The sequence below is a fragment of the Porphyromonadaceae bacterium W3.11 genome (assembly GCA_030434245.1).
Classification (GTDB): domain Bacteria; phylum Bacteroidota; class Bacteroidia; order Bacteroidales; family Porphyromonadaceae; genus Porphyromonas_A.
The window spans coordinates 346,030-403,700 of sequence record JAUISX010000004.1 but is presented as its reverse complement, the minus strand read 5'-3'; the positions used below and the strand labels follow the sequence as shown (position 1 = coordinate 403,700).

The 57,671-nt window shown below is 41.3% G+C and carries 51 protein-coding genes, 2 tRNA genes and 1 riboswitch (2 of these 54 only partly in view); of the genes, 34 read left to right on the top strand and 19 right to left on the bottom strand.

Translation table 11 applies throughout. The features are described from left to right. Together QYZ87_08335 and umuD are read right to left on the bottom strand one after the other, a co-directional pair. Positions 1 to 550, bottom strand: the 5' end (the start) of a protein-coding gene (locus QYZ87_08335) for a DUF4113 domain-containing protein (protein ID MDN4754528.1). It extends 707 nt beyond the left edge of the window; only the first 550 of its 1,257 coding nucleotides appear in the window; the start codon lies at positions 548 to 550; its stop codon lies beyond the left edge, outside the window. Next, complete coding sequence (gene umuD / locus QYZ87_08330) at positions 550 to 1,005, bottom strand: translesion error-prone DNA polymerase V autoproteolytic subunit (protein ID MDN4754527.1); 456 nt, start codon at positions 1,003 to 1,005, stop codon at positions 550 to 552. Before umuD ends, QYZ87_08335 begins: the two co-directional genes overlap by 1 nt. Before the next feature lie 893 nt (positions 1,006 to 1,898). Between umuD and frr the strand changes: the two genes are divergently transcribed. The 8 genes from frr to eno all read left to right on the top strand — a co-directional run bounded on the left by frr (position 1,899) and on the right by eno (position 11,533). Continuing rightward, positions 1,899 to 2,459, top strand: coding sequence for a ribosome recycling factor (gene frr, locus QYZ87_08325; protein MDN4754526.1), 561 nt, complete (start codon positions 1,899 to 1,901; stop codon positions 2,457 to 2,459). Between the two features lie 92 nt (positions 2,460 to 2,551). Beyond that, positions 2,552 to 3,505 (top strand): ribosome small subunit-dependent GTPase A, encoded by a 954-nt coding sequence (gene rsgA, locus QYZ87_08320; protein ID MDN4754525.1) that lies wholly within the window; start codon positions 2,552 to 2,554, stop codon positions 3,503 to 3,505. 73 nt (positions 3,506 to 3,578) lie between these two features. Then, entirely contained in the window at positions 3,579 to 5,570 is a 1,992-nt protein-coding gene (locus tag QYZ87_08315) for a urocanate hydratase (GenBank protein ID MDN4754524.1), read from the top strand. A 40-nt stretch (positions 5,571 to 5,610) separates the two neighbouring features. Further along, entirely contained in the window at positions 5,611 to 6,582 is a 972-nt protein-coding gene (gene ftcD / locus QYZ87_08310; GenBank protein ID MDN4754523.1) for a glutamate formimidoyltransferase, read from the top strand. Between the two features lies 1 nt (position 6,583). Continuing rightward, on the top strand, positions 6,584 to 7,852 hold the full coding sequence (hutI, locus tag QYZ87_08305) for an imidazolonepropionase (GenBank protein ID MDN4754522.1): 1,269 nt from the start codon (positions 6,584 to 6,586) through the stop codon (positions 7,850 to 7,852). Positions 7,853 to 7,881: 29 nt separating this feature from the next. After that, on the top strand, positions 7,882 to 8,529 hold the full coding sequence (locus QYZ87_08300; protein MDN4754521.1) for a cyclodeaminase/cyclohydrolase family protein: 648 nt from the start codon (positions 7,882 to 7,884) through the stop codon (positions 8,527 to 8,529). A gap of 4 nt (positions 8,530 to 8,533) precedes the next feature. Beyond that, the gene (gene hutH / locus QYZ87_08295; GenBank protein MDN4754520.1) at positions 8,534 to 10,072 is read left to right on the top strand and encodes a histidine ammonia-lyase; all 1,539 of its coding nucleotides are present in this window, start codon (positions 8,534 to 8,536) and stop codon (positions 10,070 to 10,072) included. A 180-nt stretch (positions 10,073 to 10,252) separates the two neighbouring features. Then, positions 10,253 to 11,533: a phosphopyruvate hydratase gene (eno, locus tag QYZ87_08290; GenBank protein ID MDN4754519.1), complete on the top strand. Its 1,281-nt coding sequence runs from the start codon at positions 10,253 to 10,255 to the stop codon at positions 11,531 to 11,533. An 87-nt stretch (positions 11,534 to 11,620) separates the two neighbouring features. On the opposite strand, the gene QYZ87_08285 is transcribed toward eno, so the two are convergent. Continuing rightward, positions 11,621 to 12,733, bottom strand: a complete 1,113-nt coding sequence (locus QYZ87_08285) for a TlpA disulfide reductase family protein (GenBank protein MDN4754518.1) — start codon at positions 12,731 to 12,733, stop codon at positions 11,621 to 11,623. A 166-nt stretch (positions 12,734 to 12,899) separates the two neighbouring features. Between QYZ87_08285 and QYZ87_08280 the strand changes: the two genes are divergently transcribed. Next, positions 12,900 to 15,092, top strand: coding sequence for a TGS domain-containing protein (locus QYZ87_08280; GenBank protein MDN4754517.1), 2,193 nt, complete (start codon positions 12,900 to 12,902; stop codon positions 15,090 to 15,092). Between the two features lie 21 nt (positions 15,093 to 15,113). Here QYZ87_08280 and QYZ87_08275 read toward each other — a convergent pair whose 3' ends face one another. Beyond that, positions 15,114 to 16,142, bottom strand: a complete 1,029-nt coding sequence (locus tag QYZ87_08275; protein ID MDN4754516.1) for a hypothetical protein — start codon at positions 16,140 to 16,142, stop codon at positions 15,114 to 15,116. A gap of 253 nt (positions 16,143 to 16,395) precedes the next feature. On the opposite strand from QYZ87_08275, the gene QYZ87_08270 reads away from it, so the two are divergent. The 8 genes from QYZ87_08270 to queF all read left to right on the top strand — a co-directional run bounded on the left by QYZ87_08270 (position 16,396) and on the right by queF (position 21,524). Then, positions 16,396 to 17,247: an ABC transporter ATP-binding protein gene (locus tag QYZ87_08270; GenBank protein MDN4754515.1), complete on the top strand. Its 852-nt coding sequence runs from the start codon at positions 16,396 to 16,398 to the stop codon at positions 17,245 to 17,247. 11 nt (positions 17,248 to 17,258) lie between these two features. Then, entirely contained in the window at positions 17,259 to 18,017 is a 759-nt protein-coding gene (locus QYZ87_08265; protein MDN4754514.1) for a hypothetical protein, read from the top strand. Then, complete coding sequence (locus tag QYZ87_08260) at positions 18,014 to 18,139, top strand: hypothetical protein (GenBank protein MDN4754513.1); 126 nt, start codon at positions 18,014 to 18,016, stop codon at positions 18,137 to 18,139. Before QYZ87_08265 ends, QYZ87_08260 begins: the two co-directional genes overlap by 4 nt. A gap of 28 nt (positions 18,140 to 18,167) precedes the next feature. Further along, a complete protein-coding gene (locus QYZ87_08255) occupies positions 18,168 to 18,935 on the top strand; it encodes a hypothetical protein (GenBank protein ID MDN4754512.1) in 768 nt (255 codons plus the stop codon). Next, the gene (locus QYZ87_08250) at positions 18,932 to 19,291 is read left to right on the top strand and encodes a GntR family transcriptional regulator (protein MDN4754511.1); all 360 of its coding nucleotides are present in this window, start codon (positions 18,932 to 18,934) and stop codon (positions 19,289 to 19,291) included. The genes QYZ87_08255 and QYZ87_08250 overlap by 4 nt, the downstream gene beginning before the upstream one ends. 761 nt (positions 19,292 to 20,052) lie before the next feature. Then, positions 20,053 to 20,127 (top strand) — tRNA-Pro (locus QYZ87_08245). A gap of 245 nt (positions 20,128 to 20,372) precedes the next feature. Then, positions 20,373 to 21,053, top strand: a complete 681-nt coding sequence (locus QYZ87_08240; GenBank protein MDN4754510.1) for a queuosine precursor transporter — start codon at positions 20,373 to 20,375, stop codon at positions 21,051 to 21,053. After that, entirely contained in the window at positions 21,054 to 21,524 is a 471-nt protein-coding gene (gene queF / locus QYZ87_08235) for a preQ(1) synthase (protein ID MDN4754509.1), read from the top strand. A gap of 64 nt (positions 21,525 to 21,588) precedes the next feature. Here queF and QYZ87_08230 read toward each other — a convergent pair whose 3' ends face one another. From QYZ87_08230 to QYZ87_08215, 4 genes are read right to left on the bottom strand one after another with little or no spacing between them, the layout of a single operon-like run. Further along, positions 21,589 to 23,145: an L-lactate permease gene (locus QYZ87_08230; GenBank protein ID MDN4754508.1), complete on the bottom strand. Its 1,557-nt coding sequence runs from the start codon at positions 23,143 to 23,145 to the stop codon at positions 21,589 to 21,591. Positions 23,146 to 23,176: 31 nt separating this feature from the next. Next, positions 23,177 to 23,770 carry an LUD domain-containing protein gene (locus QYZ87_08225; GenBank protein ID MDN4754507.1) on the bottom strand — a complete coding sequence of 198 codons (594 nt, stop codon included), beginning with the start codon at positions 23,768 to 23,770 and terminating at the stop codon, positions 23,177 to 23,179. Between the two features lie 23 nt (positions 23,771 to 23,793). Beyond that, positions 23,794 to 25,170, bottom strand: coding sequence for a lactate utilization protein B (locus QYZ87_08220; protein MDN4754506.1), 1,377 nt, complete (start codon positions 25,168 to 25,170; stop codon positions 23,794 to 23,796). Then, positions 25,167 to 25,901, bottom strand: a complete 735-nt coding sequence (locus tag QYZ87_08215) for a (Fe-S)-binding protein (GenBank protein ID MDN4754505.1) — start codon at positions 25,899 to 25,901, stop codon at positions 25,167 to 25,169. The genes QYZ87_08220 and QYZ87_08215 overlap by 4 nt, the downstream gene beginning before the upstream one ends. 751 nt (positions 25,902 to 26,652) lie before the next feature. Between QYZ87_08215 and QYZ87_08210 the strand changes: the two genes are divergently transcribed. The 6 genes from QYZ87_08210 (at position 26,653) to rsmH (ending at position 31,895) form a co-directional block, all read left to right on the top strand. Next, positions 26,653 to 26,727, top strand: a tRNA-His gene (locus tag QYZ87_08210). A gap of 96 nt (positions 26,728 to 26,823) precedes the next feature. After that, complete coding sequence (locus QYZ87_08205) at positions 26,824 to 27,726, top strand: pseudouridine synthase (protein MDN4754504.1); 903 nt, start codon at positions 26,824 to 26,826, stop codon at positions 27,724 to 27,726. A 76-nt stretch (positions 27,727 to 27,802) separates the two neighbouring features. Then, positions 27,803 to 29,830 carry a cytochrome c biogenesis protein CcdA gene (locus tag QYZ87_08200; protein ID MDN4754503.1) on the top strand — a complete coding sequence of 676 codons (2,028 nt, stop codon included), beginning with the start codon at positions 27,803 to 27,805 and terminating at the stop codon, positions 29,828 to 29,830. Beyond that, positions 29,827 to 30,666: a nucleoside triphosphate pyrophosphohydrolase gene (gene mazG / locus QYZ87_08195; GenBank protein ID MDN4754502.1), complete on the top strand. Its 840-nt coding sequence runs from the start codon at positions 29,827 to 29,829 to the stop codon at positions 30,664 to 30,666. The genes QYZ87_08200 and mazG overlap by 4 nt, the downstream gene beginning before the upstream one ends. Beyond that, on the top strand, positions 30,667 to 30,966 hold the full coding sequence (locus QYZ87_08190; protein ID MDN4754501.1) for a DUF4286 family protein: 300 nt from the start codon (positions 30,667 to 30,669) through the stop codon (positions 30,964 to 30,966). A 5-nt stretch (positions 30,967 to 30,971) separates the two neighbouring features. Next, complete coding sequence (gene rsmH / locus QYZ87_08185) at positions 30,972 to 31,895, top strand: 16S rRNA (cytosine(1402)-N(4))-methyltransferase RsmH (GenBank protein MDN4754500.1); 924 nt, start codon at positions 30,972 to 30,974, stop codon at positions 31,893 to 31,895. A 90-nt stretch (positions 31,896 to 31,985) separates the two neighbouring features. Here rsmH and QYZ87_08180 read toward each other — a convergent pair whose 3' ends face one another. From QYZ87_08180 to QYZ87_08155, 6 genes are all read right to left on the bottom strand, one after another. Further along, complete coding sequence (locus tag QYZ87_08180) at positions 31,986 to 33,473, bottom strand: PKD domain containing protein (protein ID MDN4754499.1); 1,488 nt, start codon at positions 33,471 to 33,473, stop codon at positions 31,986 to 31,988. Positions 33,474 to 33,499: 26 nt separating this feature from the next. Then, complete coding sequence (locus QYZ87_08175) at positions 33,500 to 35,050, bottom strand: hypothetical protein (protein MDN4754498.1); 1,551 nt, start codon at positions 35,048 to 35,050, stop codon at positions 33,500 to 33,502. A gap of 13 nt (positions 35,051 to 35,063) precedes the next feature. After that, entirely contained in the window at positions 35,064 to 37,124 is a 2,061-nt protein-coding gene (locus QYZ87_08170; protein ID MDN4754497.1) for a TonB-dependent receptor plug domain-containing protein, read from the bottom strand. Beyond that, positions 37,121 to 38,269: a hypothetical protein gene (locus QYZ87_08165; GenBank protein ID MDN4754496.1), complete on the bottom strand. Its 1,149-nt coding sequence runs from the start codon at positions 38,267 to 38,269 to the stop codon at positions 37,121 to 37,123. Before QYZ87_08165 ends, QYZ87_08170 begins: the two co-directional genes overlap by 4 nt. A gap of 148 nt (positions 38,270 to 38,417) precedes the next feature. Next, positions 38,418 to 38,611, bottom strand: a riboswitch (cobalamin riboswitch). Between the two features lie 321 nt (positions 38,612 to 38,932). After that, a complete protein-coding gene (locus QYZ87_08160) occupies positions 38,933 to 39,367 on the bottom strand; it encodes a transcriptional repressor (GenBank protein MDN4754495.1) in 435 nt (144 codons plus the stop codon). Between the two features lie 6 nt (positions 39,368 to 39,373). After that, entirely contained in the window at positions 39,374 to 41,422 is a 2,049-nt protein-coding gene (locus tag QYZ87_08155; protein ID MDN4754494.1) for a heavy metal translocating P-type ATPase, read from the bottom strand. Positions 41,423 to 42,098: 676 nt separating this feature from the next. Here QYZ87_08155 and QYZ87_08150 point away from each other — a divergent pair. Continuing rightward, the gene (locus tag QYZ87_08150; GenBank protein MDN4754493.1) at positions 42,099 to 42,485 is read left to right on the top strand and encodes a rhodanese-like domain-containing protein; all 387 of its coding nucleotides are present in this window, start codon (positions 42,099 to 42,101) and stop codon (positions 42,483 to 42,485) included. 165 nt (positions 42,486 to 42,650) lie between these two features. Continuing rightward, on the top strand, positions 42,651 to 43,346 hold the full coding sequence (locus QYZ87_08145; protein ID MDN4754492.1) for an MIP family channel protein: 696 nt from the start codon (positions 42,651 to 42,653) through the stop codon (positions 43,344 to 43,346). A 117-nt stretch (positions 43,347 to 43,463) separates the two neighbouring features. On the opposite strand, the gene QYZ87_08140 is transcribed toward QYZ87_08145, so the two are convergent. The 5 genes from QYZ87_08140 to QYZ87_08120 all read right to left on the bottom strand — a co-directional run bounded on the left by QYZ87_08140 (position 43,464) and on the right by QYZ87_08120 (position 47,352). Next, positions 43,464 to 43,874, bottom strand: coding sequence for a BACON domain-containing carbohydrate-binding protein (locus QYZ87_08140; protein ID MDN4754491.1), 411 nt, complete (start codon positions 43,872 to 43,874; stop codon positions 43,464 to 43,466). A 105-nt stretch (positions 43,875 to 43,979) separates the two neighbouring features. Then, on the bottom strand, positions 43,980 to 44,564 hold the full coding sequence (locus QYZ87_08135) for a thymidine kinase (protein MDN4754490.1): 585 nt from the start codon (positions 44,562 to 44,564) through the stop codon (positions 43,980 to 43,982). A gap of 197 nt (positions 44,565 to 44,761) precedes the next feature. After that, complete coding sequence (locus QYZ87_08130) at positions 44,762 to 45,253, bottom strand: O-acetyl-ADP-ribose deacetylase (protein ID MDN4754489.1); 492 nt, start codon at positions 45,251 to 45,253, stop codon at positions 44,762 to 44,764. A gap of 413 nt (positions 45,254 to 45,666) precedes the next feature. Next, on the bottom strand, positions 45,667 to 46,866 hold the full coding sequence (gene kbl / locus QYZ87_08125) for a glycine C-acetyltransferase (protein MDN4754488.1): 1,200 nt from the start codon (positions 46,864 to 46,866) through the stop codon (positions 45,667 to 45,669). A 54-nt stretch (positions 46,867 to 46,920) separates the two neighbouring features. Next, a complete protein-coding gene (locus QYZ87_08120; protein MDN4754487.1) occupies positions 46,921 to 47,352 on the bottom strand; it encodes a type I restriction enzyme HsdR N-terminal domain-containing protein in 432 nt (143 codons plus the stop codon). A gap of 68 nt (positions 47,353 to 47,420) precedes the next feature. On the opposite strand from QYZ87_08120, the gene holA reads away from it, so the two are divergent. The 9 genes from holA to purD all read left to right on the top strand — a co-directional run. Beyond that, complete coding sequence (gene holA / locus QYZ87_08115) at positions 47,421 to 48,479, top strand: DNA polymerase III subunit delta (GenBank protein MDN4754486.1); 1,059 nt, start codon at positions 47,421 to 47,423, stop codon at positions 48,477 to 48,479. Positions 48,480 to 48,492: 13 nt separating this feature from the next. After that, positions 48,493 to 49,074, top strand: a complete 582-nt coding sequence (locus QYZ87_08110; GenBank protein MDN4754485.1) for an NUDIX domain-containing protein — start codon at positions 48,493 to 48,495, stop codon at positions 49,072 to 49,074. Positions 49,075 to 49,157: 83 nt separating this feature from the next. Then, complete coding sequence (locus QYZ87_08105; protein MDN4754484.1) at positions 49,158 to 50,204, top strand: dihydroorotate dehydrogenase-like protein; 1,047 nt, start codon at positions 49,158 to 49,160, stop codon at positions 50,202 to 50,204. 21 nt (positions 50,205 to 50,225) lie between these two features. Further along, on the top strand, positions 50,226 to 51,374 hold the full coding sequence (locus QYZ87_08100; protein ID MDN4754483.1) for a hypothetical protein: 1,149 nt from the start codon (positions 50,226 to 50,228) through the stop codon (positions 51,372 to 51,374). Positions 51,375 to 51,409: 35 nt separating this feature from the next. Continuing rightward, positions 51,410 to 52,660, top strand: a complete 1,251-nt coding sequence (locus QYZ87_08095) for a porin (GenBank protein ID MDN4754482.1) — start codon at positions 51,410 to 51,412, stop codon at positions 52,658 to 52,660. 22 nt (positions 52,661 to 52,682) lie between these two features. Then, positions 52,683 to 54,575, top strand: coding sequence for an ABC-F family ATP-binding cassette domain-containing protein (locus tag QYZ87_08090; protein ID MDN4754481.1), 1,893 nt, complete (start codon positions 52,683 to 52,685; stop codon positions 54,573 to 54,575). A gap of 65 nt (positions 54,576 to 54,640) precedes the next feature. Beyond that, positions 54,641 to 55,027 carry a hypothetical protein gene (locus tag QYZ87_08085; GenBank protein MDN4754480.1) on the top strand — a complete coding sequence of 129 codons (387 nt, stop codon included), beginning with the start codon at positions 54,641 to 54,643 and terminating at the stop codon, positions 55,025 to 55,027. 409 nt (positions 55,028 to 55,436) lie between these two features. Then, a complete protein-coding gene (locus QYZ87_08080) occupies positions 55,437 to 57,428 on the top strand; it encodes a DPP IV N-terminal domain-containing protein (GenBank protein ID MDN4754479.1) in 1,992 nt (663 codons plus the stop codon). Between the two features lie 12 nt (positions 57,429 to 57,440). After that, on the top strand, positions 57,441 to 57,671 hold the 5' end (the start) of the coding sequence (gene purD, locus QYZ87_08075; GenBank protein ID MDN4754478.1) for a phosphoribosylamine--glycine ligase. 1,056 nt of this gene lie beyond the right edge of the window; 231 of the gene's 1,287 nt are visible here — the first part of the coding sequence; the start codon lies at positions 57,441 to 57,443; the stop codon falls past the right edge of the window.

Genomic DNA, 57,671 nt, shown 5'->3' with positions numbered 1-57,671 from the left:
CAATGCCCCATACATCTCCCACGCTGGTGCTATGTAACTGGGTTAGATGCTTTTCTGAGCTATCTATGGCAAATACCCCTTTATGTGCAGGGTCTTTTTTGGCCGTTTTGTTCGCTAGTTTTGCGAGGGTCTTAGTCTGAGCTAGCCCTATACATGTCGGGATGCCAACGCCCTTAAGAATACGCTGTCTTATCTCCTTGCCTATAGATAAGTAATCATCATTATCTTGGAGTCTTAGGAAGCATTCATCAATGGAGTATATCTCTTGGTCAGGGATTAATTCCTTAGCTATTGCCATTACCCTTTTAGAGAGATCTCCATAGAGCTCGAAGTTGCTACTGCAGACTGTAATATTGTATTTTTTGACCTCTTGCTCTATTTGGAATAGAGGTATGCCCATGGGGATGCCTAGTGCTTTGGCTTCATTACTTCGGCTGATGACACATCCGTCGTTATTAGAGAGTACAACGACGGGACGCCCGTTAAGGTCTGGGCGAAATAGTCGTTCACAACTGACGTAGAAGTTGTTGCAGTCCATCAGTGCATACATCAGAGTCTCCTTTTCTTATTATTTGGCTTGTGGATGATATAAGTTACGACGCCCCAAAGGATAAAGTTATCTTCTGCCTCGACCTTTATTTTGGGGTATTTAGGGTTGGCACTGACGAGGAATAATTCGTCGTTTGTTCGTTCGATGTACTTGATGTTAAATTCTCCGTTGATGAAGCAAACAGCGACATCGTTATCTTGGAAGTCTAACGATCTGTCGATGATAAGGATGTCTCCTTCGTGAATATTGGCATCAATCATAGAGTCCCCGACCACTCTTGCCATGAACGTGGTATTGGGGTGATGGATGAGCTCTCGAGTTAGATTAATGCTCTCAAGATTATGGTCCTCAGCTGGTGAGGGAAATCCCGCTCTGAGTCCCTCGCCTATATACGGAAGATCTAGATTATAACCGGAGTCGATCTGATAAAAATCTAGTGCTTTATTATTCTTCATTATGATATTCCTGACTTTCTTACCTATTACCAAGATAGACTACATATGTGGGTTGTGTCTATATCTGAGTATATGCCCCCTTTTTGGGGGTGATGTGATAAGCAAATATAATCTTTTTTTTTGTGGTGCTGGGTCTCTTTTCCTATGTTCGATTTATTCCTGTTCTGCCTAGACTCTGTAAATCATATTATTGCACTATCTGTGAAGGGTGTATTAATATTTGAGGGAGAAGATGAGCTTGATATATAATATAAGACGATGAATTCAGAGGGAATGCATTTGATAGATAGAGGTGGTCAAAAATAGACTCGTAACGAAGTGATAATTCAAAGATGAGGAGGGTGTCTCGGAATGACGACTTTTGATGATGTTGGGGCGATTTTAGTCTTCATGATCGTCTTGAGATGTTGATGAAGCTTGCATACGGGTGTTCTGAGGTACGCCACAATGGCACATACCCACTTCATATAGGGAGCTGATTTATCGCATCGTTAACGTTTCTGGCAGTCGTATTGGAAGCGTAGCTAGTGTGATAACCATGAGTCTCATTCTTGATTTTTAGTTCTACTTTTTTTTGAGTTAAAAACAGAGTCAGATTTTGACATTTAGTAGGGAGCTCTGCTTTTTTGTATGGAGCTTATTAAAAGTCATGTTAGCTAGTGGTGCTCTTAACCCCCGAAAGAGGTTTTGGAAACACCGTGTTTCGCTTTGTTTACTCCTTTAAAGGACTAAACCCAAGCCCTTCATGAGTATTGAATGTTCAAAAGCCACAACCCCGTGATTATTCTGAAATGAGCCCCTGAAATTGTTGTGCTTTCGGGTTGTGAATTGGCAAAGAAATGAATATCTTTGTATGTGTATGTACATAAAAATCAATTTGAAGGAAATCTATTATGAAAGATGTAGCTACGATATTAAAAGAGACAAAGAGCTCAATGAAAGAAACTATTAGTTTTCTTGATGAGAAGCTATCAAAAGTAAGAGCTGGTAAGGCTAATCCTAAGTTGCTCGATGATATAAAGGTCATGTATTATGGAAATATGACCCCATTGAGTAACGTGGCCAATGTTACTGTACCAGATGCCAAAACAATTATCGTTACTCCTTGGGAAAAGAGTATCATCAAGGATATCGAGAAGGCCATCATAGACTCTGACCTAGGCATTATGCCAGAAAATAATGGAGAATTAATCCGTATAGGTATCCCACCGCTAACAGAGGATCGTCGTAAGGAGCTTGTGAAGATAGTGAAGAGTGAAGCCGAGACGGCTAAGATCAGTATCCGTAATGCTCGTCGTGATGCTAATGATGCACTTAAGAAGAGTGTCAAAGATGGTCTGCCTGAGGATGCAGCTAAAGGAGCAGAAGGTGATGTTCAGAAACTTCATGATGAATATGTCAAGAAGTTGGATGAAATATTCATGAACAAGGAGAAGGAGATCATGACCGTGTAGTAAGCTTAATTGATGCTCGTTATTATTAAGAGCATTTAGGCTACTATTAAGGGTTGAGTATATTTTTTTTAGATGTATGATGCTTCTGAATAATGAATGACCAAACGGGGCTTGTCGTACAAAACACAGGAAGTCTCTACCTCGTTAAGGTGGGGAAGGACTTTTTCTCGTGTAAATTGAAGGGGAATTTTAAACTGAATGGTATCAGGACTACAAACCCAGTGGCTGTAGGCGACTGGGTGACATTTGAGATGCCTAGTGAAAATTCCCCAGAACCTGTAGGCTGGATTACCCAAATTCAACCTCGACGAAATTATATCATTCGTCGTTCATCAAATCTTTCAAAACAAGCTCATATCCTAGGTGCCAACTTGGATAGGACGCTTTTGGTCGTTACCGTTAACTATCCCGTGACGTCAACAACCTTTATTGATCGTTATCTTGCAACTGCCCAGGCATACCGCGTTGAGGCAGCTCTCGTGTTTAATAAGATAGATAGGTATGATTATAGGGAGCACAGACTCCTGAATAAACTGATAGATCTCTATGAGTCGATTGGCTATCGATGCTTTAAAGTTTCCGCTCAAGAAGGCGACGGAATAGAGGAGGTCAAGGAATATATCTCTCATGGTATCTCTTTGATCTCTGGGCATTCAGGTGTCGGTAAATCCACATTTATTAATGCCCTCGTGCCTGATGCTTGTTTGAGAACCCAAGCAATTTCTGAAGCACATAATGTAGGTGTCCATACGACGACCTTCTCTGAGATGATTCCTTTCGGTGATGCTGATGATAATGCCTTCTTGATAGACACTCCTGGCATCAAGGGTTTTGGATTGATAGAGTTCGCTAAGGAGGAGGTGGGACACTATTTCCCTGAGATATTTAAGCACTCAAAAGATTGCTACTTTAATAATTGTACGCATGTACATGAACCTAAATGTGCAGTGCAGTTGGCAGTCAAAGCTGGGGAAGTAGCCGAGAGCCGGTATAAGAGCTATCTGAGTATCCTTAAGGATGATGAGGATGCTAAGTACCGTGTATAAAAGCAGTAAAAAATTTAATGAGAATAATACCCTAAGCTATGAACACAAGTGAGGGGTGAGAATGTTTTTTGAAATGAGTAATAGTAAATTTGTATTGGATAGTAAGTTACCAGACTATCCAAAGTTTGAAGAAGGTATCCGTAGAGCTCCAGATAGAGGTTATCGCCTGACTGTTGAGCAAACTAAAACCGCATTGCGTAACGCACTCCGTTATATCCCTGAGGAGCTGCATGAAAAGCTAGCCCCTGAATTTTTAGAGGAGCTACGTACTCGTGGTAAAATCTATGGCTATCGTTATCGTCCTGAAGGTAATCTTAATGCTAAAACTATTGATGAATACAAAGGTAAGTGTATAGAGGCGAAGGCTTTTCAGGTAATGATTGATAATAACCTTTGCTTCGATGTAGCACTATACCCTTATGAATTGGTGACTTATGGTGAGACAGGGCAGGTTTTCCAAAACTGGATGCAGTACAGAGTAGTCAAGAAGTACCTTGAAGAGATGACTGACCATCAGACTTTAGTCTTAGAGAGTGGTCACCCGCTTGGGCTTTTTGAAAGTAAACCAGAAGCACCTAGAGTAATCATTACTAACTCCATGATGGTGGGGCTTTATGATAATATTCATGACTGGGAAGTGGCTGCACAGATGGGTGTCGCCAACTACGGCCAGATGACTGCTGGTGGTTGGATGTATATTGGACCACAAGGTATCGTTCATGGTACTTATAATACCCTCTTGAATGCTGGTCGCCAACGTCTAGGTATTGGTGCTGATGGCAACCTTGCCGGTAAGTTATTCGTTTCATCTGGATTAGGTGGTATGAGTGGAGCTCAACCTAAAGCTGCAGATATCGCAGGTGCGACATCTATCATTGCTGAGGTGGATGAGTCTCGTATCATGACTAGATATAATCAGGGTTGGGTTAAGCATATTGCTCGCTCACTTGATGAAGCTTTTGAGATGGCTAAGAAAGGGTTGGAAAGTAAGAAGCCAACCTCTATCGCATACCTCGGTAACATAGTGGATCTATTGGAATACGCTGTTGAGCATGATATCCATATCGAGTTACTTTCAGACCAAACTAGCTGTCATGCTGTTTATGAAGGAGGTTATTGTCCAGTATCTCTGAGCTTCGATGAGCGTACCCGCTTGCTGAAGGAAGATCGTAAGAAGTTCGAAGAGGAGGTTAATAAGGGACTTCGTCGTCACTATGAAGTGATTAAGAAGCTCGTAGCTAAGGGGACATACTTCTTTGATTATGGTAATGCCTTTATGAAGTCTGTCTTCGATGCTGGGGTTAATGAGATCTCCAAGAATGGCTATGATGATAAGGATGGATTTATCTGGCCTAGCTATGTAGAGGATATTATGGGTCCAGAGCTATTTGATTACGGTTATGGTCCATTCCGTTGGGTTTGCCTAAGTGGTAAGCATGAGGATCTAATCAAGACCGACCATGCTGCTATGGAGTGCATTGATCCAGATAGACGTGCACAGGATCGTGATAATTATGTGTGGATCCGTGATGCCGAGAAGAATCAATTAGTGGTGGGTACTCAAGCTCGTATTCTATATCAGGATGCTTTGGGTAGAATGAACATCGCACTCAAATTCAATGAAATGGTTCGTAATGGAGAGGTTGGTCCTATTATGTTAGGTCGTGACCATCACGATGTGAGTGGTACAGACTCCCCATTCCGTGAAACCTCTAACATCAAGGATGGCTCTAACGTTATGGCAGATATGGCCGTGCAGTGCTTCGCTGGAAACTGTGCGAGAGGTATGAGCCTAGTGGCACTCCACAATGGTGGCGGTGTTGGTATCGGTAAAGCTATCAATGGTGGTTTTGGTATGGTCTGTGATGGTTCTGAGAGAGTGGATCGTATCTTACGCTCTTCAATGCTGTGGGACGTTATGGGCGGTGTCGCTCGTAGATCTTGGGCTCGCAATCAGAATGCGATGGAGACCTCGAAGGACTTTAATCAATCCCATAGTGAGGGATACCATATCACAATTCCATTCCTAGTTAAGGATGAATTGATTGATGACTTAGTAAAGTAATAGAATAGATATTTAATAACAACATATACCAGAAAATAATATGAATAAGATTATGGAGTGCGTCCCTAACTTTAGTGAAGGACGTAACAAGGAAGTGATGGAGGCGATTTTAGCTCCTCTGAGAAATAAAGAGAATGTAATCCTTCTGGATTACTCTAATGATGAGGATCACAATCGTATGGTGGTTACTCTAGTAGGCGAGCCAGAACCTCTTAAGGAAGCTGTGCTAGAAGCTGTACGTGTCGCTGTGGATAAGATTGACCTAACCAAACACCAAGGTCAGCACCCACGTATGGGTGCCGTTGACGTCATTCCATTTATTCCTATCAAGAATGTAACCAAGGAAGATGCTGTAGAACTTTCAAAGGAAGTTGGTCGCATCATTGGTGAAGAAATAGGCGTCCCTGTATTCCTTTACGAGGATTCAGCTACTGCTCCTCATCGCCAAAACCTTGCTAAGATCCGTAAGGGTGAATTCGAAGGAATGGCTGAGAAGATCAAAGAACCTGAATGGGCTCCTGACTATGGTAAGGCAGAGCGTCATGCTACTGCTGGTACCGTAGCTGTTGGTGGTCGTATGCCTCTAGTGGCTTATAATGTTAACCTTGATACCCCTAACGTAGAGGTCGCTACAGCTATTGCTAAGCGTGTTCGTCACATCGGCGGCGGTCTTCGTTTTGTGAAGGGTATGGGTGTAGATCTTACTGAACGTCATCAATCTCAGGTGTCTATGAACCTTACAGACTTTACTAAAACTGCGGTTTATCGTGCTCATGAGATGGTACGAATGGAGGCTGAGCGTTATGATGCAGAGATCGTAGGTGCAGAGATTATCGGTCTAGTACCTAAGGCTGCTCTAGAAGAGTCACTTGCATACTATCTAGGTCAGGAGGAGCTAGAGGATGACATGCCACTAGAGCAAGTAGTAAGCTTAATTACTTATTATCTACGTCTTGAAAACTTTAGTATCCAACAAGTACTTGAGTACAAAATAGCTAAGGCTGGAGCTTGATATGAAGAGCCTTAGAGATAAAAATGTAGGCAATGTCTATATCCACAATATAGGGCAGCTGGTCACGATGGCCGGCTCGCCCCGTCGTGGAGCTTCTGAAATGGGAAACATCGGCATAGTCGAAGGACCAGCTGTGCTTGTTATTCAAGAAGGGCTTGTTACATATGCAGGTCCAGAAGAAGGTGCCCCTGCAATTTCTACAGGAGAGGAGCGTATAGACGCTAAAGGAGGCTGTGTTATTCCAGGCTTTGTGGATAGTCATACCCATCTCGTTTTTGGTGGGTTCCGTGAAGATGAGTTTCAGTGGAGATTGGCTGGTGAGAGCTATATGAGCATCATGGAGCGTGGTGGTGGTATAGCGAGCACTACTAAGGCGACACGCGGAGGCTCTAAGGAAGAACTGACTAATAGTGCACTTCGTCACCTTGATGCTATGCTTAGTATGGGTGTTACCACGGTAGAAGCAAAGAGTGGCTATGGTATGGATCATGATACTGAGATTCGTCAGTTGGAAGTGACTCAGGAGCTGAATAAACGCCATCCTATATCTCTGTCAAGTACTTATATGGGAGCTCATGATACTCCTCTGGAGTATGCTGGACGTCCATCAGAGTATATAGACTTCATCATTCGTGAGATGCTCCCTTTGGTTAAGGAGCGTGATTTAGCTGAATGTGTCGATATCTTTACAGAGAAAAATGTCTTTGAGCATGAGGATACTCGTAAACTGCTTAAGGCTGCTACAGAGATGGGCTTCAAGGTGAAGATGCATGCTGATGAGATTGTACCGATAGGTGGTGCTCAATTGGCTGCAGAGCTGGGTTGTTTGTCAGCTGACCACCTTCTGAAGATTTCTGAAGAGGGGATCAACGCATTGGCGAATAGTGAGACCGTTGCTACTTGCCTTCCATTGACTGCCTTCTCCTTGATGGATGATTACGCACCTGCTAGAGCGATGATAGACGCGGGATGCTGTGTCGCTGTGGCTTCAGACCTTAATCCCGGTAGTTGCTTTAGTGCATCTGTACCTTTATTGATTGCACTTTCTACCATTTATATGAAGATGACTGTAGAAGAAACGATTGCGGCGATGACTATCAATGCTGCAAAAGCTATTAATAGGGCATCAGAGATTGGTAGTCTAGAGGTCGGTAAGGTAGGGGATGCTGTCATTTTGAAGTATCCTTCATATAAGTTTTTGAGTTATCACTTTGGGATGAATCTAGTAGATACTACTATCAAAGCAGGTATCCCATATAAGTTTAAGTAAATAATAATTAGATAAAATAGATCAGTAAAATGGTAGAAGATAAAGAAAACATCCTTCTAAAGGATCATACAGTAGAGGAGTTCATGGATGTTACCGCTGGTTCTGAACCAGTGCCAGGTGGGGGTAGCGTTTCAGCATTAGTCGGAGGTATCAGTGCTGCACTTACACAGATGGTGGCAGGACTGACAATAGGGAGGAAGAAATATGCTGAGGTAGATGCTGAAATGAGGGCTTTAGTCGATAAGGTTGATGCCATTCGTGCAGAGCTAGTAGCTGGAATTGATAGGGATAGTGAAGCATATGCTAGAGTCTCTGAAGCATATAAGTTGCCTAAAGAAACAGACTGGGAAAAAGGTACACGTTCTGAAGCTATTCAGGAGGCTACTAAGACTGCAGCTGCAGTACCAATGGAGGTAGCTAAGGTAGCTTTCGAGCTGATTCCCCTTATTGAGACTGTCGTGATGAAGGGAAATCAAAATGCTATCACTGATGGATGTATCGCAATGATGAGTTGTCGTTTGGCTGTTCTTGGTGCACTATTGAATGTTAGAATCAATCTTGGTGGTATTAAGGACGAAGCATTTGTTAAGCAATATGCTGATACATGTGATGAATTAGAGAAAGCTGTTGAGGAGGCTGAGAAGAAAATACTTTCACACACTTATAAGCAACTCTAAGGATATGAAAGTTACTAACATTAAACGAACCATAGAGGGGCCGATGACTTTTGTTATTGGCAAAGAGGATCTGCGGATTGATGAACTCGAAAAACTTTTAGCTACTCAGAATGTAAAGTATGAGTTAGCTCCAGAAGCTGTTGCTCGCATTGAGAAGTGTCGTAATTATCTCGATGAAAAAGTGGAACGTACAGACCATCCACTATATGGTATTACTACTGGTTTTGGCTCCCTTTGTAATATAAGTATTTCTATGGAGGATCTAACGACTCTTCAGGAGAACTTAGTTAAGAGCCATGCTTGTAGCTATGGAGAGCTTGTCCCAGAGCCAGTTGTTAAGCTGATGTTGATCCTTAAGGCACATGCTCTATCCTTAGGACATAGCGGGGTACAGGTTTGTACCGTTGAGCGTATTGTAGATATGCTCAATAATGACATTCTTCCAGTCGTTTTTGATAAGGGTTCCCTTGGTGCTTCTGGCGACCTTGCTCCATTGGCAAATCTTTTCTTACCACTGATAGGAGAGGGTGAGGTGATTTATCATGGTGAGAGAATGAAGTCATCTGATGCCTACCGTAATGCAGGCCTAGAGACTGTTACGCTTAAGAGCAAAGAAGGACTAGCACTATTGAATGGTACTCAGTTTATGAGTGCTCATGGCGTGTATGCTCTCATTTTAGGACGACGTGCGATGCGTGCTGCTCTGGGTGTAGCAGCCATCTCATTAGAGTCATTTGATGGTCTTTCTGCACCATTCTATCATCGACTTCATGAAGTTCGTCCTCACGAGGGACAGCAGGTAGTCTCTGAAGTGATGCGTGATCTATTGAAGGGTAGCAAACTACAGGAAAAAGAAAAGTCACAGGTACAGGATCCTTATTCATTCCGTTGCATACCTCAAGTTATTGGTGCGAGCTATGATAGCTGGAAGTATGTAAGCTCTGTAGTAGAGCGTGAAATTAACTCTGTTACTGATAATCCAACGATCTTCCCTGAGGAGGATGTTATCGTCAGTGGTGGAAACTTCCACGGGCAGCCTCTAGCACTTGTGTATGACTTCTTAGCTATAGCGATGGCTGAGATTGGGAATATCTCAGAGCGTCGTACAGCACAGCTAATTCTTGGCCTTCATGACCTGCCAGAGTTTTTGGTGGCTCGCCCAGGCTTGAATAGTGGTTTCATGATCCCTCAATATGCTGCAGCTGCTATGGTTAGCCGTAATAAAATGTATTGCTTCTCGGCTGCTAGTGACAGTATAGTGAGCTCTAATGGCCAAGAAGACCATGTGTCAATGGGTGCTAATGCCGCCACTAAGTTATTACCTCTTCTGGATAACTTATTTGCTATTCTTGGTATCGAGTTGATGAATGGTGCTCAAGCATTGGCACTACGTGGAGGTGAAGAATTGACCTCTGCATCATTGCAGAAGTTATATAAGGACTTCCGTACTGTAGTACCAAAGGTTGAGGATGATGTAGTGATGTATACATTGATTGATGCCGCAGCTCAGTTTGTGTACGACTACGATTTTAAGTCATTATGATCGTATATAGATAAAGGTTATTGAGTAGAAATAGGGTCGTGATCCTATTTCTACTCAATCGTTTATATCCTATAGGTAGGTAAAGGAATCTTAAAAGAAGAAATATTTCATCAAATAATTTGTATCTTTGTCTATCAAGTAAGAAAGATTTTTTTATGTAAATCGAGGTTAGGAATTATTATGGAAATTATTAGTATTCAAGGTCGTGAGATTATTGACTCACGAGGAAATCCAACAGTAGAAGTGGATGTAGCACTCGCATGTGGTGCTTTTGGTAGAGCAGCTGTTCCAAGTGGAGCCTCTACAGGTGTAAATGAAGCGCTTGAACTCCGAGATGGAGACAAAGGTCGCTTTGGTGGTAAAGGTGTTCTCAAGGCTGTTGAGAATATCAATACTGTGATTGCTCCGGCTCTTTTAGGCGAGGATGCCAGTAATCAACGTCGTATCGATCAATTAATGCTTGATATGGACGGAACAAAGACTAAGAGCAATTTAGGAGCTAATGCTATGCTTGGGGTCTCATTGGCTGTGGCTAAGGCTGCTGCAGATGCACTTGGGATGCCTCTTTATCGTTATATCGGTGGTACAAATGCACGTGTATTGCCAGTCCCAATGATGAATATCATCAACGGTGGCTCTCACTCTGATGCACCTATTGCATTCCAAGAGTTTATGGTTCGTCCTATTGGAGCTAAGAATATACGCCAAGCTATTCAGATGGGGGCTGAGATTTTCCACGAACTTAAGAGTGTACTACATGATAGGAACTTAACAACAGCCGTTGGTGACGAAGGTGGTTTTGCTCCTTCTTTAGATGGTACAGAAGATGCTCTTAATTGTATCTTAGAGGCTATTAAGCGTGCTGGATACAAAGCAGGAGAGCAAGTTACTATCGCTCTAGACTGTGCAGCAAGTGAGTTCTATTCTGATGGTACATATGATTATACTAAGTTTGAGGGAGAGACTGGTGCTAAGCGTAATCGTGAAGAGCAAGTCGCTTACCTAACAGAGTTGATCAATAAGTTCCCTATTGATTCTATTGAGGATGGAATGTCTGAGGACGATTGGGACGGTTGGAGAATGCTTACTGAAGCTATTGGTGATAAGTGCCAATTAGTAGGTGATGACCTATTCGTTACTAATGTAGAGTTCTTGAGAAAAGGTATTGTACAGAAGAGTGCCAATTCTATCTTGATTAAAGTCAATCAGATCGGTACACTTACTGAAACTCTAGATGCTATTGAGATGGCTCAGCGTCATGGATTCACTACTATCACTAGCCACCGTTCAGGTGAGACAGAGGATACCACTATTGCTGATATTGCTGTGGCTACCAATTCAGGTCAGATCAAGACTGGATCTATGAGCCGTTCAGATCGTATGGCTAAGTACAATCAATTGATTCGTATTGAAGAGGAGCTTGGTGACATCGCATGCTATGGATATGAGAAGTTAATCTAAGTTTAGACTTAGATATGAAAATAGAGGGCTTACCGTTATCGGTAAGCCCTCTATTTTTTTTGATCTGTTATAAATCTAATCTATAGATTATAGAGATGTTAGTTCTTCCAACTTGCTCTTGACATCGTTAACGTCGTGAGTACGTACTAGGATCTCACCTTCTGGAGAGAATAGGATGAAAGTAGGAACACCAGCTACGCCATAAACAGTAGCACCAGTGCTTTCTGTATCGATGATGTTTGCCCATGTGATACCGTGCTCTTCCACTGCCTTAGTGTAGTCTGCTACCTTATCCCATGTTGCGATACTTACAGTTACTAGACCCTTAGAAGAGAAGTTCTTATCAAGTTCTTTAAGAGTAGGCATTGAAGCCTTGCAAGGACCACACCAAGAAGCAAAGAAGTCTACAAGAAGGTACTTACCCTCTTCACGGAAGCTACTTAGAGCTACTGTTTCACCCTCACCATTTACCATGTCAAAGTCAACGAATGATGCACCGACTTTTGTCTTTTCAGCTGAGATAGCCTTTTCGTATTGCTCTTTGATAGGAGCATTATTTTTGATAAGGTCACCTGCTGATTCATAAGCTGCCATCATCTCAGCATTAGATTCGAATTGGATTTGACGGAAAGCTTGTAGCCCCACGAAGTTGTCCTTGTTTTCTTCGAAATAACGCTTTGCAATTTCGTTAGCCTTAGTTACATATTCGTTTTGGATAGCTTCAATTTCAGCAATCTTCTCATTTTCAAGTTCTGGGTTTTCCTTGATTTCAGAAACGACATTTTGGTAACGATTGTAGATAGGGTCTAATGATTCCTTTAGCTCATCTTGCATCGCAACCACCTTACCGTAAAGGCTATTCTCTGGTGAGCTAACGCATTTTAGAGTAGGAGTAGCACCCTCTTCTTCTGTTACCATGTCAAACTTAAACTCACCATTTTCCTTAACGAAAGTGATAGGTTGTCCGCCAATGGTCATTGTATATGCCTTGTCAAGGGCTACCTCGTCAGTGTAACTAACAGTTCCGTTAGTAATCATCACAGAGTCCACTACCTCTCTTGCATCGTCGTAGATGTAAGCATATTGACCCTCTAACTCAGCAGGAAGGTTTGTTGCTGTTAATTTAAATTCTTCTTTACTTCCCTTACATCCTGCCAATGCTATGGCTAAGATGGAAGCAAATAATACAATTTTCTTCATAATGTTCTTTTTCTTTATTCTTATTGATAAATAGTTCGCTTGTCGTGTGAGACTTTAAAAAATGCTCAAACACTTTTAAATCACAACAAAGTTATATAAATAAATGGAATAATCACGAAAAATATACTGAAAATCATTACATTCGCAATGTAATAAATGAATTAGTATGGGAACAAGAGCTTTTAGGAAGTTAAAAAATACAGATGATCCAGTAAAACTTTTCGAAGAACTATTAAATTGCAAGCACGGTCTAGACCAAGTAGAACTAGGTCGCCTGAAGCAAATTCTTACTAATAGTTCAGTGCTTTATTGTGACAGCCACGGAATGAATTATGCTGTACGTTCACTTCTTACGGCGATTGCCGTCTGTGATGAGGTCGGATTGTCTGGCTCTAGTGTTAGTGCTGTGTTGGTTCTGTATCCAGTCCAAGAGGGTGACTACTCCATTGACGAGGTGTCAAGGGAGTTTGGCGAAGATACGGCTAGGTTGGTCGGATTGTTATTGAAGGTTTCGGAGCTGTATGATAAGAACTTAGTTGTCAATAGCGATAATTTCAGTCCCTTCTTATTAAGCTTTGCTGAAGATGTTCGTGTTATCCTGATCCTTATTGCTCAGAGGCTTACCCAACTACGTTTGGCAGGCACGTTTTTAACAGAGGATGAGCAGTTTAAGCTTTCTGCTGAGGCTTCCTTTCTCTATGGTCCCCTTGCTCATCGTCTTGGGTTATACAATATCATGAGCGAGATGGATGACTTGGCTCTAAAGTACACGGACAGAGAGACCTTTAATTACATAAAAAATAAACTAAGTGAGACAAAAGTAAAAAGAGATGCTTATATTGCTAAGTTTATAGAACCCATCAAGAAGCAGTTAGAAGAGGTTGGCCTAACCTTTGAGATAAAGGGTCGGACCAAGTCTATTTCATCTATTCGTAATAAGCTCAAGAAACAAAATATAGAGTTTGAGGCGATCTATGACCTCTTTGCTATCCGTATTGTGATAGATGCACCAGCAGAGGAAGAGAGGAGTCAGTGCTGGCGTGCCTATTCAGTTATTACCGATATGTATCAGCCTAATCCTAAACGTCTAAAAGATTGGATCTCAGTTCCTAAGAGCAATGGATATGAGAGCTTGCACATTACAGTTATGGGGCCTGATAATAGGTGGGTGGAAGTCCAGATCAGGACCCAAAGAATGGATGAAATAGCGGAAAGAGGATTGGCCGCTCACTGGAAATATAAGGGGGTCAAAAGTGAAGCTGCTCTGGATGACTTCATGACGAGTGTTCGGACAGCTTTAGAGCAACATCACGATCAGAAAGAAGATGTCATAAAGGACTTCAAACTTAATCTTTACGATGAAGAGATTTACGTCTTTACTCCCAAGGGGGATTTGATCAAGTTACCCAAGGGAGCGTCTGTTCTAGATTTTGCATTCGCTATCCATAGCAAAGTAGGAGCCAAGACGGTATCCGCTATTGTGGATGGTAAAAATGTCTCCATTCGCCACATATTGCAGAATGGAGATACTGTCACTGTGAATACTTCAAACAGTCAATCCCCAAAGCGTGATTGGCTTAAATTTGTCGTCACTAGTAAAGCGAGGGCTAAGATTAAGCAGGATTTAAGAGCAGAGTCAGATAGGGTTGTAGAGCTTGCGAAAGAAGAGCTCCAACGCCGACTACGTAATCGAAAGTTGGAGTTGGATGATGCCCTATTGACAAAGCTATATAAGAAAAGAGGATATAAGGCGGCGACCTCTTTCTACGAAGCGATAGGGAATGAAAAGATAGATCTAAATGCTTTCCTAGATGAATATAAGCAAGAGCTTGACCAAAAGGATTCAGAGTGCATGGTCAAGCATAGTGCTGAAAGTTTTGTCACAACTACCGAGCATCAGGAGTTAGCCCAAGAGGAGGATGTCCTTATCATCGATGAGAAGATGACAGGTATCGATTTTCAGAGGGCAAAGTGTTGTAATCCAATTTATGGAGATAAGGTTTTTGCTTTTGCCTCTCAAAATGGATTGAAGTTGCATCGGATGGATTGTCCAAATGCTCCAGATCTCTTTATGCGTTTCGGATATAGGGTATTAAAGGCAGAATGGAAAGGGAGTGATGAATCAGGTCATGAGATCACTATTAAAGCCATTGGGAATGACGATCTTTCTGTGGTTCAGCAGATCATCAGACATATTAAGGACGAAAAGGGGTTGGCCCTTAGAAGCTATAATATAGAGTCTCATGATGGTTTATTCCAAGGTTACTTCTACCTGAATATTCGTGATGCTAAGGGGCTTAATAAGCTTCTAAATACCATGAGGGGGATAAAGGGAGTAAAGTCTATTAATCGACTTTGATCCACTGAGAGAGACGATTGGTTACGTGTGGTCTGTGTGTGCTTTAGCCAGTGCATTGGCTGGAAACAGGGTATGGCTAAGATAGTTGTACTCCTGAAGAAAGAGCGGACTAAAGTATCCCATTTTGGAGAGTTCATCTATTTCAAATGGAGTGTAGAAGCGTCCTCTAATAGTTAGCTTAATGGCACCACTTTTGGGGCGTATGTTGATGACATATAGATGCACTTCTCTACTTCCATGTTCGTCCTCTAGTTTGTATTTCAAAAGGTACCTTGGAGGTATCTTGCTTTTTAGCTGGCTGTTCTTTATAGCTCTTGATAGTGCTTGGTCTGATGTTTCACCTGGGTGGATGCATGAGGTTAATGGTTGGTCGTTTTTTTTGCAACAGTTACACTCTGCGTCAGCATCGATTTGATCCCTATCCATAAAGCATCCAGTATAGGGCTGTGTCGTTAGCCAGATTTGGTCATCTTTTACGATGGCCATACGTACTAGAGCACTATTTTCAGGGCATGAAAAATGCTGTATTCTACCTTGACTCTTGCGTATATACCAAGTTGAAATCCCCCCTATGATAATGATTAGCCCGATAGGAACCCAAGCGTTAGTTAAATCATCATGCTGATATCCAAATAACCCCATTAGTATATATGATAGTAGATACAAGAGGGAGGTGTGCATGGAGAGTGCTGATGAGACAGCGATGGGCATATACTGAGGAATTCCCATTTGGCTGAGGTATAAATTCAAGCCCCAACGCCATCCTGATGAAAGAAAAATAGCTGTTAGTGTCCATATCGTATGATACTCCGGTATCATTACATAGCTAAGGAGTGTGCTCCCAAGTAATATCAGATTGACTGCGTATGACCGAACTCTCCAAAGGTTGTTCCCCTGATGTATGTAGGTGATGAAAAGGATTATCGCAATAGCATATAGCCCAATTGCAATGAATAACGATGGTTGGATGATTGATAGAGCTAACGGGAGCGTAAACATCAACCATAACAATAGGGGACTAGGTAATTTTATTTCTTTTTCATCTTTCATAATTGTTAAACAAGTTATTTATACAATTGGTTTAGATTCTTCTTCTCTTTAGACTCTATGTAATGGACATCTCATTCCATTACTCAGCGTCATCTATTTTTCTGGTGCCTCTTTTTAGTATGTTTATCCGCAAATAATATCAATTTTTAGTGTTTTTATTTGGTGGAGTCAAAAACTATAAATACATTTGCGGTGTGTTAGTTGAGTAGTACACAATAATAGTAGATGTTTTATAATATATAAAGGAGGATTTATGATTGATGCAAAGCATGTGAGTTATAGTTACTCATGGAGGAAAGATTTATTTACTGATCTTACTTTTCAAGTAGGTGTTGGGCGAATAACAGGCTTATTAGGTCTGAACGGCGAGGGGAAGACAACGCTCCTAAAGCTTCTTGCAGGGCAGCTGCTGTACAAAAGGGGGCAAATAGAGGTGCTTGGAGATGACCCTAAGAGGAGAAAGGTGAGCTTTCTGAGCTCAGTTTTTTATCTACCAGAGGTGATAAGGTTACCAAAGAGGGTATCGGTTAGGACATTTTACGACACGATGAAGGTTTTCTACCCTACGTTTTCTCAAGAGATAGCAGATGAGGCCTTACGTGAATTTGAGATTGACTATGGTATGCCGATGAGTACTGGATCACAGGGGCAGCAGAAAAAGATGATGTTGGCTTTTGCTCTTGCATTACGAGTGCCAGTTCTGTTACTTGATGAGCCAACCAACGGGTTGGATATTCCTGCAAAAAGCGTTTTTAGAAAGTTGATTGCTAAGCACATCACAGAGGAACAGACGGTCATTATCAGTACTCACCAAGTGCGTGATTTGGAGCAGATTATCGACTATGTAATGGTGCTTCAGGATAATCAAATCTTATTGAATGAGAGCTTGGGAGATCTTACAGATCGGTTTGTGATACGTTCCCTCGGTGAGGGCGGTATGCCGCTATATGAGGAGGCTTCGCCAAGTGGTAGAATAGGGCTATTTGCAAGAAATGAAGGAGATGACTACAACTTCTCTACTGAGATTTTCTTCAATGGATTACTGAAAAATCAAGAGGCAGTACTTCGCACCCTTAAAAGTGTAGAAGCTAGGACTACAATATGATGTTGAAAAGTATGAGAAGTATTAATCGATTTTCATTTTCACGGTCGTTACGATTGGTGGGTATGGACCTTCGTATGAGTTATCAGAAATTACTGATATTTTCAGGAGCCCTTTTTGCCGTAATGGTCGTTTTTCCGATGATAACGGGATATTCAAAAATTAATTATGAACTTAGAGAAGATGCTGGTAGTATTTTCATACCAATATTCTTAGGAGTGATGGTGGCGTATCTCTTTTATTTTCACTACATGATGAACAAAAGGATTCGCGAGTCTGATACGATAGCATATTCATCAATACCGAGTTCTACAGAGGAGCGCTTTCTTTCTATTCTGATATTGGGTGGCATCTACTTCTTCTTGGCTTGGGTTGTAGCTCAGATCTCTATGTCTAGTCTCATACTGATCAACCCTACTAATATATCTGCCAAGACTTCGTTTCTGGTAAAAGAAGATTTTATTAGTGTCGTTGGTGGGACAGCTTTTTATAGCCCTAAGGTATTTTTTATAGCAATATCTCATTTGCCATTGTTGGTCTTGTTCTTAATTTATATTTTGTACTTTGCTATCTCTCAGAAGTCGTTATGGGGATGGAGTTCAACCACATGGTGGGAAAAGATTGTCGTCATTGGTCTAGTGGTATTTGTTTCTTTTACCTTAACGCGTGAATCACAGGACTTAAAACCTGTATATGAGGTGGTGTACTGGGTGATTGCTGTAGCTTTGTTTGTCGCTAGTTACTTTAGACTTAAATTTATAGAGCAGCTATGAAGCCATCACTTATTAGTCTAACGCCTAATGGTATTATCTGTAACAATATATGTCCTGGGCGTCCGTTCGTTGCTATCCTTGCTTTGGATCAGCCTATGGCTCAACTAGATATTAAGCTCTAGTTGTAACTTATTTAGAAATGAACATATTATGAATAGTATAAATTATTTTTCTTTCCGACGTCTGTTTCAGTTGGTTGGAATGGAATTAAAGATCAGATATAAGTCAATACTTCTCTTTTCTGGGATAATACTTGGACTCTTCCTCGGTTTTTCACTCTTGGATGGTTATGTTAATCGCGAGTATCAGTCGGGAGATTATGTGATGATGTTTGACATGATCTTCACCCTAGTCATGCTTTCCTTTGTGTTTTATTTTGCCCATACGATGAATAGGCGGATTAGGAGTTCAGATACTCTCGCCTATAGTGCGATCCCAGCTTCTGTAGAGGAGAAGTTTATCTCAATCATATCTTTGGGAATCATTCACTTTCTCTTAGCATGGTGTGTAGCACAACTTGCTATGTGGGGATTGATTATGATAAACCCTACGGTAAAGGTGGCACTAGAAAGCCAGATCATTGAAGGTGCTCAGATTGTTGATTTCCATAAGAATGGATTGTTCTTTTACTATGATCCAATCATTTTTCTAAAGATTATTAATCAAGGGCTCATTTGGCTTATCTTGACGGCAATGCTGTATGGTATAGTTTGCAGTAAGGCCGCGTTTGGCTTTAGCGCTACTTCGTGGATAGACAAATTGATTATCCTATCTGCATATATATTTGCAGTTGCTCCTATTCATTTATGGGGGACAAACTATATGGTGCTAAAGTATTATCCAATTTTTTCATGGGTGATGTCAATAGGATTATTGATAGCAAGTTACTTAAGACTTCGTAAGATAGAGCAGTTATGATAAAAGACCAATCAATATTTATTCAGATTGCAGAGACGATTAAGGATCGTATCCTTTCAGGTGACTATGTCGCGGATGGGCGGATACCTTCTGTAAGAGATATCGCTGTGGAAATGGAAGTCAATCCGAATACAGTGATGAAGGCTTTTGATGTGCTTCAGCGTGGTGACTTAATATATAATAAGAGAGGGATGGGGTATTTCGTAGCTCCGGATGCATTCACTACGATTAAGAAGGCTCGGAAAAAGAGGCTGATGGATGAGGTACTCCCGACGATCTTAGATGAGATGGAGCTAATTGGCGTTAGTCTAGATGAGTTGGTGGCTGCGTTTGAAGAACGTAAAGCAAAAAGATAATGAGAGAGTCGGCTGCTGAACCATACTCTAATGTAAGTTCTAGTCTAAAATGTGAGTTTCAGCTTGCCGTCATCTCATGATCATGTGAATGGGGCTTTATACAATAGATAAAAGGTCCTTGTGATATAATTACTTTTTATACATTTATAGTTTCTTTTTGAGAGGTGGGTAGAGATCTTGTGCCTTCATGGTAGCTGATCTCTACCCTTTTTTTGCTGCATAAGTTGACTTAGTAGCAGTCGTTATTCGAATCCTTTATTTACTTCACTATTTGTTCTTCTTACTGATATATCGGTTGATTAATGGTTGGAGGCTTGAAATATTTCTAGGATCGTAGGCTATATTGTATTCTTTTTTTTGAGTGGGTAGGAGAAGGCAACTATGATGATTAGACCCCCTATTAGGCGTATTCAAAGACATTATATATGTCCCATGATTTTTCTCTATAGGAACGATATTTTCTTTCTATAGGAAGAATAATTGTTTCCTATAGGAAGAATTTCCTTCAGATGTTTGGATTTCTATGTAGGGATTGATACAAAAAACTTCACTCTTTGAGTGCGAGGATTGGGCAGATCCTAACATTTTTAAAATGAGGTGATTATCAGTATCATAAAGAGTAGGGACCATTTCTTTATAGCTGTGAAAATTTATTGGCGAAGAAAAAATCATTTTTTTTCTTGAAAATATTTGGCAGAATAAAATTTTGTTGTTACCTTTGCATCACGTTTGAAGGTAAGTGATTTCAAATCAAAAAGTATCGGGGTGTAGCGTAGTCCGGTTAGCGCACCTGGTTTGGGACCAGGGGGTCGTGAGTTCGAATCCCACCACCCCGACTTGATAGAGAGCTGAGTAGTTTTAATGACTATTCAGCTTTTTATTTTATATGAAATGATTATCTTTGCCGAAATAAATCAGCCAGCACCTATTTTGGAAGCATAAATCAATCACCTTTGCTATCCATATAGGAGTGTTGCTGATAAAATGGCTTTATAGGGGCTCTATTTTGTGTGAGCTCTATTGATAGTCAAATAAGTATTAATGATCGTGTGCTTGTCTAACCACGTAAAAAACAAGAATAATGAAACAAAAAGTATCTGTGCCCTTCATGATTTTGGGCATAATCTTTGTGGTCTGTCTGATCACAGCCAATCTTCTTGAGACTAAGCTTATTAAGTTGGGTCCTATTGATGTCACAGCTGGCTTGCTCGTGTTTCCAATCTCTTATATCATCAATGACTGTATTGCTGAGGTGTGGGGATTTAAGAAAACGCGCTTGGTTATTTGGTGTGGCTTTGCGATGAATTTCTTTGTTGTCCTCATGGGGTTCATCGCGGTTCAGATCCCAGCTGCTAGCTTTTGGGATGGAGCGGAGCATTTTAATTTTGTTTTTAATTTTGCCCCGCGTATCACTCTTGCTAGCCTTCTCGCTTTTCTAGCTGGCTCATTTCTTAATGCTTATGTTATGAGTAAGATGAAGTTGATGCATGGTGAGAAGCACTTTTCACTTCGTGCAATTCTCTCCACAATTGTTGGGGAGAGTGCTGATTCGTTGGTCTTCTTTCCCATCGCCTTTTGGGGGATTATTAGTAATGCAGAGTTATTAAAGCTTATGCTGGTGCAGGTGTGCTTGAAGACCGTGTATGAGATTATCATCCTTCCGGTGACTAAAAGACTGGTGAAAAGGCTTAAATCTATAGAGGGGAGTACTTATGATGAGAATATTTCGTATGATTTTTGGAACGTTACAGATATTGAATAAATGAGCAAAATTAAAAATCCTGAAGAGACCCTTACCTTACTAGGGGGAGCAACTAATTACCCAACGACTTATGCTCCAGAAGTATTGGAATCCTTTGATAATACTCATCCAGATAGAGATTACTGGGTGACATTTAATTGTCCTGAGTTTACCAGTCTCTGTCCTATCACTCATCAGCCAGACTTTGCTGAGATTGTCATCTCTTATATTCCCGATGTGAAGATGGTTGAGAGTAAGAGTCTCAAACTGTATCTATTCAGTTTTAGAAATCATGGGGCTTTTCATGAAAACTGTACTAATGTCATTCTTGATGATCTCGTGAAGCTGATGAATCCGAGATATATCGAAGTGACTGGACTCTTTACGGCTAGGGGTGGTATCTCTATTCATCCCTATGTCAATTGGGGGCAGCCGGGTACCAGGTATGAGGACCTGGCGTTGCAAAGGTTATCAGCGTATAAGTCTAGATAAAATAGAAATAGGGCTAAACTGAATTTCAGTTTAGCCCTATTTCTATTTCAATATTAAGGGTATATCAAATACCTCCAAAGTAAACCATCAGTCCACCTACGATAATGTAGAATAGGGCGTATGGTAATGCAGACTTGAGGATTTCACCATCCTTACCTTCCATATTACATGAAGCTGTAGCGATAGCGATACTTTGTGGAGAGATAATCTTACCACCAGTAGCACCTGTAGTGTTCGCTGCTACGAGCCAGTTGGTATCGGCATAGCCGAGCTGGCCAGATACATTCGCTTGTAGTTTACCAAATAGGATATTAGATGAGGTATCACTACCTGTAACGAAAGTACCAATAGCACCAATCAATGGAGCAAATATAGGGTAATACTGTCCTGTAAGGGCTACGAGGGCACTACCAATCTCATTAATCATCCCTGCGTAGTTCATCACACTGGCAATGGTCACCAAGCTAAGAATAGTGATCACCGTATTCTTGAGGTTGATGACTGTGCGACCAAGTATTTGCATCAGCTTACCAAAGCTGAGCCCTTGGATCATACCACCGATAATTGTTCCTAAGAAGAGCATTAGTCCAGCATTAGATAACCATCCGAATGCGAAGTAATGTCCATCGGAATAGATCGGCAGGTGTACTTTGCTGACTAAATGAGTTTTAAGGAATCCACTGATAGCTGGAACCAAAGGACTTGCTAGTATAATAAAGACGAGAATAAAGAGGTAGACACTCCATGCCTTGAAGGCTCTGCTGAAGGATAACTTCTCAGTAGCCTCCACGCTCTTCTTTTCTTTCTTAGTAAAGAGTTTTGCCCAAATAATAATTCCTATGATAGAGGCTATTGCTCCTAAGATGGCTGGAGTCTCAGCACCTAAGTTCTTTGCTGCTAGATATTGTACCGCAAAGGAGATTGCCCCCACCCATAAGGCTAAGAAGATGTTCTTAACAATGGCTGACTTAGACCTATCTGTTAGTGTCAGGATGATGAAAGGCAGTATGAATAGAAGCGGAGAGAGCTGCAAGACGACCTTGGAACTGATGTCACAGATCATCTCTTGGCTAGCTACACCTGTGGTCGAAGCCTCATTGGCAAGGGTGATCACAGGGACACCTACTGCTCCAAATCCTGTAGGAACACTATTGGCAATCAGAGATACTAGTGCTGAAAACCCTGGCTTAAAGCCTAGTGAGATCAGTATCGCGGCAGGAATGGCTACAGCTGTTCCAAAACCAGCCATCCCCTCTAGTAAACCACCAAAGCCCCATACCATAAGGAGTACCATCACTCCTTTGTCATCTGTAAGCGAGGTGAATTGTTTTTTGATTACCTCAATCTCCTTACTCTCAAGCAATACATTATAGCTGAATATCGCCATGAGAATAATGATTAAGATTGGGAATACCGCTTTTAATATCCCTTCAATAATAGAATACCAGACCATGCCCTGAATGTACTTCTCAGGAGCAAAGCCCATGATTTCTGGTAGGAAGAAGGCTATAAGAATGGTTACAATAAGTGTTATGAAAGCACTTTTGTGTCCTGCCATCTTAAAGCCGAGCATCAAGACGAATAGGAGTACGATAGGGAGTAAAGCGACTAACGCATTCATATCAATTAAATTTATTGAGTTGTAATACCCGTTAAACAATCAACATAATACACTCCTTGGGACCGTGTGCTCCCTTTACTAGAGCCTGCTCAATATCCGCAGTCTTAGATGGACCTCCAATGAATCCTCGGAATTCACAAGTGTGCTCCGCAGGCATCCTTTCGTAGGCCTCATGCATGGTATCTACCAAATTGTTCTTATCCACGATGATAAGGATTGACTCTGATATGAAGTAGATAGCACGGTGTTTGAAGGCTTGCTCATAATAGACTGCTCCATTTTCACAAACACCAAAGACACTCTTGCACACGACTAGGTCTGTGCCATTAAGATCCGCAGGCTTTTCGGCATCATCAGGATTGAATGTGGCACATTCTATCTCTGGTAGGTTAGATGCAATGGATTTGGCATCAGGGAAGAGACGAAGGATAGCTTCATTAATAGACTCTCCCTCGAGGAGCATTTCGGCACGGCCACCACTATTATTACAGGTATCAAAGAATGCCTGTACTTTGTCATCATAGTGGTCGTGTGTGAGATTTATCTCAGGCTTTGGAAATACCTCCTTGGTATTTCTCTTAAGGCTAGCAATAATTTCAGCTTTGCTCTGATTATATTCTTTCATAATATAAATGATTCCTTGGATCGTTATTTATTATTTTTGTGAGTGCGTTTCCACCATGAATTAAATGACTCATTGGCAAATCGAGGTAGCTCTCGATCCTGCCCCCACTTATTCAACCCATTGTATAGAAGGAATCTAGGGGCGTGGTTAGCCATTGGTGCCATTTTTAGAGCACTATTAAATAGCTTAGGCTTCTCCATGATGAATTTCATACCGTCGCTCATTGTCTTCTTCTCTTGATTAGCTACACCGAGATCGTGGAGCTTTTGACGCCAAACGTAGATTTGCTCCCCAAGATCCACCATCACTGGGCATACGTAAGAGCATGAGAAACAAAGTGTACATCCAGAAACGTTGCCTGAGAACTTGCGTGGATCCTTAAGCATCCCAAGATTAATTCCAATAGGACCAGGGATGAAGTATGAATATGAGTATCCACCACTACGACGATATACAGGGCAGGTGTTCATACAAGCACCACAACGAATACAGTTTAGAGTCTTGCGGTGTTGTTCCATACCTAATATCTCACTCCTACCATTATCAACCAAGATAAAGTGTTGTTCCCCACCTTCGTGAGGTCTGCCAAAGTGAGATGTATAGGTCGTGATAGGTTGTCCAGTAGCACTACGAGCTAGCAGACGTGTAAAGACGCCTACACTTTCACGGCTTGGTACTAACTTATCGATACCAAAAGCGGTGATATTAATATTCTGGCAGCTCATACCCATATCGGCATTACCCTCATTAGTGCAGACTACAACTTCCCCAGTCTCTGCAATCGCAAAGTTAGCACCAGTCATGCCAGCATCTGCATTCAAGAAGTCCTGACGAAGAGCCTTCCTAGCTTGATGAGTTAGGTATGTAGGATCATAATTATTCTCCTCTGTACCCAACTTCTCCTCAAAGAGTTTCCCAACTCTTTCTCGCTTGATGTGGATCGCAGGTAATACAATATGGCTAGGCTTAGCATCCATCAGTTGGAGGATACGCTCCCCTAAGTCTGTCTCGATTACATCAATACCATGATTAATCAAGTGCTCATTGAGCTCACATTCTTCACTAAGCATTGACTTACTCTTAACCAACTTCTTAGCTCCATGCTCCTTTAGGATGTTTTCGATAATCTCACGATACTCTTTTGCATCCTTAGCGAAGTGCACATAGCAGCCATTTGCTTTGGCGTTCTTCTCGAACTCCTCAATCAACTCTGGCAAGTGTGATGTGCTATATAACTTTATATCTCTTGCTGTATGGCGAAGGTCTTCCCATTCTGGGATATTGTGACTAAGCTTGTCACGTTTTTGTCTAACCATCCAGAGTGTCTCATCGTGCCAAACAGCGTTGTTTCTATCTTCTTGAAAGGCTTTTGCTGCCCTACTATGTGATGTTCTGCTCATATCTTCTGACCTGTTAGAATTTCTAGGAAATGAATTGTTTGGATAGGAAGTTTCTCTCTATCAATAACCCCCTGCATATGCATGAGGCATGAAGAGTCAGCACCCGTAATAAACTCTGCTCCTGTATGCATGTGGTCACCTATCTTGTCACGTCCCATACATGCGGAAATCTCAGGCTCTTCAACTGAATAAAGTCCGCCGAAGCCACAGCACTCATCGATGCGAGTAGGCTCAAACACAGTTATTTCTGGGACTCTCTCTAGAAGAGATCTGATTTTATTGAAATAAGGGACGGTTAGTTCGCTAGCCGCTGATAATCCTAGCTCTCGGACGCCGTGGCAACTATTGTGTACACTTACCTTGTGAGGGAATGGTGTAGGAAAGCTTTCGGGCTTAACGATGTCGTAGAGAAATTCAGTGATGTCATAGAGGGATTTCTCAGTTTTGCACTCATGGTTTAAGAGACGACTATAGTTTTCTCTAACAAAAGCCACACAACTGGCTGATGGCCCAACCACATATTCGTAGTCACTAAAAAGATCTTCGAATCGTTCGGCAAGCTTTCTTGAGTCCTGTTCGTATCCACCATTTGCCATTGGTTGACCGCAACATGTTTGATCTAATGGATATTCAACGTCGTACCCAAAGCTCTTAAGTAGTTCGTAACACGCTATTCCTACATTTGGATAGACTGCATTGATGTAGCATGGGATAAAGAGTCCTATCTTCATACGCATTAAGTTGTTTAAATAATATAATAAAGTATCACAAAGGGTTGTAATTCTTAAGTCGAAAAAATAACCTGTTCATAATTGTAATGGTCAAATGTACATTTTTTTGACGTTATTTCAAATAAAACGAAGTGTTAATCGGTCGATTTGTTTTGTTTCTCTGGCTATTATACCGTTTCCAATCTATTTGTTATTTATTATTTAGCCATAGGTACACGGTGAGCATGTCGTCATTGTAGAAATTTTATGCTCTTTCTGGAGGTGATGCTTTGTTGTTATGTTTAGAGTGTGAAAAATATTTTTGTAGCTTTATTATAGCACATTGCTATAGCATCCATCGCATGGGTTGGATTATAAAGGAGTGTGATATGAGATGGGGATGTACTATTTAATGGTGATAATTTATAAACTTATTCCTATTTAAGTAAAGGATCGTGAGAGGCATAAAATTTTTTTGTGAACGAGGGCTCCTTTTCGCTAAGAATTTAATTATTTGAGTCGCTTGATTTGAGCCGTTAGTCATCGTTGAAGGTTTTGTTTTCTTTGTTTTGCACTGTGTGATATTGCAGATAAAGGTTCTTAGGTTCCTTGAAGAATAATAGAGGGGACTATTATTTCATTGATGCGATATCGATATCAATCTCAAACTTGTCGTTACTCATTATTTATAGTCTATTAAAAGTAAAAAAATGATATTGAGATTTGGACGTAACAAAATTATTGGTATCTTTGCAGAGCAATATTGCGAGATGGTGGTTGTAGCTCAGTTGGTAGAGCCCTGGATTGTGGTTCCAGTTGTCGCGGGTTCGAGTCCCGTCTTCCACCCTTATAGTAAAGAGCCTTGCTGTCTTATGTACGGTAAGGCTCTCTTGATATATAATGTTGCTCCACTTGGTATATATTGAATTATTTGGCTAATAATATGAATAGAGATAAAAAAAAGACCATTTCACAAGATAATCCCACTCCAGTGCAAGAGAGCTATCGGGCTCAGGTGAGTATGCCTGTGCTAGAGCTATTGATGGAGAAGTCATCACGTAATAGGACTGCAGCGAAGAAGTTGCTATCCTCTGGTCGTGTATCTCTGAATGGAAAGTCCGTCACAAATGCTCTGATGACAGCTGAGGTAGGGGCATCAATTACTGTTCACCGTGGGGCTCCACCATTACCCTTCAGTCACAGATTCCTCGAGATTATTTGGGAAAATGATGATTATATCGTGGTATATAAAAAAAGAGGGATGCCAACAGTCAATACAGCCCATAAGGACCGAGAGGAGACGGCATTATGGGTGCTTAGCCGTCACTATAAGATAACTAACCCGGATGCGAAGATCTTTATGATTAATCGTTTGGATCGTAGTACAGCCGGATTTATTGTTTTTGCAAAAAGTGTGGAAGCTAAGGAGTTGATGACTAAGTCCTGGAGTAAAAATGTCACGAAACAATTATTTGTTGCTTGTATTGAGGGAGAAGTAGAGGAGAAAAACTTTTTATTAACCACGTCGTCTAGTCAAGACTTTTCTGGGAAAGGGAAGGTGACTGTAGCTAAAATAAAAGTTGATAAAAGTAGTAGTAGGGGGATGATGCATATTGTCCAAGCTGATATGGTGGGAGCTAGGATTTTTTCACTTAGAAAGGTCTTTGGTGATAATAATTTTAGTATCTTTGGCGATGTTCGATCAAAGAGTAGCTTTATGACGGATAAGGATATTGCTTTGGAGCAAATTTCTCTAGAGTTTTCACTACCTAAAAGTGGACAGCAGATGAGCTTTGAAAGGGCATATCCAACACATTACTTTCAGTTGCTTAAGGAGGATAAATAAAGAGATCTGACGAGTAAATGTATGTGAGAAACCTAAATTGTTTTTTTTGAAACAAACAAACTAAATGTTGTTAATGATGAAAAGGAGTGAGAGACTAAGCCTAATGGCTCTTTTGTTGTTGTTAATTCCAATGTCAGTAATCAATGCTCAAATGATTACCGACGCTATCTCTTGGAAAACTACCCATTCTAATACAGAAGATGGAATTATAACAGTCAATTTTACCGCTAATCTAAAACCTGGATGGCACGTATATGGCACTGATATCCCAGCTGGTGGTCCAACCGCAACATCCATAGAGCTAGATGGAAGCAAGCATGTAGAGTTAATTGGGGACCTAGAAGCATCTAATAAGCCAGAGGAGGTATATGACCCCAATTTTGATATGACACTAAGGTGGCATAGTAATTCGGTTACCTTTACTCAAAAAGCTCAAGTAACAAATTCAGATAGCTTTGTCTTTTCTGGGGATGTTATCTTCATGATATGTGACAATACTACATGCTTACCACCTGATCGCTACGAATTTAAGATCACTCCTACTGACCTAGCAGTCTCCTTAAATGCTATATCTATGACTACTGAAAGTGGTGAAGATAGTGCTTCAGCAAGTGTAGATTCGGAGGGCTCTTCTGATGTGGTTGCTCCTGTAGAGTTATTTAATGGTGATATATGGAAGCCTGTGGTGGCTGAGCTAAAGGCTTATGGTGATGAAACACTCTCGGCGACAGATAAATCACACCTAATTACCTTTATTCTAGGAGTGTTAGGAGGGTTTATTGCTCTTTTAACGCCTTGTGTATGGCCAATGATCCCAATGACTGTAAGCTTCTTCCTTAAAAGAAGTAAGAGTCGTAAAGATGCTATTCGAGATGCTCTTACATATAGTGTTGGTATTGTTGTTATCTACGTTACTCTGGGATTGCTGATTACCGGTATCTTTGGAGCTAGTGCTCTGAATGACCTGGCGACCTCTGCGGTCTTTAACATCATATTCTTCCTGCTTTTAGTAGTATTTGCCATTAGCTTCTTCGGAGCATTTGAGATCGTGCTACCTCAAAGTTGGACCAATAAGATGGATTCAAAAGCAGAGAGTACAGGGGGGCTTTTGAGTATCTTCTTCATGGCCTTCACACTTGTGCTTGTCAGCTTTTCATGTACAGGTCCTATTATCGGAACTTTATTGGTGGAAGCCGGGACATCAGGTAGTCAATTAGGGCCAGCCATCGGTATGTTGGGATTTGCGTTAGCTCTTGCGCTACCATTTGGCTTATTTGCCATGTTCCCTAATGTCTTACAGAATTTACCTAAAAGCGGAGGGTGGCTCAATAGTGTAAAGGTGGTTCTTGGTTTCCTTGAATTAGCCCTTTCATTGAAGTTCCTTTCTGTTGCCGACTTGGCATACGGGTGGGGAATCTTAGACCGTGAAGTGTTTGTAAGCTTATGGATCATCATCTTCATCTTATTAGGTATGTATCTCCTAGGTAAGATTAGGATGCCACTTGATTCACCACTTCAGACTGTAGGGGTTACCCGCTTATTCCTATCTATTATTTCATTTGCCTTTGCTATATATATGATACCTGGGCTATGGGGTGCACCACTTAAGTCTATTAGTGCTTTTGCTCCACCTCTTTACACTCAGGACTTCAACCTATATGATGCTGAGGTGCATCCAAAGTTCCACGACTACGAAAGTGGTATGATGGCAGCTCGCAATGAAGGAAAGCCTGTATTGGTGGACTTCTCGGGTTATGGATGTGTCAACTGCCGTGAGATGGAGGCATCCGTATGGACTGATCCAAAGGTGAAGGATATCATAGACAACAAATTCATTTTGATTACAGTCATCGTCGATGATAAAACCAAGCTATCAGAAACTTTAGTAGTTACGGAAAATGGTAAGTCTCGTAAACTAAAGACAATCGGAGATAAATGGAGTTACTTCCAGAGAACTAAGTTCGGCTCTAACGCACAGCCATTCTACGTGATGCTTGATCCAAATGGATTGCCACTAGGGCCAAGCTATGGACATAATCTTAAAGTTCAGGATTATTTAGATTGGTTGAATGGTGGTCTTAATCAATTTGATAAAAATAAATGATTGTAGAAGATAATAAATACAAACCAAGTAGTCGTGCCGAAAAGCTTGAAGCTTTCGGCACGTTGCTTGATGTATTGGATGAGTTAAGGGTTAAATGCCCTTGGGATGCTAAGCAAACCAATGAGAGTCTACGCCCCAATACTATTGAGGAGGTTTATGAATTAAGTGAAGCTTTACTTAGTGGAGATCAGGCTAATGTCTCCAAGGAGTTGGGGGATGTCCTCCTACATATTGCTTTTTATGCTAAGATTGGAGAAGAGAATCAAGCATTCGATATTGCTGATGTATGTCAACGACTTACCGACAAACTGATCTTCCGTCATCCCCATGTTTTTGGCAACGTTTCTGTGAAAGATAGCCATGAGGTTGAGCAAAACTGGGAGCAGATTAAGCTGAAGGAAAAGGGCGGTAATAAGATGGTCTTGAGTGGCGTTCCTTGTGGGCTACCCTCATTAATCAAGGCTTATCGAGTTCAAGAGAAAGTAGCAAATGTAGGCTTTGATTGGGAGGAAAAGAGCGACGTCTGGGATAAAGTTTATGAGGAACTTGGTGAGCTTCGTGATGAAGTAGAGGGGGATTCATCTCAGGAACAGAAAGAAGGCGAAATGGGAGACTTCCTATTTAGTCTGATTAATATGGGACGCCTCTTTGGAATAGATCCCGATACTAGCTTGGAGAGAACCAATCAGAAGTTTATTCGTCGGTTCAATCACATCGAGATGAGAGCGAAAGAAGACGGGAAAGAGCTTAAGCAGATGACCTTGGCGGAGATGGAGATCTATTACAATGAAGCAAAGAGCTTAGAGAAAGACGACAATAAAGAGGAGGATCGCTAAATGTATATTTACAATATCACTATAAATGCACCAGGAAATATAGGGCGTGATGTGTTATACTTTATCCAGCATCGACTATTTCCAGAGTGGCAAGAGAGAGATGGTTGGGATAATGGGAGGTTACTAAGAATACCACAATCAATTGAAGATGGGGTGGCCATCGCTGTCCAATTTGAGTTGAAAGAAAGAGCGTTAGCAGATGAATTTGATATAGAGTCAGATGCTTGTGTTCAGCGTATCCGTCAAGCCTATGGGCAATATGTATTATTCTACCCTACTATTATGGAGGTGATAGCCTGACTGATATGGAAGACTCTATAATAAAAGCCGATGGCTATCATGTGCCGGTACTCCTCGAAGAGTCCTTAGAACAATTAATTACAAATCCAGATGGTATATATATCGATGCTACTTTTGGAGGCGGAGGACATTCTAGGGAAATTCTGAAACGTTTGAGCCCAGAAGGACATCTATTTGGCTTTGATAAGGATCCAGATGCTTTGGCAAATTGTGATATTTCAGATGAGCGCTTTACGTTTGTTCGAAGTGACTTTCGTTACCTTTCCTTTTTCATGAATTACTATGGAGTCAAGTCTGTGGATGGAATTTTGGCAGATCTTGGCTTATCCAGTCATCACCTTGATGATGAGGGTAGGGGCTTTTCTTTTCGTTTTGACGCACCAATAGATATGCGGATGAATAAGGCAGGTGGCACTACAGCTCAGGATTTGATAGAAAACTCTACTCAAGAAGACCTGTCAAGTATTTTAAAAGAATATGGGGAAATCAAGGGAGCATACCGGATTGCAGGATTGATGAAAGAGGCCTCTCAAAGGGGAGAGCTTAAGAGTATTCAAAATCTTCTTGATGCGATTGCCCCAGCTTCTCCACCGCATGACAAGAAGAATCTGTCTCGAATCTTTCAGGCTCTTCGTATAGCGGTAAATGACGAGATGGGATCACTTGAAGCGTTACTCCATCAAGGAGCTGATTTATTAGCTTCAGATGGAAGGTTCACTATCATTACTTATCACTCGCTAGAGGACCGTCCCGTCAAAAACTTCTTCAAGACTGGAAATCTCCAAGGTGAGCGTATTACAGACCATTTCGGAGTTTCACTTTCTCCACTAAAACCTTTGCGAAATAAACCAACCACTCCCACGGAAAGTGAATTGGAGAAAAATCCTCGCTCTCGTAGTGCTAAGCTACGTACTGCACTCAAACTCTAGTCGGATAATCATACAAAGCTACAAATACATAAGAAGGCTACTCAGCACGAGTAGCCTTCTTTTTTTTGAGCTTAGATGTAATAACCTATTTTACTTTGCTGGAGGAAAGAAGATTCCAGCAGGAAATCGAGAAAGGTTTTCCCATCTATTAAGTAATTTGCCCTTGTCGCCTGTCATATCAAAGCGATAAATGGTATTAGTCTTATAGTCTTGTCCAAAGCCTTTAAGAGTATTAAAGTAGACATGACCTGTAACGGGATGAACCTGAGCCGTGTTATATGTTACTTTGTGCTCTGGATTCAACTCCTCTTTGATATCTACCATCAGCTTAGAAGAGTTGGTACTGAAAATATGGCGATATATTTTTTGGCCAAGAGAACTATAGTAGATTGTATCTCCCTTTGCAGAAATTCCAGGAGCAGCTGCGAAGCTCATCTGTAGAAGTTTCCCTTCATATTCTTCTCCAATCATATTCTCTTGAACGACTTCGTAAGACTCAGTATTTATTTTACGAATGACGCCCACATTTTTTTCATAACTTGATACATATATATGATCCTTATCAGCATTGATAATCCCAGAGATTTTACCATCAAAACTGTGTTCATATACGATAGAATTCGTTTTTGAATCAATGACTTTAAGGTCTTTATTCTTGGAAAAGAATACCTTATTATGACTAACAGCCATCACATTTTTACGAGCACCTTTTGTTCCCTCGATAAGAGTGAGCTTATTAGCAGAGTATGCTGTATCAAAGAGCCAAATACCCTTTTCGTCACGGATGTATATATGAGTGTCATCCACGACTGCGACGTGAGTCGGATTGTTCAGTTCACTCAACTCAGTTGAATAGTACCCTCTTTTTTCCAAAGTATTTGCATCAAAAATAGTCAAGCGACCATCAGTATTCGGGTTCGTATTCTGTGAGATGACGAAATATTTATCATTGTACAAAAACATATCTTGAGGACATGAACCTATCGCTCTACCATTGATTCCTTTATAGACATTAGCTGTCGCTGCCTCCCTCGGATTGATATAAATAAGTGATCCCATCTCTGATGGAGTACTCCATACACTTCCTTCATTTAGGATAAATGTGCCGTAAGGACTGCTGTAGTCATTCAAAGTACATGCAATGACTCCTCTGAATACCTGTCCCTTATCATTCACACCTGAGATGATAATATTACTAGCACCAGCAGTAGATTTAACAGGAGCTGTGATGATCGACATCTGGCTGGCATCGTCATACGAAACAGTCCACGTTGGGTTACTCGAGATGCCTACAATATCTTTAAGCCCCTTACTATCAACCTTTACTTTTATGGGCTCACCTGGATAAAAGTTTAGAGCAATCTCATCCTTATCAAGAGCTAGTTTGATAAATGGATTATTAGCTTCAGTTTCCTGTTTTTCTTTCTCGGCTTTCGCCTTGTCCGCATCAATCTGCTCTTTCAGTTTGTTGAGTTCATTTTCTAGATCATTAATACGATCATCAGAACTACACCCAAAGAGGGAGAGACTCAAAAGAAGTCCTAATATCAGACTCCATTGAAATGTTTTCTTCTTCATGATTTTACGTTTTACAAAGTTTATAATTAATTTTCTGTTATACTAACCTCGCTAGGTAGAGGTGCTGGGACGAATTTATCGCCTAAAGGTCTGCCTTCAAAGCTCTCCATCCCGTCTTGGAATGACCAACCATCCCAACAGCCATCTTCTAAATCTCTAAGTCCAAATACAACCTGAGAGTACGACCAACTATCCAAACGGTTATCTTTCGAATAATAAACCCAATACCCTTTCGTGTAAAAGCCACTTTTCCAGTGCCCTTGAGGATCACTAAAGGTGTATTTATCAAAATCTTTAGCACTCTCTACGAACGTGGTCCCATTACCATTATTAGCTAACTTTTCCCCATTTAAAAGGACGTATGCACGAGGCGAGGTGATCTTGAATTGATACCCAATACCGCCTACAACATTAAGTCCTCCAAATGCCTTTCCTATAACCACACTAAGTCTAGGATCGGCTTCAACAATAGCTTTGATCATATCAATGCCTGTTTTTTCTCCATCCCAACGGTAACCCCACACTAGAGCATCTGGATGCTTATCATCATGCCATTCAATGACTAAGGCCGCACGATTTTCACCTTCCCCTACCCAGAACTTAATATCATTCATGCTGAAGTGAGGATCCCCACCTTCGGAAGTATCAGCATCTTCATCGTTCGGATCATCACCGACATCAATACCACCTTCATTAGTAAGATTAACAGAAATGAGCGGCAGTCCATCCTTTCTTAGAGGAGTTGGCTCTTCAGAGTTATTCAGGATAGTCTCATTATCCTCTGTCTCATGTGCCACTTTCAGTCTTACTGATTCTATCTTGTTAGAAGGGATCCATACGATATAATTCTGGGTCCAGTCAGGACTCACATTACCAATTTGAGGAAATTCAAACTCTATAGAGGTATCAGAAAGGGTCCCTTCAAATTCTCCTATTGATGTGACAAATGAATTTTTCTCATTGGGAAAGACCTCTTTGTCTGAAGAAAAAGTGATGGTCTTAGGGGTAACAGATTCCTTCGAGGCATTATGAAGCTGTAGGAAAATTAATTGACCTTGAGGTTTCAGTATGGTTGATAATGCCTCCTCCTTTTGATTAGGGGTAATGGATGTTTTTTCGAGTACTAGCGGTTGATTTATTTCTCCTAAAAGGTCGTAAGGTAGGAGACCCCCAAACCCCTTTGGAGCTATTATAGTGCCACCCCCAACTGGTATCAGATCACTCTTTTCGATCGCAACGGCACCCTGAATTTCTATCGGTTTCTTGAAGTCAAACGCTTTATGGTCTAAATCAATTTGGAAATAGGCTCTATCGCCTTCTGCTGGTATGCTTTCTGGAGAAAGCAAGATCGATTTCTTCTTTCCCTCTTGTGTCAAAACGAGATTCAGGAAAAGATCTTTATTCCAATAATAGGCGATTGAGCCTTTGACCCCTTCGACAGAAAGATTTTGAGGCATCTTCACCTCCATTGAAATCTTTACATCTTGGAGCAGTTCTTTTTTCTCTTCACTCTTACATCCAGATAATGTGAGTAAAAGGAAGGAAATAACTAAGAGAAGTATATTTTTCTTCTTCATATTTTGTATGAATTTAGAATTTAACTATTATCGAGCTGAGTAAATTACGCCTAGGCATAGGATAATATTGAGTAGACTCATAATAGGTATTGAATAGATTATCTACTCTGATTTGCGGCGAAAGCAGCACATCCCCAAGGGCAAAGGTGTATCCTAGCTGAAGGTTACAGACATTATACGGGTAGGTAAAGTAGGATTGATCTGTCGTGATGAATCTAACCCCCACATAGGTCGTCTGAAAGTTAACGAAGACCTGTTTGTAGTCCAATGCCAGCCGAATATTCCATTTCTGCTTTGGCACATAAGGAATCTGCTTTAGTAGAGAGCCATCGTCCTCATGCTGCTTGGTTCGCGTATGAGAGTCCGTGTAGGCATAGTTAAATGATACATTACCTCGGAAGTCGTCTTTTGAATACGAAAGACGAGCCATTGCTTCTACACCAGTAGATAGCACGTCACGCTTGTTTTGTGGGGTCCATAACCATTGGTTTTGAGATGAAGTCCCCTTTGCACTCTCATCTGTCGGTAGCCATAAGATCCAGTTATCTATTAACATCACGTAGGGAGCTATTTCTGCAACAAGTTCCCAACGCTTCCCTATCGGAAGCTTTAAGGAGAGGGTCGCATCATAGGAGGTGCCACGCTCGGGTAGTACGTCGGGGTTACCACCTGGACGCCAATAAAGTTCATTTAGGCTAGGAAAGCGATAGTTGTATGCTACGCTACCTCGAAGGTTTAACACGTTGGGGATAACACTTCCAATAAATCCTAGGGAATAGGTAAATACAGGCTTTCGCCAGTCATTTGTCTCGAGCATTAATCGCAAGTCAGTGAGCCACTTGTCTGTTATTTGCCACCTAATGGAATTATGCCAAGAAAGGATATTCCTATATTTCTTAACTGGTGGTTCAAGCTCAGGGATCTTAAATTCCAGGTCGTCAATGTTATATTTATCTGGGTCCAAGTCTCTATAGCTTTCAGCTTTTGCCATATCATGCTGAAATGTGAGTGTCGTATTCAATAGTATTGCGTCAGACAATCGATGAGAGTAGTCACCACTCACGTGCAGGGTATGGCTAGCGTTGGTATTGCCAATAGGGTCAAAATGAGTTGTAGAGTACCACTTATCGTATCTAAGCTGATAAAATATGTATGCAAGCTTAAGTGATAGCTGAGCTTTGTCGTCAAAATATTTATCCCAACCACTGTAGGCTCTGAGGTTCTGCTCTTTTTGTTTTTCGTGGGAAGTAGCCTCTACCCCTAATGGCTGAGGCAGCATCCTATCACCATATTGATACCAGATAGCACTTGTTAAGGTCGATGAAGGTGTGATACGTAGGTGAGCATCCTGCATTACAGAAAACATACTGTATTCAGAATCCACTCTATTCTCTCTAAAATGTTCGTTGGAGGTTACTTTATTGATGTAGGAAAAGTCGTTATCTGAGTGCTGAAAGTAGGCACGAGTCTTCATCGATAAGTTTTTAGTCCCATATCTTGCCGACCCTTTCGCTGTATAGGTATTGAACGAACCATACTCTCCAGATAAGTTGAATTCCGTTTGACCATCCCATATCGCAGTACTGAAGAGATTAACACTCCCACCCACAGCTCCAGTTCCACTTTTCACATCATTACTACCATAGACTAGTGATACTTTGTCTGCAAAGAAGACCGGCATTTGAGAAAAGTCAAATATCCCAGCCATTACGGGCGTGATATTTACTCCGTTCCAGTTTACTCTAGTCTGTGCAGGACTCGCTCCTCTAAAGGAAGCAGTAGCGAGAGCACCTAACCCCATACTCTTGATATTGATGGATGTCTGTTCTGTCAGTAAGTCAGCTAAGCTACGACTTTGAAAGACCTGAAGTACCTCTGGTGCTATTGCCTGTACCTTAGCCCCAATATTTACAGACTTCTCTTTTGTTATATATTTTTCGGTGACGAATAGCGTATCAAGTGATAGTTCGAATGCAACTCTATCGTCCTTCTTGTCCTGAGCAGAAGCCGAACAGGCAAATTGTATGATAAGAGTTAGAAGTAAAACTCTTGTGATTAACTTATTATTATTCATGACTCTTTAGGAAAAATAATCATCCGTGGATAGACCCCCACCTTATAACTCTTTATTTCAGTAGTCCTTGGCGAGAAGACCCTAACGTAACCCCTTTGTGCAGTGTAGTCTAGGCAATCACATATGCACACCTCGCCTTCTGGTGATACGCCCATGCCGTACATCATACTTACTCCAGGTAGTTCCATATACTTTTCAACCTTTAGGCTATTCACGTCGAGGGTAAATAGCGTTTGTACTGCATCCGTTGCGGTGCCGTCTTGAGTAGCAATCATCAGATTAAAGTATATTTTTGTCTTCTTTGGATTTATATCTACCCTGTTATAATTGGGCATCCCCACGATATCTCCCTTTTTTATATCTTCCTTGACATAAGGGATTTCCACCCGATTGATGACTTTCTCTAGGGCAGGGTCGATACAGTTGAGGGTAAGGCTCTTCTGATCCTTTTGTAATCGTGGAGTAGTGAGTACCCATAATAAGTTATTTGCATCTACTTGCATTTTACATGTTTTTGTAACTTCTCCCACGACCACAGCTTCCATTAGTCGCATGTTTCTGATACTATAGTCATCACAGTCCAGAATCGCTAACCCTCTATTCAAGTATGCTCCGAATATTTTACCCCCAACTGTAACCATCTTTTCGATGCTTGTAGATTTAAGTGGAAGCCGGATATACTCTAGCTCCTCATATGGAGGTTTAGTGCGGATCGTAACCAGCTGACCGTACAAGTCCGAAACCATCGCGATAGAGTCATTAATAGGCGTGATGAATCGAGGTGACCCTGATTCTTTATAACGGATACAGCCAACACTCTTAAAGGTCTTTTTATCAAGGACTTCTACTCTTTTAGAGTTATTAATTGCCACAAAGTAGTATCCGTTGATTTCCGTGATAGATTGAGCCACATCACCTAATGGCCTGTTATTGACCCATCGAAAGACGTCAAAATAAGTTTTCCCATCTTCATAAATCACCGAAAGAGCTGCTGTATTTGTCGTAAATAATCCTTCGTTGACGACAATCATCTTTGCTGAGTTTCCTTCTTCTCCACTGAAAGATGGTAACTCAGGAATACGATCACAGCTCAATAATGATACTAACGTGAAAAGTATAAGCAGTGATTTTCTAATTGTTCCCATTCTATTCTTTTTGCCAATAAGTATAATATCGTTGTTAGCCGGGAAAGAGATTATTGGAAACACGAAGAAGCTAATGTCAGAAATATTTATGTAAAATAGGTCTGTGCACCGATGTATCCAAAGTGTTGCTCCTCATCCCGGAAGCTAATCACCCAAAAAAGTATATGGTAGGTCTTCTGACTTATTCCTACTCATCACGCCTTCCCAGTCATATCCAGTGGCATAAATAGAATTTGATGAGCTTTTTTTTTGGAACTTACAGCAGCGGGTACTGTCCAGGATTTTAACCTGATTCCCTTAGGATCTAAAACTCAAGAAAGAGCCTTAAATCACACCATAACTTTTGTATTCGCGAAGCAAAGATATCGAAAAGTATATTAATAAAGCAATAAGCATTAAAACTTATTGTACGAAATACTTCATAATCTTTTAGACCATCGATGTCTTGATGATTTTGTGGGTAAAACTAAGTCTGATGCATTGGTACTACAATTCATGAAGATCTGTTTTCTAATATATCATATATAGGTTTTACGTTCTTATTTCTGATAAGGAAGAAGGAGGCTACTCACAACGAGCCACCTCCTTCACGATAAATCTCTAATTTGCTATTGAGTGATTCCGATAGACCATATCCAAAAAGTAGTATGAGGTCCTATCGGATTATTTATTCCTATTTTCTTCTTTTGAACACTCCGGGCAGGTCCCTTTGAGCAATAGGCTGAAGCCATTTGCTGAAAAACCCTCCGGAAGTGGTAGTTGACTGATATCTAAGGACGTTTCATCCAGACAGATCGTTTTCTCGCATGAGACACAAACAAAGTGTGCGTGATTCTTGATAGGACTTCCGTCCTGCTGCTGTGTGAGTGCATACTTTGCTATCCCAGACCCATCCTGGATTTGATGTATCAATCCTACATCCAGAAATAGTCGGAGGTTACGCGATATACTGCTCATATCTACCGTCTCAAGCTCAGTCTCTAAATCTGTTAGAGAGTAAGCTGTGTCAGCATTAGCGATGGCATTATATATTAACTCTCTTACCGGTGTGGTGCGAACACCAAACTGAGTTAACCGATCTTCTAAATTTTTTATCATTTCTCTTTATCTCTTTTTCTCTGGTAGCCTCAACGCTCTTAGTGCATTAGCAATAACCAATAGGGTTACACCTACATCTGCAATAATAGCTAGAGTAAGCGAAGCAATACCTATGGTTGCTAAAAACATGACTAAAAATTTAAAGCCAAGTGAGAAGATGATGTTTTGTCGGACGATTCGTTCTGTACGATGTGCTATGTCCATTGACTCTACCACCTTATAGGGGCTATCCCCTTGAATGACCATATCAGCAGCTTCGATGGTTGCATCACTTCCTATTCCGCCCATCGCTGCTCCGAGGTCAGCTAGATTCATTACAGGAGCATCGTTCAGCCCATCTCCTACGAATAGGACGCTGTGGGTCTTCATAAGTTTATCTACTCTCTCCATCTTATTATCTGGGAGTAGATCTCCATATACTTCATCTATACCTAGTTGTAACCCTATAGATGTTACCACGTCTTGCTTATCTCCAGAGAGCATCAATATCTTTGATATACCCCTCTTGCGAAGTCCTTTAATGGTTGCTTGACTCTCATTTTTAATACTATCCTGAAGGATAACTGTGGCGATGACCTTATTGTTCTTAGCTAGAAGAACAGCACTAGCCCCCTTTGGGTGAAGCTGATCAGGAATATTTACTCCTGCCTGTGCCATTAATCGTTCGCTGCCCACTAATAGCTCACTCCCATCATTTGTGAGGGCATTTAGTCCCATACCCGTCTGCTCGTGTACCTCGGAGATTATAGCAGATGCAATGTTCCTCTCCGAAGCATAATTGGTAATAGCAATGGCCATCGGGTGTGTGCTCTGAGCCTCTACGGCTGAGATGAGGGCAATCGCTTCTTCTTCGCTTATATCCGCAGAGTGTAAAATCTCTTTTATCTCAAACTTGCCCTCTGTTAGGGTGCCAGTCTTATCGAATACGACAGCTGTTATCTTTTTTAGTCGTTCGAGGAATACAGCTCCCTTGAATAGAACGCCTCTCCTAGAGGCGGACCCAATACCGCAAAAGTAAGTGAGTGGTACACTGATAATTAGAGCACACGGACATGAAGTCACTAAGAAGACGAGTCCTCTGTATAGCCAATCATCAAATAGGTATATGAACGATGGATGAATCAGGCTCCATACCCACGGAAGAACTACAACTAATGCAGCAAGACCAGTGACTATAGGCGTGTATATTTTCGCAAAACGCCTAATGAACTTTTCTGTGGTTGGCTTCCTTTCGGCTGCAGCTTCGGCCATCTCAAGTATTCGAGCCAATGTACTGTCCCGATATTCCTTTGAGACTTTCATCTCCAGCGGTTTGCTCATCACGACGCTCCCTGCTAACACTTCATCTCCTGATGAGACTTCCTTGGGAATGCTTTCTCCAGTCAGTGCCGATACGTCCAGTAGTCCATCTTTGCTCAGTAGTACGCCATCCAATGAGAGTCGCATGCCAGTATTCATCCTGATAATATCTCCAGGATGTGCTTCTTCTGCATTGACCTCTTGGGTAGAGCCATCATCCTTGATGAGCATGACTTTCTCGGTGCGGCTATCGACTAAGTCTGATATGCTCCTCCTCGCATTATTGACGGCTAAGCCTTGAAGCCATTCTCCTACGTTATATAGGATCATTAGCACTACCGCTTCTGGATATTCTCCAATAATAAACGCACCTATTGAAGCCATCACCATCAAGGTACATTCATTAAAAAAAGTCTTCTCTGCTTGATATATCTCTATCCCTTCACGGAATACGGGTATCCCGACTGGTAAAAATGAGATGAAATAGGCTACGAACTTCACCCATTCGGTCGCAAGTAATGAGGGTGCCCAATACTCTATACCTATTAATGTTAAGAGTAGTAATACCGACGCGAATACGCTATATAGTATCCTATGTTTATGCTCACCGTCATCAACACCATGAGTGTGTTCATGGCTGTGGCTATGAACTTCGTGGGGTTGGGTGTCCTCTGACTTATCGTGATGGTCGTGAGTTTTGCAAAAATTATTTGGTGAATTATTGCAAGCACAACCTTTATGGGAACATTCTTTCATAAAAAATGGCTCTATTTCTAATTTGTATCAAAGGTACGATATTTGACTTGCAACTGGCTTGCAAGCTTTCCTCTTCTTAAGTCTAATATATTGGTAGGGGCATTGAGGTACGGGATAATGGTCAAATGACGGTGCTAGTGTCTTAAACGTTTTTCTTACACTCTTCTGATATATGATTATGACCATTCGTAAGACAAATCACATTGACGGAAGAAAAATTAAAAATTATAGAAGATATAAGAGACATAATAAACTGATATATAGCGATGTATAATAGGCGTCTATCTGTAACCTAGAGTCTCTTTGTAAAGAGTATAATGCGATTGAATTTTTAGTTATATGAAAGAGAAATGCTTCTCATAGGAACAATTTATTTTTCCTATGAGAAGAAGATGTGTTTCTTATAAGAAGAAATTACAGCCTACATTCGGGGCTTTTTTTGTCGTCATGCTTTCGATTGATAACCGGCATTCATTTTTATATATAATACATTTGGAACAGCTCCTGAGGGTTGTTCTAAATAGCCTCTATCATTAACACATTTAGTACAATGATCAATGATTTCTTACAGATGTGGAGGTTCCATTTTAAGTCGCACTATGCTGGTGTTTCTCCAGAAAAATGCTAAATTTGGTTCGTTAATTTGAGAATAAAAATGGGGGAGAGTTACTTGATTATGAAACGAATTTATTTAATTGTAATGGGACTATTAGCAACCTTATTAGGTGCCTGTGCAGGAAATCAAAACATTGAATCTGTTAATGCTGAGGCTTTTAAGAAAGAAATATCAGCTGATGACGTTCAGCTCATTGACGTGAGGACTCCAACAGAATTTACTAATGGGCATATTGAAGGAGCCATTAACCTGGATATAAAGAGGTCTGATTTCGTGGATGAAGCCAATAAAACTTTGGATAAGACACTTAAGGTCTATCTGTATTGCAGATCTGGTGCTAGAAGTATGCAAGCCGCTAATAAACTGGCAAAGGAGGGCTATCAGATCGTCAATCTCAAAGGTGGCATCATTGAATGGGAAGGCGAAGGGCTACCTGTGGTACGATAACTCGGATACCCCTATAAATATGCTTATTTAGGTAAACTAGCATCAGGCGTTAATTATAAAAAAACTAAATAAATTATCAGAGTGATAAATTAAGTGTACCTTTATGACAAATTGATACCTTATTTTAAGGTGTGTAATTAATTTATCACATAGAATAAAAATGATATGAAAAAGTATTTAGCCGAGATGATAGGCACGATGGTGCTGGTATTAATGGGATGTGGGGCTGCTGTATTTGCTGGTGTACCTGGTGCCACGTTTGCTACAGTAGGCACACTTGGGGTCGCGTTTGCCTTTGGTCTTTCCGTAGTCGCTATGGCGTATGGCATTGGTAGTATTTCAGGCTGTCACATCAATCCAGCGATTACACTGGGTGTATGGCTTAGTGGCAGAATGAGTGGTAAAGATGCGGTAATGTATATGGTCTTTCAGGTCATTGGAGCATTATTGGGATCAGGCGTGTTATGGTTCTTGGCTAAGGACTCAGGCTCTACCACTACGCTGACAGGTGCTAATGGATATGCAGAAGGAGCTACAGCTGTTGCTTTTGTTGCCGAAACTGTTTTTACCTTTATCTTCGTACTCGTGGTATTAGGTGTGACAGCTAAGAATGGTCTGAATAAATTTGCTGGACTGGCTATTGGTCTAACACTTGTGCTGATCCATATTGTATGTATTCCTATCACAGGAACATCTGTCAATCCTGCTCGTAGTATAGGTCCTGCTATCTTCCAAGGTGGTATGGCTCTTCAGCAATTGTGGTTATTCATCGTGGCTCCTATGCTTGGTGCTGTGATTGCTTCAGGAGTTTGGAAGGTCATCACTGTGGAGAACGAACCATCTGAAGCTAAGATCGTATAAGCCTTAGCTAAATATCTCTATAACAGAGGGGGTAGTGCTCATATGAACACTACCCCCTCTGCGTTATTTAATCTTACGCTAAGCCCATCAATGGCTTCCTCTCAATGAGGAGATCTCTTATTTATGATCTTGAGTAACGTGGATGTAGTCAAAGTAATCACCAGCCTGAAGTATGATGACGACTTCTCTTTTGGCATTAGTCTTATTTTCATCCATAGTGATGGTTATGGACTTCTTGTCTCTTTCCACGGTTAGGTAATCCTTACTAAATTTGAAATCCTCTTTATGGGTGCCTTGCTCTGGTGTTAAATGAAGATTTTCACCTTCTATACTAATATCTCCTACCCACCACTTATCGCCCTGAGTGGTGATGGTTTTACTGTTTTTGTCTGAGTTGAACTCCACCTTCTTTTCAGAAAGTTTGATGGTGTCGTCCCATTTTCCAACGAGGTCATTAGAATTATCATCACAAGCACCTAACATTAATGCCAATGTGATCAGGGCAAGAGTCTTAAATAATTGCTTCATAATTTTCTTTGCTTAGAAGTTTATCTTCTCAAGTTAGTTTCAAAAGTACCTATTTTTCTCATACTACCACTCTAAAAAATATCCACTTTCTAGATAAGTATGGCTTTAGTTATCCTTGATGAGTTCCTTTTTCCAGCAACTTCGGCAGACTGCTTTGTACTTGTCATTTCCACCGATATCGATTTGGTTGTTAGAGAGGATATATCCTTTTTCATTATAGCGAGCATTGATGACTGTTTTCTTACCACAGTCACAAGTGGATTTTACTTCTTCGAAGGTATCTGCGATCTCGAATAGTCGTTTAGAGCCAGGGAAGAGGTTGGAATTACTATCCGTTCTCAGTCCATAGCAAATAATCAACGCTCCGAATTCATCAGCAATATCAGCTAGTTCATCGACTTGAGATGCGGATAAGAATTGACACTCATCTATAAGTATGATGCAGTTTCGATGACACTCAGACAATTCTCTGTGGAAGATATCGGTGATTTGCTCATCCTCATGTACAATAGAACACGCTTTATTTAATCCTATTCTAGAGTATATGGCTTCCCCATCACGTGTGTCAATTGAGGGTTTGATATAAAGCACCTTTCTATCATGCTCCTCGAAATTATAACCAGTCATTAATAAGTGGGCACTCTTGGCAGAGCCCATAGTCCCGTATCTAAAGATAATCTTTCCAGCCATAGTTAGTTATTGCATTGAAGTTCTATAAATCTTTTGGATTCAGAGATTTATAAACATATATAATCATAAGTTAGGTATATGTGAGGACGCATCAAGATGTCCGACATAACTAGCTACAAATATAGGGTATTTATATGTAGCAAAAAATATCATTTGGTGATATTTTTACTATTCTAATGGTGACTATTTACTTAAAATTACTCGGAAAGTATATCTGTGTAGGTCTCATAGGTCAGGTCATCAAAAGCATAAATCAGGATGAGTCCTTCGTAATTTGTCCGTCTAAGCGTATCAATAGCTACGCGGGATGCCAATGTTACTGGATAGTGATAGACTCCAGTACTGATCGCTGGAAACGCGATTGAGGAGAGCTGATATTCATTAGCAAGTTTGATGGCATTGATATAACAATTGGCTAGTAACTCGGGCTCTCCTTTAGTCCCGTCCTCCCAAATGGGACCTACGGTATGGATGACGTACTTCGCCTTTAGGTTATAACCCTTAGTTATTTTTGCCTCTCCCGTGGCACATCCACCAAGTGTTTTACATTCATGATATAGCTCCTCTCCGGCGGCTCTATGTATGGCACCATCCACACCGCCACCACCCAGTAGCGTGTTATTAGCCGCATTGACAATAGCATCTACATCCGCGGTCGTGATATCGCCCTTAATGACTCTTATTTCCATGACTTTACTTTTTCTTGTGGTAAATTCTTATAAAAAGTAATTATACAAAATAATCTTATCAGCATGAAAGAAAAAAGTGTCTACCTGGGGATCTATTTTTGTTACGGAGTGTTTTGCACGATATGCGACTAGAGTGTTGATTCAGTATTAGGGCTTTTGTTTCATTCCTAGTGCCATTCTCATACTATGAGGCCTCCTTTTTTATCTAAATAATGAGTTGTCTTGTCAGTAAAGTGGAAGGTCTCTTACCGATAAGGGAATATTTATTATAGAAAAACGTATAAGCAAAGAAATATCAGCTAAAGCATTTAGGACCGAATGAAGGCTTATCTGTTTTCATTAAATAAAAGCGAGGACTTATCTATGCATAGATAAGTCCTCGATCTTTATAGATTATTAAGTAGGGGGGAGAGTTACTTGATTACTCCAAGTTCACGTCCTACCTTTTCAAATGCAGCGATAGCCTTATCTAGGTGCTCACGATCGTGACCAGCAGATAGCTGTACACGGATACGAGCTTCGCCCTTTGGTACAACTGGGTAATAGAATCCAGTTACATATATACCTTCCTCAAGCATGCGAGCTGCAAACTTCTGGCTCAATGGTGCATCATAAAGCATTACTGCACAGATAGCACTCTGAGTAGGCTTAATGTCAAAGCCTAGGGCAATCATCTTGTCACGGAAGTAGGTGACGTTTTCGGCGAGCTTAGTGTGAAGGTCATCAGACTCCTCAAGCATCTTGAACATCTCAAGACCTGCACCAATCACTGCTGGTGGGAGAGAGTTACTGAATAGGTATGGGCGGCTGCGTTGGCGAAGGAGGTCAATGATCTCTTTTCTACCAGTAGTGAAACCACCAATAGCACCACCAAATGCCTTACCTAGAGTACCAGTGATGATATCGATACGTCCGTAAGCATCAAACTGCTCGCTTACACCATGACCGGTCTTACCTACCACACCTGCAGAGTGACATTCGTCCACCATGACTAGAGCATCATACTTCTCAGCAAGGTCACAGATTTTGTCCATAGGAGCAACGTTTCCGTCCATTGAGAATACACCATCGGTAACGATAATGCGGTGACGCTGTTCTTGGGCTTTCTTTAGACACTCTTCAAGCTCTGCCATATCAGCATTAGCATAACGATAACGTTTAGCCTTACATAGGCGAACACCGTCGATGATAGAAGCGTGGTTAAGACTATCAGAGATGATAGCATCTTCGTCAGTTAGGATTGGTTCGAATACCCCACCATTTGCATCAAAGCAAGCTGCGTAAAGGATAGTATCCTCAGTCTTGAAGTATTTGCTAATAGCGGCTTCAAGCTCCTTGTGGATATCCTGTGTACCGCAGATGAAGCGAACAGAAGATAGACCAAAGCCTCTCTTGTCCATCATATCCTTTGCTGCTTGGATAAGTCTAGGATTATCAGATAGTCCAAGGTAGTTATTAGCACAGAAGTTAAGTACAGGAACAGTCTTACCATTTTGATCTACTGTGATAGCAGCTTTCTGGTGACTATTGATGATACGTTCGTTTTTGTAAAGTCCAGCCTCTTTAATATCAGCGATCTCCTTTTGGAGATGCTCTTTGATTTTTCCGTACATAGTAATTTTATTGATTAATTATAAAGTTATTATTTTATGCTGTAAAGTTACCCATTATTTCTGATTAAGGTTATTATTTAACTCTTGAAATGTGGGGATGTGATCTAATTGAATAGTAGGGTCACCATCATACCCGACATTAAAAGCCAAGCTCTGTAAACCATTGCTTAGTATGATATAGGGGACTCGAAGGACGGAATTGTATCTAAATGCCTGATCTACCACTCCTTGGGAGAGTGATATGCTGGGAGCTTTGTATTCAATTACCATTAGGGGCTGTAGTATTGAGGAGAATACTACTGTATCACATCTGCGTTGGACCTTGCCGATGGTGATGCAGTATTCATTGGCTAAGCGAGAGGGTGGGTAGTTAAGCTTGTGTATAAGGTGGTGTACAAAGGCTTGCCTAACTCTCTCTTCGGGAGTTAATGCTACCCTTTTTTGTCGAATGGGGTCAAAAACAGTATCGTTTTTATTTTCACTCATTATACTTTTTTATATCTTTGTGGAGTAGGGGGATAATTTGATCAGCCCCTCAAGTTAATTAATACTCTATGCCGTATAGCGATAAACCACAAAATATCCTTCAGGAGATTCGTCCTGACCGCAAACCGTTCCCGATTTATATCCTGATGGGTGTGGAGGAGTACTTTACGGACAAGATAGAGAAAAAAATCCTATCTACATACATGCCTAATGAAGAAGAGCGGGACTTTAATTATACTTTGCTATATGGGTCAGGTACGAGTGTAGAAGAGATTATGACGACGTGTCGTCGTTACCCTATGGGTGGAAATAGGACAATCGTTGTCGTCCGAGAGGCACAGGCATTGATTCGTGGCGGTGAAAGTGGAGGTGGTCATTCGCTTGAGGCACTAACTACGCTGATTGATAGGCCTAATCCATATAATATATTGGTCTTGTGCATTAAGGGAGGAAAGACTATCTCTCGGCGTAGTAAGTATGTTAAGAGACTAGAGGAGTATGGCATCATAGTGAATAGTCCAGAGATTAGGGATTATCAGATAGAGCCATACATCCAACCCTTGGCACAAGAGCATGGACTGAAACTTGATTTCTCCGCCATCCAGCTGGTCGCTGAACGCATCGGTACCGATTTGACCCGTATGGATAACGAGTTTGAGAAGTTGGAGACCGCCTTGTCTCCTCAGCAGAGAACTTTGGTGACATCAGATATGATACTAAAGTACACGAGTATCAATAAGGAGTACTCTGTCTTTGATTTGAGGCGTGCATTGGCAGAAAAGAATAAAGCAAAAGCCATACAGATTGCGATGAGCCTTTCTTCAGATGAAAAGAGGGCCCCTGTGCAGATGCTTTTGCCACAATTATTTGATTATTATGCAAATCTCTTAATAGCCTTCTATACTCCTCCTCCAAAGACGGAGCAGGCTGTCATGAAGCAATTAGGGATCGATCGACCTTTCTTTGTAAAGGAATATATTCAGGGGTTGAGGAACTATGGGGCCTTTAAAGTGACTCAGATTATTAGTTACTTGAGACGATGTGATGCCCGAAGTAAGGGTATGTATGGGGAGGATGGTAGTAGTGAGGAGATCCTCATAGATCTAGTATTATTTATATTCAATTAAGAGTGAATGGGATATGAGCAAACAGAAAAGCAATGAAAAGCATCCTTTAGAGGGGTTCGAATACTGCCCAAAATGTGGTAGTAAAGAGTTTGTTGAGAATAATTTTAAGAGTAAGCGTTGTGAGGACTGTGGCTTTATATATTACCTCAATCCATCTACGGCCTGTGCATGTATCATTACTGATCGGGTCAATAATGTGTTAGTGGCGATCCGTCGTTATGATCCAGCTCAGGGTACATGGGACTTACCTGGAGGGTTTATAGACCCATTTGAGTCAGTGGAGGCTGGTATGGCTAGAGAGGTTCTAGAGGAGACTGGTATAGATGTGAAGCAAGGGACTCGTAGTGGCGTGCATAGCAAATTAAAATATCTCTTCTCGATCCCAAATGTGTACCCGTATAGCGATTTCGATGTGCATACTACTGACCTCTTTTACCATATTGAAGTAGAGTCCGTTATGCCATATGTGGGACAAGGGAGAGATGATGTTGCAGAGCTTATCGCGGTCCACTTCTCTGAGCTAGAACCAGAAAAGTTTGGCCTAGCTTCGGTCCGTCAAGCCATTAAGGCTATCAAAGAGAAGCATCTACTCTAAATGCTCAACCCTCAGTAGAGATAATTTATTATCTTTGTATGGGAAAAGGTTAAAAATACATTACATCAAGAAATAATTAAACTATGGCAGATATTTCTACGCTTTATGCTAAAAAGCTCAAACTACAAAGCCCTTTTATTGTGGCTAGCTCAGGTCTGACACAAAAAACAGAGAAAATAAAGGAGTTCGCTAATGCTGGAGCAGGTGCGATCATATTGAAATCTATTTTCGAAGAGCAATTAGAGCAAGAAATAAATTATATGAGTGAGGGAAGCGGGTACCCAGAGGCTATGGAGTACCTTAATCACTACGTCAAGAGTCATGCTCTTCAAGAGCATATCGACTTGATTAAGCAGTGTCGTAATGAAGTAGATGTGCCTATTATCGCAAGTATCAATTGCTATAAGGCTGACTCTTGGTTGGACTATGCTGGTCAATTGATTGATGCTGGTGCTGCTGCTCTAGAACTAAATGTCATGAATATCAATACGGATATGAGACAAGATTGGGGAGCCGCTGAGGCTACACTTACTGATCTAGTTCGTTCGGTACGCAAGCAGATGCCCAATACGCCTATCACTCTGAAGCTAAGTAAGTACTATACTAATATCATACGATTGGCAAATGATCTTTATTCTGCTGGTGCTGATGGACTAGTGCTATTCAATCGCTCATATATGCCTGACATTGATATCGAAAGGGAGACTATCATCAATGGTGCTGTCTTTAGTGACGCTTCAGATTATTCAAATAGTCTTCGCTACGCAGCCTTGATACATGGAGGTGTTCGTGAGTTAAGTCTATCCCTATCTACAGGAGCCCGAGACGGAAAGGATTTGATCAAGGGTATTCTAGCTGGTGCTGACGCGGTTCAATATTGTACTGCTCTATATAAGGGAGGATCAGAGGTTATTCGTAAAGCTAATGTAGAGCTTAATGAATGGATGGACAAAAAGCAGTATCATAATATTGGTGAAATAAAGGGACGCCTTGCTGCTACTAGAGTAGATCATGCTAATCTATATGAACGTTCACAATTCATGAAATACTATGCTGGTAATAATGATGCACGTCCTACTGACGTGATGAGTGCTAGCAGTCAGAATGATAAAAGCAACCTACCATACTAAGCGGTATCATATAGTAGCGATATGACCGACTCCATCGTTCCTCAGTTTCATCAACTTCTTGGGCAAGAGGAGTTAGTTCAGCATTTTGCTACTCTAAAAAAAGAGGAGCGCTTGTCCCATGCTCTCCTATTAGTTGGAGAAGATGGGAGTGAAGCGTTACCCTTAGCTTTAGCCCTTGTACGTCAGGTCCTCTGTGAGGAGACAGACGAACAAGGGCTTCCTTGTGGACATTGCCAATCCTGCAGGATGGTTGATGCTCTTGAACATCCTGATCTTACTCTTGTTTATCCTGTTGTTAGAGTCGATGATCAGACCACTTCTCTGGATTACTTTAATAGCTTTAAGGAGTTGGTCGCCACTCATAAGAGGTTTACGGAGTCGGAGTGGCGAGATATGCAGGATGCAAAAAACAAGCAGCTACAGATCATGGTGGCTGAGGCTGAGCGGCTTATCAAGGTGACATCCTTGCGTTCGTTTAAGAGTAAGCATCAGGTAATACTCGTTTGGATGCCCGAAAAGTTTAGAACCGAGACAGCTAATAAGCTATTGAAGCTACTCGAGGAACCACCAGAGGGAGTTCTTTTTATAATGGTGTCGCATCAACCACAAAAGCTATTACCCACCATTTTGAGTCGCCTTCAGAGAGTGACGGTCCCCTCAATACCAGAGCCAGTACTCATTGACTATCTTATTAATGAGGAGGGCATTTCAGAGGAAAAAGCAGTAGAGTATGGTCATCTGGCACAGGGAAACCTATACAAAGCACTCTCTTTTGCCTCGGGTGAATCTAGTGAGCTTCAGGAGATGAAGAAAGCATTGGAGTTATTGGTCTTGCCACTGAAGCGCGACCCCATCCTGTTCATGGAGCGGAGTAAAGAGATAGCTTCTCTTAATAGGCCTGATGTGCTTTCTCTTCTTAATGCAATCCCGCCGATGCTACGAGAGATCATGGCACTGAAGTATGGGAGTGCTGAGGTTGTCTATCTACCAAAAGAGTTTGCTCCTTATTGTGAAAAAGTGGCCGAGAGGCTGAATGCTCATAATATTCAGGCTTTGATGGACGACATCACTGCAGCAAGAAACGAGATAAGACAGAATGCAAATATTAAGATGGTCTTTTTTGACCTCTTTTTGAATTTTGCGATGGTATATAGTCGCCAGTCGCAGTAAATGCTTTTTATGAATATAAATGATTCCTTTTTTTTATGAGATTTGTTAGACTTATTTTTCTCGTACTCTCCGTCCTGTTCTTTATCCCGTCGTTGATAGCACAAGAAGATATCAAAGTCAGGTATAAAGGAGCTAATCTATCTATCGAAAGCAAAAAAGATAACTTCAAATTAGAGATAAAGAATCATTATTATCTAGATGCTGGAGGTTTCATCCCCGTAGCAGACTTTAATATGCTTCGGCGAGATGATAAAGAGATTGAAATGAATGGGGATGTTAATTTCTATAAGTTACAGACTCTCTTTCAAGGAAAGTTTGATCAGCATTGGGGCTATAAGTTTGAGTTTGACTATGCTAAAAGCAAGCTTCAGTACTTGAGCATGGAGCTTGATTACTATTTCAATAAAAGTAACTTTATGAGAGTCGGTAATATGAAGGTCCCCGGCTCTATGAGTATTAATCATTCCACCTCAGCAATTCTTCAGTTTACCAAGCCTATGGGGCTTTCTTTAGGATCTGGAAGACGCATGGGGCTTGCTTATTATCACACCGCTCCACGTCTTTACTATGCTCTAGGGCTCTACACTTATAATATGAATGACTTAGTGCAGAATCATCTCCATGGTGAACCTGAGTTCGCGATGGCTACACGCCTGGGCTACCAATTTATTTATAAAGACGATGAAAAGCTTTTTGCGGCTATCAATGGTTATTACTATCGCCCTCAGGATGGATTACTCCCTTTAGACTTAAAGGGTGGTATCGAAAGCAGTCTTTCCGGTCAACGCTTTGTTAGGACTATAGTACCAGAGAGTCGAAATCTCTTTAACATTGGTGCCGAGATGGCTTACCAAAAGGGTCATTTCCTAACCTATGCAGAATTACTAGGGACTAGTGTAACGACAGACCGTAGTGATAAGAATCCATTATTCTTAGGCTGGAGTGCGACAGCTACCTATGTGATCCTAGGGCAGCCCCGAGCCTATAAGTCATCAAATGGCGACTTCTCTGGTAGCCCATATACAGAGGATGATAAGGGCCTTGAAGTAGGGGCCCGTGTAAGTGGACTGTCACTCAATTCAGAGGAGTTCGTCGGTGGGTCTGGTGTCAGCTATTCCGCCTTTGTTAGCTATTGGCTGAATCGTCACCTAACCTTACTCGCTCAGGTTTCGTATCTTGATCATGCTGCTGATGCCCTTGGTGGTAATGCCTATAGTATATCCGATAGCCCATTTAGGGGAGCTGACTTCATGGCATTTCAATTGAGAGCAGCAATAGCATTTTAATATTCAATTTAGACGATTATATATGTCCATTTTTCAGGTAGATAAGCTCGCTAAGAGTTTTGGTGTATTAGACTTATTCCAGGACCTCACCTTCTATATCGAGAAGAGTCAGAAGGTAGGGCTGATAGCCCCCAATGGTGCTGGGAAGAGCACGCTCTTGAAGATTTTAGTAGGTCTAGAGTCTCAGGATAGTGGTACCATTACCACCCAAAGAGACTTACGTATCGCCTACTTGCCACAGAGCTCGGACTTCTCCAAATATCCAAATGTCTTAGCTGCATGTATTAGTGGAATACGTCCTGATTTACAGGAGGTCATACTTGAATATGAAGAAGCGGTCGGAGAGGGGGATCCAGACCGACTTACTAAAGCGATCTCAGCCATGGATGCACTTAATGGATGGGATATTGAGCAAGAGCTTACAGCCTTGCTTACGCAGTTGCAGTTAGACAACCCATTAAGGAGTACTCAGGGACTTTCAGGAGGGCAAGTGAAGCGGATTGCTCTAGCTTCGGTGTTGATAGGTAAGCCAGATCTGTTTATTTTGGATGAGCCTACTAACCACCTTGATCCCAATGTTATAGAATGGCTTGAGCAGTACCTAGCCTCTTCCAATTCAGCCCTGTTAATGGTTACCCATGATAGGTATTTTCTAGATCAAGTGTGTGATACTATTTTTGAGTTAGATGGAGGCGTTTTATATACTTACGAAGGAAATTATACCAAATACCTCGAGAAGCGAGAAGCACGTATTGAGCAGATGCAGCAGGAGCAGGCTACGCTTAGAAATCTTTATCGTACGGAATTAGACTGGATGAGGCGAATGCCACAGGCTCGTGGTACTAAGGCAAAGTATCGTAAGGATGCCTTTCACGAAATCGAAGGAAAGTTACAAACCATCTCCGATCACACTGGACCGAAGCTGGAGAGTGATAGTGTATATATTGGCAAGAAGATATTCGAGGCCGAGCATATCGCGAAGAGCTATGGAGAGCTTCAGGTCATCAAGGACTTTACTTATTCCTTTGCTCGTCGTGATAGGGTGGGCGTCGTAGGGCCTAATGGTGCTGGAAAGACTACTCTGATTAACCTCATCATGGGGAATCTTGAGCCAACTTCTGGGAGTATCGAGGTCGGTGAGACTGTCAAGTTTGGCTATTTCTCACAGATTCCTCCTTCTTTTCCCGAGGATAAAAAGGTTCTGGACGTTGTAACTGACATTGCGGAGCATATTCAGGGTAAGAAAGGCGAGCAAGTAAGTGCAATGCAATTGCTCAATAGGTTCCTTTTTCCTCCTAAGCGGCAGCAGGATTATGTGGCAAAGTTGAGTGGGGGTGAGCGAAGACGGTTACAGCTATGTACTGTGTTGATGACTTCACCTAATTTCCTAGTCTTAGATGAGCCCACAAATGACCTCGACATTCCTACTCTGCAAGTCTTGGAGGACTATCTCAGTGACTTTGATGGCTGCATATTAGTGGTCTCACACGACCGTTACTTTATGGATCGTGTGGCTGATCATCTTTTTGTTCTTGATGGTAATGGCTTTGTTAGGGACTATCCTGGTAACTATACCGACTATCGCCAGACTAAGATAAGAGAGGGAAATGCTAGGAAAAGAGAAGAGTCAGATCGGAAAACAAGCGATGATACGGTCAAGGACTCTGTGACAACATGGAAGCAGGAAAAGAAGAAAAAGGGGCTCTCATTCAAGGAGAACAAAGAGTTTGAAGCCCTGACCGCTAAGATTCCTGAGATTCAAGAGCGTTTGGATGAGATGGAAGGGCGTATGTCTACTGGGCAGCTTTCCGCGGAAGACTTGCTGTCGGTTGGAGATGAATACGCCAAGCTTAAAGACGAGCTAGATAATGCAGAGATGCGTTGGCTGGAACTTTCAGAAATTGCGGAAGAATAATATCTATTTTTTGTATCTTGGCATAAAATAAAGTAAACTAATTGTTTTACAATAATTTGATACCTATGAAAAAGTTTTTAATGATTTGTGCCATAATGTTGGCAGCCGTTACTAGCTATGCTAATTGTGAAAATGTAATGGACGAAGCAGTGCCTGAGCGTGTTTATGCAGATGACGATGATGCTAAGGTGAGTCCTGTGAGTTATTCCATAGATCTTGGTGATGTTACAAATAAAAGCGATGAGGAGATAGAGAAAAGTATTGAGAGCGTCTTTGATGACTTACTCGCCGACTCGGAGGAAAAGTGTACTTTGAGGCTTTCTGCAACCATCGTTAAGGGTGAATTAAGCTACAAGATTTCAATAAAGTGCAGTGGTAAAGCTAAAAAAGTCCGTGAAGAGGCTAAGGATATGTTTATCGGATTGGTCCTCTTATCCACCGTCAGTGATTAGTGATGGTGGTAATGGCATAGTATAACTGTATTTTGATAAATAATAGGGGGTGCGTCATGGTATGTTTCATGACGCACCCTCTTTCTGTATCGCAATTATTGTGACCCAAGAATTCTTATTGAACCTTTATGCAATCACTCTAAAGCACTTCGTGCATACCATTCCACTACGCTCAGCCTCGATGTTTCTATGGAGGAGTACTGTTATTTCATTCTCAGCGACAACTCACGAGGTAGAGATGTCTAAATAATCATCGCAACTCAAGCTACCATGAGTCTCTTAATATATTGACTAACTTCAAAAACCTTCAAGTCTTTACTCTGAATCATTGGTCTATGTGATACTCTCTTTTAACAGAATTCATTAAGTTTGTGGATAAATTGTACTAATCATTGAAAACAGAAATAAAATGAAACGTTTTTGGACCACACTACTCCTACTACTTCCTTTAGTAGGTTTTGCTCAGAACAAGAAGTCTTTTACCATAGAAGAGCTAACTCCAGGAGCTCGGGAATATTGGGCTCTCACACCGTCTATACCCGATGACATTAATAATCTCCCTGCACCTCTCGAGATGAAAAATGGACGGATAACATTCAAGAGAAGTGAGAAAAGTTATCACGAAAAGATTGCAGACTTCCCATCTGCTCCAAAGCAGTGGACCGAAAAAATTCTAAGCCCTAATGAGGAGTATCTTATCTTGCTCGACGGCAAAGACATCGCCCTAATGGATAAGGAGGGGAACATAAAATCTGTAACAAGTGATGGTTGTCTAGACATAGTGAATGGTCAGGCTGCCCATCAGAGAGAGTTTGGTATCTCTGGTGGTGTATTCTTATCCCCAAGTGGCAAGAAGTTTGCCTATTACAGGATGGATCAATCCATGGTGGAGTCCTACCCTATCGTAAGAACTACAAAAAACAATGCCATTCATGATCCTATCAAATACCCAATGGCTGGTAAGAGGAGCCACGAAGTTAAAGTAAACATCTATGATGTGGAGAGTGCTAGCATCGTCACCTTGAAGACTGGCGAGCCGCTGGATCGTTTCTTTACCAATATTGCATGGACCCCAGATGAAAAATCTCTATTCATAGACGAAGTGAATAGAGCTCAGAATAGATGCGAATTAAGAGAATATTCTGTAAATGATGGAACCTTGATAAATACACTTATAGTCGAGGAGAATGACAAATATATCGAGCCTCAGACCCCTACTTATTTCTTAAAAGATAGTTCAAATCGCTTCATTCGTGTAACTCGCCGTGATGGATATAACCACTTATACTTATATGGTCGCGATGGAAAGCTTCAGAAGCAATTGACCAAAGGAGAGTGGGAGGTATTGGACTTCTTGGGTACAGATCCAGACTCCAAGTATGCCTACTTTATCTCAAATAAAGATTATATCATGGGGAGAGATCTTTATCGAGTAGCCTTAAAAAATGGAAAGCTAGAAAGATTAACCTCAGGTGATGGCACTCACCGTATCCAGATGTCGGAGGGTTTTGACTATGCGTTTGATACCTTTACTAATCACGATACGCCTCAGGTAGGTACTCTTATAACATTGGGAAAAAAAGTTGGTAGGCAAGAGATTTATCGCTCAGCAGATCCTCTGAAGGACTTCGTGAAGCCAGAAGTAAGGCTAGGAACCCTAAAGAGTCCTGAGGGATACGATCTTTACTACAAGATGACCTTACCCCCAGATCTGGATGAGACAAAAAAGTACCCCGTCGTCCTCTACGTTTATGGTGGACCTCATGCCCAATTAGTTACTGATACATGGAATGGTCTTCGTATGGGCTGGGATACCTATATGGCACAGGAAGGATACATTGTATTCACTATTGATAATAGAGGTTCAGCCAATAGAGGAATGGCATTTGAGAGTGTGACACATCGTCAATTGGGAACTGTAGAAATGGAGGACCAGATGATTGGAATCGATTACCTCCGTTCTCTCCCATACATTGATAGTGACCGTATAGGAGTCTATGGCTGGAGCTTCGGGGGATTCATGACGACAAACTTAATGCTTACACATTCAGATACGTTCAAGGTGGGTGTAGCAGGTGGCCCCGTCATGGATTGGGGATACTACGAGATTATGTATGGAGAGCGTTATATGGACACTCCACAAGAGAACCCAGAGGGCTATGCTAAGAATAGACTGACTGATAGAGCTGGCGATCTCAAAGGGCGATTGCTCTTAATCCACGGAAGTGTGGATCCTGTTGTGGTGCTCCAACACTCGTTCCGCTTCTTAGAAGCATCGGTTAAGGCTGGAACGCTACCCGACTACATGATTTATCCAAATGAAGAACACAATGTTAGAGGACAGGACCGCGTCCATCTGCATCGTGTCATTTGTAGATACTTTGATGATCACCTTAAATAAAATACACACATGATGAATAGTTTAGTCATTGGTAGTGGGGGTAGAGAGCAAGCCATCGCATGGAAGGTAGCTCAGAGCCCGCTCATCAATAAGGTTTTTATAGCTCCAGGAAATGGTGCCCAACAAGATAAGTGCTCTAATGTGGCACTCCATATAGATAACTTTGAGGAGGTTGCTCACTTTATTAAAGAGAATGACATTCAGCTCGTGGTGGTTGGTCCAGAGCAACCATTAGTAGAGGGA

Coding starts and splice junctions, on each gene's coding strand:
- QYZ87_08265 (MDN4754514.1), top strand. CDS start 17,259: ATGAGAAGTATTAATCGATTTTCATTTTCACGGTCGTTACGATTGGTG.
- QYZ87_08275 (MDN4754516.1), bottom strand. CDS start 16,142: ATGAAAGATGAAAAAGAAATAAAATTACCTAGTCCCCTATTGTTATGG.
- QYZ87_08260 (MDN4754513.1), top strand. CDS start 18,014: ATGAAGCCATCACTTATTAGTCTAACGCCTAATGGTATTATCTGTAAC.
- QYZ87_08080 (MDN4754479.1), top strand. CDS start 55,437: ATGAAACGTTTTTGGACCACACTACTCCTACTACTTCCTTTAGTAGGT.
- hutI (MDN4754522.1), top strand. CDS start 6,584: ATGAAGAGCCTTAGAGATAAAAATGTAGGCAATGTCTATATCCACAAT.
- rsmH (MDN4754500.1), top strand. CDS start 30,972: ATGGAAGACTCTATAATAAAAGCCGATGGCTATCATGTGCCGGTACTC.
- QYZ87_08090 (MDN4754481.1), top strand. CDS start 52,683: ATGTCCATTTTTCAGGTAGATAAGCTCGCTAAGAGTTTTGGTGTATTA.
- QYZ87_08205 (MDN4754504.1), top strand. CDS start 26,824: ATGAATAGAGATAAAAAAAAGACCATTTCACAAGATAATCCCACTCCA.
- QYZ87_08280 (MDN4754517.1), top strand. CDS start 12,900: ATGGGAACAAGAGCTTTTAGGAAGTTAAAAAATACAGATGATCCAGTA.
- mazG (MDN4754502.1), top strand. CDS start 29,827: ATGATTGTAGAAGATAATAAATACAAACCAAGTAGTCGTGCCGAAAAG.
- QYZ87_08300 (MDN4754521.1), top strand. CDS start 7,882: ATGGTAGAAGATAAAGAAAACATCCTTCTAAAGGATCATACAGTAGAG.
- eno (MDN4754519.1), top strand. CDS start 10,253: ATGGAAATTATTAGTATTCAAGGTCGTGAGATTATTGACTCACGAGGA.
- QYZ87_08105 (MDN4754484.1), top strand. CDS start 49,158: ATGGCAGATATTTCTACGCTTTATGCTAAAAAGCTCAAACTACAAAGC.
- QYZ87_08230 (MDN4754508.1), bottom strand. CDS start 23,145: ATGAATGCGTTAGTCGCTTTACTCCCTATCGTACTCCTATTCGTCTTG.
- QYZ87_08285 (MDN4754518.1), bottom strand. CDS start 12,733: ATGAAGAAAATTGTATTATTTGCTTCCATCTTAGCCATAGCATTGGCA.
- QYZ87_08155 (MDN4754494.1), bottom strand. CDS start 41,422: ATGAAAGAATGTTCCCATAAAGGTTGTGCTTGCAATAATTCACCAAAT.
- frr (MDN4754526.1), top strand. CDS start 1,899: ATGAAAGATGTAGCTACGATATTAAAAGAGACAAAGAGCTCAATGAAA.
- QYZ87_08110 (MDN4754485.1), top strand. CDS start 48,493: ATGAGCAAACAGAAAAGCAATGAAAAGCATCCTTTAGAGGGGTTCGAA.
- ftcD (MDN4754523.1), top strand. CDS start 5,611: ATGAATAAGATTATGGAGTGCGTCCCTAACTTTAGTGAAGGACGTAAC.
- QYZ87_08250 (MDN4754511.1), top strand. CDS start 18,932: ATGATAAAAGACCAATCAATATTTATTCAGATTGCAGAGACGATTAAG.
- QYZ87_08160 (MDN4754495.1), bottom strand. CDS start 39,367: ATGATAAAAAATTTAGAAGATCGGTTAACTCAGTTTGGTGTTCGCACC.
- QYZ87_08170 (MDN4754497.1), bottom strand. CDS start 37,124: ATGAATAATAATAAGTTAATCACAAGAGTTTTACTTCTAACTCTTATC.
- QYZ87_08100 (MDN4754483.1), top strand. CDS start 50,226: ATGACCGACTCCATCGTTCCTCAGTTTCATCAACTTCTTGGGCAAGAG.
- kbl (MDN4754488.1), bottom strand. CDS start 46,866: ATGTACGGAAAAATCAAAGAGCATCTCCAAAAGGAGATCGCTGATATT.
- QYZ87_08140 (MDN4754491.1), bottom strand. CDS start 43,874: ATGAAGCAATTATTTAAGACTCTTGCCCTGATCACATTGGCATTAATG.
- QYZ87_08215 (MDN4754505.1), bottom strand. CDS start 25,901: ATGAAGATAGGACTCTTTATCCCATGCTACATCAATGCAGTCTATCCA.
- umuD (MDN4754527.1), bottom strand. CDS start 1,005: ATGAAGAATAATAAAGCACTAGATTTTTATCAGATCGACTCCGGTTAT.
- queF (MDN4754509.1), top strand. CDS start 21,054: ATGAGCAAAATTAAAAATCCTGAAGAGACCCTTACCTTACTAGGGGGA.
- QYZ87_08130 (MDN4754489.1), bottom strand. CDS start 45,253: ATGGAAATAAGAGTCATTAAGGGCGATATCACGACCGCGGATGTAGAT.
- holA (MDN4754486.1), top strand. CDS start 47,421: ATGCCGTATAGCGATAAACCACAAAATATCCTTCAGGAGATTCGTCCT.
- QYZ87_08255 (MDN4754512.1), top strand. CDS start 18,168: ATGAATAGTATAAATTATTTTTCTTTCCGACGTCTGTTTCAGTTGGTT.
- QYZ87_08135 (MDN4754490.1), bottom strand. CDS start 44,564: ATGGCTGGAAAGATTATCTTTAGATACGGGACTATGGGCTCTGCCAAG.
- rsgA (MDN4754525.1), top strand. CDS start 2,552: ATGAATGACCAAACGGGGCTTGTCGTACAAAACACAGGAAGTCTCTAC.
- QYZ87_08150 (MDN4754493.1), top strand. CDS start 42,099: ATGAAACGAATTTATTTAATTGTAATGGGACTATTAGCAACCTTATTA.
- QYZ87_08225 (MDN4754507.1), bottom strand. CDS start 23,770: ATGAAAGAATATAATCAGAGCAAAGCTGAAATTATTGCTAGCCTTAAG.
- QYZ87_08220 (MDN4754506.1), bottom strand. CDS start 25,170: ATGAGCAGAACATCACATAGTAGGGCAGCAAAAGCCTTTCAAGAAGAT.
- QYZ87_08240 (MDN4754510.1), top strand. CDS start 20,373: ATGAAACAAAAAGTATCTGTGCCCTTCATGATTTTGGGCATAATCTTT.
- QYZ87_08120 (MDN4754487.1), bottom strand. CDS start 47,352: ATGAGTGAAAATAAAAACGATACTGTTTTTGACCCCATTCGACAAAAA.
- QYZ87_08165 (MDN4754496.1), bottom strand. CDS start 38,269: ATGGGAACAATTAGAAAATCACTGCTTATACTTTTCACGTTAGTATCA.
- QYZ87_08175 (MDN4754498.1), bottom strand. CDS start 35,050: ATGAAGAAGAAAAATATACTTCTCTTAGTTATTTCCTTCCTTTTACTC.
- QYZ87_08145 (MDN4754492.1), top strand. CDS start 42,651: ATGAAAAAGTATTTAGCCGAGATGATAGGCACGATGGTGCTGGTATTA.
- QYZ87_08270 (MDN4754515.1), top strand. CDS start 16,396: ATGATTGATGCAAAGCATGTGAGTTATAGTTACTCATGGAGGAAAGAT.
- QYZ87_08190 (MDN4754501.1), top strand. CDS start 30,667: ATGTATATTTACAATATCACTATAAATGCACCAGGAAATATAGGGCGT.
- hutH (MDN4754520.1), top strand. CDS start 8,534: ATGAAAGTTACTAACATTAAACGAACCATAGAGGGGCCGATGACTTTT.
- QYZ87_08085 (MDN4754480.1), top strand. CDS start 54,641: ATGAAAAAGTTTTTAATGATTTGTGCCATAATGTTGGCAGCCGTTACT.
- QYZ87_08200 (MDN4754503.1), top strand. CDS start 27,803: ATGAAAAGGAGTGAGAGACTAAGCCTAATGGCTCTTTTGTTGTTGTTA.
- QYZ87_08315 (MDN4754524.1), top strand. CDS start 3,579: ATGAGTAATAGTAAATTTGTATTGGATAGTAAGTTACCAGACTATCCA.
- QYZ87_08180 (MDN4754499.1), bottom strand. CDS start 33,473: ATGAAGAAGAAAACATTTCAATGGAGTCTGATATTAGGACTTCTTTTG.
- QYZ87_08095 (MDN4754482.1), top strand. CDS start 51,410: ATGAGATTTGTTAGACTTATTTTTCTCGTACTCTCCGTCCTGTTCTTT.